The 54,697-nt window shown below is 59.0% G+C and carries 60 protein-coding genes and 3 pseudogenes; 40 read left to right on the top strand and 23 right to left on the bottom strand.

Annotation, left to right across the window (positions count from 1 at the left end; translation table 11 throughout):
* Positions 1-162: 162 nt before the first annotated feature.
* From CK226_RS25500 to CK226_RS25490, 3 genes are all read left to right on the top strand, one after another.
* The gene (locus CK226_RS25500; RefSeq protein WP_095789518.1) at positions 163-891 is read left to right on the top strand and encodes a LuxR family transcriptional regulator; all 729 of its coding nucleotides are present in this window, start codon (positions 163-165) and stop codon (positions 889-891) included.
* 65 nt (positions 892-956) lie between these two features.
* Positions 957-1,571, top strand: coding sequence for an acyl-homoserine-lactone synthase (locus tag CK226_RS25495; protein WP_095789519.1), 615 nt, complete (start codon positions 957-959; stop codon positions 1,569-1,571).
* A gap of 214 nt (positions 1,572-1,785) precedes the next feature.
* On the top strand, positions 1,786-2,391 hold the full coding sequence (locus tag CK226_RS25490; RefSeq protein WP_245437842.1) for a response regulator transcription factor: 606 nt from the start codon (positions 1,786-1,788) through the stop codon (positions 2,389-2,391).
* Positions 2,392-2,471: 80 nt separating this feature from the next.
* Here CK226_RS25490 and CK226_RS25485 read toward each other — a convergent pair whose 3' ends face one another.
* The 3 genes from CK226_RS25485 to CK226_RS25475 are packed head-to-tail and all read right to left on the bottom strand — an operon-like array spanning position 2,472 to position 4,715.
* Positions 2,472-3,236: an amino acid ABC transporter ATP-binding protein gene (locus CK226_RS25485; RefSeq protein ID WP_095789521.1), complete on the bottom strand. Its 765-nt coding sequence runs from the start codon at positions 3,234-3,236 to the stop codon at positions 2,472-2,474.
* A complete protein-coding gene (gene ehuD / locus CK226_RS25480; protein ID WP_095789522.1) occupies positions 3,236-3,895 on the bottom strand; it encodes an ectoine/hydroxyectoine ABC transporter permease subunit EhuD in 660 nt (219 codons plus the stop codon). The genes CK226_RS25485 and ehuD overlap by 1 nt, the downstream gene beginning before the upstream one ends.
* Complete coding sequence (locus CK226_RS25475; RefSeq protein WP_245437841.1) at positions 3,885-4,715, bottom strand: amino acid ABC transporter permease; 831 nt, start codon at positions 4,713-4,715, stop codon at positions 3,885-3,887. The genes ehuD and CK226_RS25475 overlap by 11 nt, the downstream gene beginning before the upstream one ends.
* A 260-nt stretch (positions 4,716-4,975) precedes the next feature.
* Between CK226_RS25475 and trbB the strand changes: the two genes are divergently transcribed.
* From trbB to CK226_RS25420, 11 genes are read left to right on the top strand one after another with little or no spacing between them, the layout of a single operon-like run.
* A complete protein-coding gene (gene trbB, locus CK226_RS25470; RefSeq protein ID WP_095789524.1) occupies positions 4,976-5,959 on the top strand; it encodes a P-type conjugative transfer ATPase TrbB in 984 nt (327 codons plus the stop codon).
* Complete coding sequence (locus tag CK226_RS25465; protein ID WP_095789525.1) at positions 5,956-6,291, top strand: TrbC/VirB2 family protein; 336 nt, start codon at positions 5,956-5,958, stop codon at positions 6,289-6,291. Before trbB ends, CK226_RS25465 begins: the two co-directional genes overlap by 4 nt.
* On the top strand, positions 6,291-6,572 hold the full coding sequence (locus tag CK226_RS25460) for a VirB3 family type IV secretion system protein (RefSeq protein ID WP_095793393.1): 282 nt from the start codon (positions 6,291-6,293) through the stop codon (positions 6,570-6,572). Before CK226_RS25465 ends, CK226_RS25460 begins: the two co-directional genes overlap by 1 nt.
* Positions 6,573-6,582: 10 nt before the next feature.
* Positions 6,583-9,039 carry a conjugal transfer protein TrbE gene (gene trbE, locus CK226_RS25455; RefSeq protein WP_095789527.1) on the top strand — a complete coding sequence of 819 codons (2,457 nt, stop codon included), beginning with the start codon at positions 6,583-6,585 and terminating at the stop codon, positions 9,037-9,039.
* A complete protein-coding gene (gene trbJ / locus CK226_RS25450; RefSeq protein WP_095774552.1) occupies positions 9,036-9,794 on the top strand; it encodes a P-type conjugative transfer protein TrbJ in 759 nt (252 codons plus the stop codon). Before trbE ends, trbJ begins: the two co-directional genes overlap by 4 nt.
* An 11-nt stretch (positions 9,795-9,805) precedes the next feature.
* A complete protein-coding gene (trbK-alt, locus tag CK226_RS25445; RefSeq protein WP_095774686.1) occupies positions 9,806-10,117 on the top strand; it encodes a putative entry exclusion protein TrbK-alt in 312 nt (103 codons plus the stop codon).
* A 2-nt stretch (positions 10,118-10,119) separates the two neighbouring features.
* Positions 10,120-11,484: a P-type conjugative transfer protein TrbL gene (gene trbL / locus CK226_RS25440; protein ID WP_095789528.1), complete on the top strand. Its 1,365-nt coding sequence runs from the start codon at positions 10,120-10,122 to the stop codon at positions 11,482-11,484.
* 3 nt (positions 11,485-11,487) lie between these two features.
* On the top strand, positions 11,488-12,177 hold the full coding sequence (gene trbF / locus CK226_RS25435) for a conjugal transfer protein TrbF (protein WP_095789529.1): 690 nt from the start codon (positions 11,488-11,490) through the stop codon (positions 12,175-12,177).
* A complete protein-coding gene (gene trbG / locus CK226_RS25430; RefSeq protein ID WP_095774549.1) occupies positions 12,174-13,235 on the top strand; it encodes a P-type conjugative transfer protein TrbG in 1,062 nt (353 codons plus the stop codon). The genes trbF and trbG overlap by 4 nt, the downstream gene beginning before the upstream one ends.
* Complete coding sequence (locus tag CK226_RS25425; RefSeq protein ID WP_095789530.1) at positions 13,232-14,371, top strand: TrbI/VirB10 family protein; 1,140 nt, start codon at positions 13,232-13,234, stop codon at positions 14,369-14,371. Before trbG ends, CK226_RS25425 begins: the two co-directional genes overlap by 4 nt.
* Before the next feature lie 3 nt (positions 14,372-14,374).
* The gene (locus CK226_RS25420) at positions 14,375-14,596 is read left to right on the top strand and encodes a DUF2274 domain-containing protein (RefSeq protein WP_095774547.1); all 222 of its coding nucleotides are present in this window, start codon (positions 14,375-14,377) and stop codon (positions 14,594-14,596) included.
* A gap of 33 nt (positions 14,597-14,629) precedes the next feature.
* Here the strand turns inward: CK226_RS25420 and CK226_RS25415 are convergent, their stop codons facing one another.
* Positions 14,630-15,100 (bottom strand): Lrp/AsnC family transcriptional regulator, encoded by a 471-nt coding sequence (locus CK226_RS25415; RefSeq protein ID WP_095774546.1) that lies wholly within the window; start codon positions 15,098-15,100, stop codon positions 14,630-14,632.
* A 126-nt stretch (positions 15,101-15,226) separates the two neighbouring features.
* Here CK226_RS25415 and CK226_RS25410 point away from each other — a divergent pair, with 126 nt between their 5' ends.
* Both CK226_RS25410 and CK226_RS36160 read left to right on the top strand, forming a co-directional pair.
* The gene (locus tag CK226_RS25410) at positions 15,227-17,623 is read left to right on the top strand and encodes a transketolase (RefSeq protein WP_095793426.1); all 2,397 of its coding nucleotides are present in this window, start codon (positions 15,227-15,229) and stop codon (positions 17,621-17,623) included.
* A gap of 1,053 nt (positions 17,624-18,676) precedes the next feature.
* Positions 18,677-18,811 (top strand): hypothetical protein, encoded by a 135-nt coding sequence (locus tag CK226_RS36160; RefSeq protein WP_348628973.1) that lies wholly within the window; start codon positions 18,677-18,679, stop codon positions 18,809-18,811.
* On the opposite strand, the pseudogene CK226_RS25390 reads toward CK226_RS36160, so the two are convergent.
* Positions 18,784-18,964: pseudogene (locus CK226_RS25390) on the bottom strand (LysR family transcriptional regulator); the annotation flags it as partial. The gene CK226_RS36160 and the pseudogene CK226_RS25390 overlap by 28 nt on opposite strands.
* A 197-nt stretch (positions 18,965-19,161) precedes the next feature.
* On the bottom strand, positions 19,162-19,452 hold the full coding sequence (locus CK226_RS25385) for a DUF982 domain-containing protein (protein ID WP_095774545.1): 291 nt from the start codon (positions 19,450-19,452) through the stop codon (positions 19,162-19,164).
* An 880-nt stretch (positions 19,453-20,332) separates the two neighbouring features.
* Here CK226_RS25385 and CK226_RS25380 point away from each other — a divergent pair.
* The 7 genes from CK226_RS25380 (at position 20,333) to CK226_RS25345 (ending at position 24,999) form a co-directional block, all read left to right on the top strand.
* Positions 20,333-20,932: a cupin domain-containing protein gene (locus CK226_RS25380; protein ID WP_095789531.1), complete on the top strand. Its 600-nt coding sequence runs from the start codon at positions 20,333-20,335 to the stop codon at positions 20,930-20,932.
* 405 nt (positions 20,933-21,337) lie between these two features.
* A complete protein-coding gene (locus CK226_RS25375; RefSeq protein WP_095789532.1) occupies positions 21,338-21,541 on the top strand; it encodes a hypothetical protein in 204 nt (67 codons plus the stop codon).
* Between the two features lie 418 nt (positions 21,542-21,959).
* Positions 21,960-22,394, top strand: a complete 435-nt coding sequence (locus CK226_RS25370) for a hypothetical protein (protein ID WP_095774542.1) — start codon at positions 21,960-21,962, stop codon at positions 22,392-22,394.
* Positions 22,391-23,611, top strand: coding sequence for a divalent metal cation transporter (locus CK226_RS25365; RefSeq protein ID WP_095789533.1), 1,221 nt, complete (start codon positions 22,391-22,393; stop codon positions 23,609-23,611). Before CK226_RS25370 ends, CK226_RS25365 begins: the two co-directional genes overlap by 4 nt.
* A complete protein-coding gene (locus CK226_RS25360) occupies positions 23,611-23,970 on the top strand; it encodes a hypothetical protein (RefSeq protein WP_095774540.1) in 360 nt (119 codons plus the stop codon). The genes CK226_RS25365 and CK226_RS25360 overlap by 1 nt, the downstream gene beginning before the upstream one ends.
* A gap of 2 nt (positions 23,971-23,972) precedes the next feature.
* The gene (locus CK226_RS25355; protein WP_095793392.1) at positions 23,973-24,305 is read left to right on the top strand and encodes a hypothetical protein; all 333 of its coding nucleotides are present in this window, start codon (positions 23,973-23,975) and stop codon (positions 24,303-24,305) included.
* Between the two features lie 478 nt (positions 24,306-24,783).
* A complete protein-coding gene (locus tag CK226_RS25345; RefSeq protein WP_095789535.1) occupies positions 24,784-24,999 on the top strand; it encodes a hypothetical protein in 216 nt (71 codons plus the stop codon).
* Between the two features lie 749 nt (positions 25,000-25,748).
* Here the strand turns inward: CK226_RS25345 and CK226_RS25340 are convergent.
* On the bottom strand, positions 25,749-26,051 hold the full coding sequence (locus CK226_RS25340) for a hypothetical protein (RefSeq protein ID WP_095774535.1): 303 nt from the start codon (positions 26,049-26,051) through the stop codon (positions 25,749-25,751).
* A gap of 961 nt (positions 26,052-27,012) precedes the next feature.
* On the opposite strand from CK226_RS25340, the gene CK226_RS25335 reads away from it, so the two are divergent.
* The 3 genes from CK226_RS25335 (at position 27,013) to CK226_RS35055 (ending at position 30,800) form a co-directional block, all read left to right on the top strand.
* The gene (locus CK226_RS25335; protein ID WP_245437840.1) at positions 27,013-27,804 is read left to right on the top strand and encodes a class I SAM-dependent methyltransferase; all 792 of its coding nucleotides are present in this window, start codon (positions 27,013-27,015) and stop codon (positions 27,802-27,804) included.
* 2,013 nt (positions 27,805-29,817) lie between these two features.
* Positions 29,818-30,117 (top strand): DUF1236 domain-containing protein, encoded by a 300-nt coding sequence (locus CK226_RS25325; protein WP_095793424.1) that lies wholly within the window; start codon positions 29,818-29,820, stop codon positions 30,115-30,117.
* A 518-nt stretch (positions 30,118-30,635) separates the two neighbouring features.
* Entirely contained in the window at positions 30,636-30,800 is a 165-nt protein-coding gene (locus CK226_RS35055) for a hypothetical protein (protein WP_179296032.1), read from the top strand.
* Between the two features lie 433 nt (positions 30,801-31,233).
* Here the strand turns inward: CK226_RS35055 and CK226_RS25310 are convergent, their stop codons facing one another.
* A complete protein-coding gene (locus CK226_RS25310) occupies positions 31,234-31,680 on the bottom strand; it encodes a hypothetical protein (protein ID WP_245318228.1) in 447 nt (148 codons plus the stop codon).
* A 329-nt stretch (positions 31,681-32,009) separates the two neighbouring features.
* Between CK226_RS25310 and CK226_RS35660 the strand changes: the two genes are divergently transcribed.
* From CK226_RS35660 to CK226_RS25295, 3 genes and pseudogenes are all read left to right on the top strand, one after another.
* A complete protein-coding gene (locus CK226_RS35660) occupies positions 32,010-32,489 on the top strand; it encodes a hypothetical protein (protein WP_245437839.1) in 480 nt (159 codons plus the stop codon).
* Positions 32,490-32,737: 248 nt separating this feature from the next.
* Positions 32,738-32,896, top strand: a pseudogene (locus tag CK226_RS35655) (alpha/beta hydrolase); the annotation flags it as partial.
* 110 nt (positions 32,897-33,006) lie between these two features.
* Entirely contained in the window at positions 33,007-33,333 is a 327-nt protein-coding gene (locus tag CK226_RS25295; protein WP_095789540.1) for a hypothetical protein, read from the top strand.
* A gap of 726 nt (positions 33,334-34,059) precedes the next feature.
* On the opposite strand, the gene CK226_RS34505 is transcribed toward CK226_RS25295, so the two are convergent.
* Entirely contained in the window at positions 34,060-34,332 is a 273-nt protein-coding gene (locus CK226_RS34505; RefSeq protein ID WP_142878010.1) for a hypothetical protein, read from the bottom strand.
* Between the two features lie 977 nt (positions 34,333-35,309).
* Between CK226_RS34505 and CK226_RS25280 the strand changes: the two genes are divergently transcribed.
* The 3 genes from CK226_RS25280 (at position 35,310) to CK226_RS25260 (ending at position 37,624) form a co-directional block, all read left to right on the top strand.
* On the top strand, positions 35,310-35,531 hold the full coding sequence (locus CK226_RS25280; protein WP_095793423.1) for a DUF768 domain-containing protein: 222 nt from the start codon (positions 35,310-35,312) through the stop codon (positions 35,529-35,531).
* A gap of 1,485 nt (positions 35,532-37,016) precedes the next feature.
* Positions 37,017-37,226 (top strand): hypothetical protein, encoded by a 210-nt coding sequence (locus CK226_RS25265; protein WP_095789655.1) that lies wholly within the window; start codon positions 37,017-37,019, stop codon positions 37,224-37,226.
* Between the two features lie 95 nt (positions 37,227-37,321).
* Positions 37,322-37,624, top strand: a complete 303-nt coding sequence (locus tag CK226_RS25260; RefSeq protein WP_245437838.1) for a hypothetical protein — start codon at positions 37,322-37,324, stop codon at positions 37,622-37,624.
* A 233-nt stretch (positions 37,625-37,857) separates the two neighbouring features.
* Here the strand turns inward: CK226_RS25260 and CK226_RS25255 are convergent, their stop codons facing one another.
* From CK226_RS25255 to CK226_RS25245, 3 genes are all read right to left on the bottom strand, one after another.
* The gene (locus CK226_RS25255; protein ID WP_095789656.1) at positions 37,858-38,214 is read right to left on the bottom strand and encodes a lactoylglutathione lyase; all 357 of its coding nucleotides are present in this window, start codon (positions 38,212-38,214) and stop codon (positions 37,858-37,860) included.
* Positions 38,215-38,867: 653 nt separating this feature from the next.
* The gene (locus CK226_RS25250) at positions 38,868-39,458 is read right to left on the bottom strand and encodes a DUF1003 domain-containing protein (protein WP_210202258.1); all 591 of its coding nucleotides are present in this window, start codon (positions 39,456-39,458) and stop codon (positions 38,868-38,870) included.
* A gap of 288 nt (positions 39,459-39,746) precedes the next feature.
* A complete protein-coding gene (locus tag CK226_RS25245) occupies positions 39,747-39,968 on the bottom strand; it encodes a hypothetical protein (protein WP_095774526.1) in 222 nt (73 codons plus the stop codon).
* Between the two features lie 85 nt (positions 39,969-40,053).
* Here CK226_RS25245 and CK226_RS25240 point away from each other — a divergent pair, with 85 nt between their 5' ends.
* Both CK226_RS25240 and CK226_RS35650 read left to right on the top strand, forming a co-directional pair.
* Positions 40,054-40,914, top strand: coding sequence for an ATP-dependent DNA ligase (locus tag CK226_RS25240; protein WP_095793391.1), 861 nt, complete (start codon positions 40,054-40,056; stop codon positions 40,912-40,914).
* Between the two features lie 43 nt (positions 40,915-40,957).
* Positions 40,958-41,173: pseudogene (locus CK226_RS35650) on the top strand (hypothetical protein); the annotation flags it as partial.
* Positions 41,174-41,230: 57 nt separating this feature from the next.
* On the opposite strand, the gene CK226_RS34500 reads toward CK226_RS35650, so the two are convergent.
* The 7 genes from CK226_RS34500 to CK226_RS25200 form a co-directional block, all read right to left on the bottom strand.
* A complete protein-coding gene (locus tag CK226_RS34500) occupies positions 41,231-41,416 on the bottom strand; it encodes a hypothetical protein (protein WP_142878453.1) in 186 nt (61 codons plus the stop codon).
* Between the two features lie 844 nt (positions 41,417-42,260).
* Positions 42,261-42,479 (bottom strand): hypothetical protein, encoded by a 219-nt coding sequence (locus CK226_RS25230; protein ID WP_095789545.1) that lies wholly within the window; start codon positions 42,477-42,479, stop codon positions 42,261-42,263.
* A 6-nt stretch (positions 42,480-42,485) separates the two neighbouring features.
* A complete protein-coding gene (locus tag CK226_RS25225; RefSeq protein WP_095789546.1) occupies positions 42,486-42,752 on the bottom strand; it encodes a hypothetical protein in 267 nt (88 codons plus the stop codon).
* Positions 42,753-42,837: 85 nt separating this feature from the next.
* Positions 42,838-43,038, bottom strand: a complete 201-nt coding sequence (locus CK226_RS35375) for a hypothetical protein (protein WP_095789547.1) — start codon at positions 43,036-43,038, stop codon at positions 42,838-42,840.
* Positions 43,039-43,361: 323 nt separating this feature from the next.
* Positions 43,362-43,535, bottom strand: coding sequence for an RNA-binding protein (locus tag CK226_RS35050; RefSeq protein ID WP_179296034.1), 174 nt, complete (start codon positions 43,533-43,535; stop codon positions 43,362-43,364).
* Positions 43,536-43,759: 224 nt separating this feature from the next.
* Positions 43,760-44,641 carry an SRPBCC domain-containing protein gene (locus CK226_RS25210; RefSeq protein ID WP_179301130.1) on the bottom strand — a complete coding sequence of 294 codons (882 nt, stop codon included), beginning with the start codon at positions 44,639-44,641 and terminating at the stop codon, positions 43,760-43,762.
* 1,089 nt (positions 44,642-45,730) lie between these two features.
* Positions 45,731-46,021 (bottom strand): helix-turn-helix transcriptional regulator, encoded by a 291-nt coding sequence (locus tag CK226_RS25200; protein WP_095789550.1) that lies wholly within the window; start codon positions 46,019-46,021, stop codon positions 45,731-45,733.
* Between the two features lie 432 nt (positions 46,022-46,453).
* Between CK226_RS25200 and CK226_RS25190 the strand changes: the two genes are divergently transcribed.
* Positions 46,454-46,645 carry a hypothetical protein gene (locus tag CK226_RS25190; protein ID WP_095789551.1) on the top strand — a complete coding sequence of 64 codons (192 nt, stop codon included), beginning with the start codon at positions 46,454-46,456 and terminating at the stop codon, positions 46,643-46,645.
* 514 nt (positions 46,646-47,159) lie between these two features.
* Positions 47,160-47,462: a hypothetical protein gene (locus CK226_RS25180; protein ID WP_095789552.1), complete on the top strand. Its 303-nt coding sequence runs from the start codon at positions 47,160-47,162 to the stop codon at positions 47,460-47,462.
* Between the two features lie 107 nt (positions 47,463-47,569).
* On the opposite strand, the gene CK226_RS25175 is transcribed toward CK226_RS25180, so the two are convergent.
* Positions 47,570-48,562, bottom strand: coding sequence for a glycosyltransferase family A protein (locus CK226_RS25175; protein ID WP_095789553.1), 993 nt, complete (start codon positions 48,560-48,562; stop codon positions 47,570-47,572).
* Positions 48,559-49,866: a cytochrome P450 gene (locus CK226_RS25170; protein ID WP_179296036.1), complete on the bottom strand. Its 1,308-nt coding sequence runs from the start codon at positions 49,864-49,866 to the stop codon at positions 48,559-48,561. The genes CK226_RS25175 and CK226_RS25170 overlap by 4 nt, the downstream gene beginning before the upstream one ends.
* 453 nt (positions 49,867-50,319) lie before the next feature.
* Between CK226_RS25170 and CK226_RS25165 the strand changes: the two genes are divergently transcribed.
* Positions 50,320-51,096, top strand: a complete 777-nt coding sequence (locus CK226_RS25165; RefSeq protein ID WP_142887730.1) for a hypothetical protein — start codon at positions 50,320-50,322, stop codon at positions 51,094-51,096.
* A 200-nt stretch (positions 51,097-51,296) separates the two neighbouring features.
* Here the strand turns inward: CK226_RS25165 and CK226_RS25160 are convergent, their stop codons facing one another.
* Positions 51,297-51,521 carry a hypothetical protein gene (locus CK226_RS25160; protein WP_095789556.1) on the bottom strand — a complete coding sequence of 75 codons (225 nt, stop codon included), beginning with the start codon at positions 51,519-51,521 and terminating at the stop codon, positions 51,297-51,299.
* A 253-nt stretch (positions 51,522-51,774) separates the two neighbouring features.
* Positions 51,775-51,975: a hypothetical protein gene (locus CK226_RS25155; protein WP_095774675.1), complete on the bottom strand. Its 201-nt coding sequence runs from the start codon at positions 51,973-51,975 to the stop codon at positions 51,775-51,777.
* A 161-nt stretch (positions 51,976-52,136) separates the two neighbouring features.
* Between CK226_RS25155 and CK226_RS25150 the strand changes: the two genes are divergently transcribed.
* From CK226_RS25150 to CK226_RS35045, 3 genes are all read left to right on the top strand, one after another.
* Entirely contained in the window at positions 52,137-52,646 is a 510-nt protein-coding gene (locus CK226_RS25150; protein ID WP_095789557.1) for a pyridoxamine 5'-phosphate oxidase family protein, read from the top strand.
* A gap of 416 nt (positions 52,647-53,062) precedes the next feature.
* A complete protein-coding gene (locus tag CK226_RS25145; protein ID WP_095774488.1) occupies positions 53,063-53,371 on the top strand; it encodes a hypothetical protein in 309 nt (102 codons plus the stop codon).
* A 539-nt stretch (positions 53,372-53,910) separates the two neighbouring features.
* Positions 53,911-54,186, top strand: a complete 276-nt coding sequence (locus CK226_RS35045) for a hypothetical protein (RefSeq protein WP_179301128.1) — start codon at positions 53,911-53,913, stop codon at positions 54,184-54,186.
* Positions 54,187-54,697: the final 511 nt, after the last annotated feature.

Here is a 54,697-nt window from a genome sequence, read left to right as displayed (position 1 = left end):
GATCGGATTCGATAGGTTATTGAACCGACTAAGATTTCTTTGTATTTGCGCCGGCTAATTGACTCCTTCAGTATACATTCGCAGCAAGTCCCATTGAAGATCGTGTCTCTACTCGCTTAAGTTGTTGCCGGGGTTGGGCCTGACTTTCGTCGAGGTCTGCCAATGGAAAACGATAGTATTGCTCAGCTCTTTGCGGCGATCTCAAGGATCGACACGGGGCGGTCGGCGGTTGCAATCCTGCAAGAGTTTCGCTCCGCAATGGCGCGCTACGGATTGCGTCATTTCCTCATTACCGGTTTGCCCGTGCCGCATGATACGGCCTGGCAGCGCGAGATTTTGGGCGATGGCTGGCCGCCCGAATGGTTTTTCCGCTACCTTGAGGAAGATCATTTTCTGCATGATCCCTGCGTAGCTCAGTGCCGGCATTCGCCGCAACCGTTCCTGTGGAGCGACCTTCCGGCAGGAAGGATGATTGCGCGCGCGAAACTGGTGATGGACGAGGCGGCGGAGTTTGGCATGCGAGATGGCATCTGTGTCCCCATCCACGTACCGCTGGCGGGTCCAGGCGTCGTCACGGCGGCGAGCGACCGGATCGACGTGCCACTGAGCGCAATGCCTCTTATCGAAACGCTCTGCGTCCACACATTCCGACGTCTCTCGGGGCTGGAGGCGAGCGGCCAAGGCAGTGATGCCAGGCCTTTGACAGGGCGCGAGCGCGAACTCCTGCAGTGGAGCGCACAAGGCAAATCGAACGAAGACATTGCCTGCATCCTCGGGGTCACCAGGAACACGGTCGAGAGTCACCAACGAAACATTCGCGGCAAGCTCGATGCGATCAATGTCTCGCATGCCATCGTCAAAGCTCTGCGACGGCAGGAAATCCAGATTTAGCAATACCTGAATACCGTCATACGTGCGCCAAGCGCGGTTTCCTACGACCTCCGCCTGGAGGCGTCATGGTCCGTATTCATCTGGTTACCTGGTCAAACAGGAAGCACTACAGGAAACTTCTGGAGCGCTATTTTCGCATAAGGTACGACATCTACGTCAGGCAGAGGCGGTGGCGCGCCGTCGCGCGCCCCATCAACATCGAGATCGACGCCTTCGATAACGAGCATGCGCTCTATCTTCTCGCGCTTGATACCAACGGCAAGATCGTCGGTGGTTCGCGCCTGGTCCCAACGCTGGAGCCGCATTTGATGAGCGAGGTATTTCCAGGTCTCGCCGGGGGAACGCCTCCGCGAGCCGCGGAAATATTCGAATGGACGCGTTTCTTCGTGATTCCTTCGCTTCGTACCCAAGGTGCCTCCTCCCCTGTCGCGGGCGTGGTCCTGTGCGGTCTTCTCGAAGCGGCTCTAAGACTTGGAATCCGACAGATTAGCGTTGTCTGCGAAGCGTTCTGGCCGAAACGTCTGCGCGCCCTTGGCTGGACCCTGACAGAGCTGGGCCAGGTTCTTGAACATCCCGACGGTGACATTGTCGCACTTCTGATCGATGTCACGCTTCAGGCCATCCAAGCGACGCGCCGTGCCTATTCTATCAGCGGCGCCATACTCGCGGATGAGGCTTGACCAGGCCGATACGCGATTGTTAGCGAAGGAGTTCGCGGACCGCCGATAGTGTGGCGTATTGTGTCGGGCCCACGAGCGCGGTAGTCAGCCCTATGGCGCGGCGAACCCGGTTTTTCCCCTTATGAGGCCCCTTGTCCTGATTTCCTCACAGGATCCGGATTTCTTTCTGGTCTTCGGACACATACTCTCGGTCGCGGGCTTCGACACGCAGCTAATGACCGAGGACAAGGAAGTCACCCGCCTCATCGAGGTGGCAAAGCCGCTCGCGGTGATCCTGGACTGCCATCCAGGGGAGCGTGCCATCGCAAAACAGTGCATCAGGTTGAAGTCGACCCCAGCAACAAACGCCATCCCGGTCGCGGGCTTGGTCGCGCCACGTTCCGGCAAGTTGCATCTGGACCTGATCAAGGCTGGCGTCGACGAGATATTTTCACGGCCGTTCGCGCCCGAGCAACTTCTGACCTGGCTGCATGGCAAGGCCGGCCTTGCACGGTTATCGCGTGAGACAGGGACCGGAGATCTGGTGCAGGGTGATTTTCGTCTGGAACGAGCGACCCACCGAACCTTCTTCAAGCAGAAGGAAATCACGATGCCGCCGATCGAGTTCAAGCTGTTGCGCAGCCTTTTGGCGAACCCCGGCAAGGTTATCGGCCGGGAAGAACTCGTGGCGACGGCGTGGCCGGAACATGCTGCCGCAACCGACGTGCGGGGCGTCGACGTGCATATCGCACGGTTGCGCAAAAGGCTTCGCGCGGCCGTCGGAAGCGATGTGATCAGAACCGTCCGGTCGGCGGGCTACGCGTTCGCGCCGGACTGGTAACCCGCCCGGCATTGCCCGCGACAAGCGACCAATCGCCGTTGCTCGACCAGTTGCCGCTCCGCCCGTCCGAAACGGCCTGCTCAATGTCTCAGGATCGTATCCAGGAACAGCCGGGCGCGCGGATGAACGGCTGTTGAGAAAAAGTCTTCGCAGGAAGCGTGCTCGACAAGGCGGCCTGCGTCCATGAAAACAACCTCGTCGGCGACTTCACGCGCGAAGGCCATCTCGTGGGTGACGCAGACCATGGTCATACCATCTCGCGCCAGAGCGGTCATGACGTCGAGCACCTCCTTGATCATTTCGGGGTCGAGAGCCGAGGTGGGTTCATCGAAAAGTATGATGCTGGGATTAAGGCAAAGAGCGCGCGCGATCGCCACCCGCTGTTGCTGACCGCCAGACAGCTGGCCGGGATAGGCGTTCGCCTTTTCAGGGATGCGCACCGCTTTCAGCTGATGCATAGCGATCTCCTCCGCCTCGCGCATCGATTTGCCAAGGACTCGCCGCAAAGCCAGAGTGCAGTTGGCGAGTACGCTCAGGTGGGGAAAGAGGTTGAAGCTCTGGAACACCATGCCTGTTTGCCGCCGCGCAACGGCGGTGTTGCGAGCGCTTTGTCCGAGCGTCACCCCTTCCAGCTGAATGGTTCCTTTCTGAAAGCGCTCAAGACCGTTGATGCACCGGATCAGGGTCGACTTGCCCGAGCCGGAGGGACCGCAAACGACAATGCGCGCGCCCGTGCGGATGGTCAGATCGATATCGTTCAAGACATGCAATGCGCCGAACCACTTGTTCAGTCCTTCGATCTGGACCAGGGGTTCTGCCTGAACGGCCGCAACGGGAGAGAGCATTAGCGGCGTCCAGTTGCAAGCAGGCGCTGCTCGACGCGCTTGACCCCATAAGAGACGACAAGCGCCAGCGCCAGGAACAGCAAACCGGCGACGGTCAGTGGCTCGGCGTATCGATAGGTTTCAGAAGCGATATCAAAGGCACGGCCCAGCATTTCCGGCACGGCCAGGACCGCCAGATAAGGCGTCGCCTTGAGAATCGATACCAGGTAGTTGCCGAGCGGCGCGGCGATGTTGCGCAGCATCTGCGGCGCGATGACGAAAACCACCGTATCGCGCCGGCTGAGCGATAATGCTCGCGCTGCTTCCTGCTGGCCCTTGGGGATAGCATCAATGCCAGCCTTGAAGACCTCGGCCAGGTACCCGCTGTAGTAGAGGCTGAGGGCCAGGACGCCGACTGTCATGGCACCAAGACGGATCCCATAGAAAGGCAGGACGAAGTATATGAAATAGAGCCAGGCCAGAACCGGCGTGGAGCGGATGAAGTCGATCAGGAAGCGCACCGCAAAGCCGGGCGCGCCACCGCTGCGACGGATTATTTCGAAGGTGAAGCCGACAGCCGAAGCGCCAACACAACTCAAAACGGTGGCAAACAGGGTGGCACCAATCGCGCCGACAATGATCGGGATCGTCGACAACGCAAAGCCCACGTCAAATCCCACGCGACGGTCCTTTTTCGACGTTGACACGAGCCTCGAGCCAGCGGCCGGCAAGCGTGATCGGATAGCAGACGACAAAGAACGCAAGCAGCAGCGCCGAATAGATCGCGACCGGATTGTTCTGGGTCTGCGCGATCTCCTTGGCGCGGAACGTCATGTCCGTCAGCGTTACCAGCGACACCAGCGCCGTCGCCTTGACGAGCTGTATGAGGGTGTTGACGAAGGTCGGGCTCATGGCAACCAGCGCCTGCGGCAGTTCGACCAGGAGCAGGATCTGCGCGCGCGAGAGGCCGAGCGCCATGCCAGCTTCTCGCTGGCCGGCAGGCAGGGACTGAAGGCCAGCGCGCACAGCCTGGCTGGCATAGCCGCCGGCGTTGAGACCGAGCACCAGCGCACTGACGGTCAGCGCTGATAAAGTGACCCCGACCACTGGCAGCACATAGTAAAAGACAAAGAGCAGGACGACGACGGCGGAACTGCGCCAGAACTCGATCACCGCGGTCACCAGAAAGCGCGTTAAACCGGTGGTTAGAAACTGCGCGATGCCGAAGACCAGCGCGAACGGAACCGCAAAGACCAGGCCATAGGCCGTAACCGTCGCCGTGGTGCGAACGCCTTGCAAAATGCCCAACCAGATCTCGAACGTGCTCACTAGGCGTCTCAACCCTCCACGGCATATGGTGATGGTAGCGCCGGCGATGCCGGCTTTCTTCGGGTGCACCTGACGAGGATGGCTGCACGCGCAGAGGCTGACGCTCCCGAACCTGGCCACATGGCAATCCTCCGTCTGGTGATGGGGACGATCCTGTATGACCAGGGCCATCGCCAGCCTCTCATAGGCGCGGAAACTGTCATCTGTCAATAAATATGAACTTATTATTGCATATGTTCACATTAGACGGAACCTTTTCCGACGCCCGAACCGGCCTGGTGGCCTTGGATCGATGGGGCCGCCGTTCGCCTCTCTTTGCACGCTGCGCCTCGACGCCTGCCGAAACCTGTTGAATCGGACTGATCCACAGCTCTTTTGATCATCCCGCGACCGGGGCTTTTTGACGTGTTCCCGGCTCGGACGGGAACAAGATGGTCATCTCGTACAACAACACCGAAGGACACACACGCAGTTCGCGCATGCTGCGCACCGCGCTCGGGCCGGCCATCGCCCGGTTCCTTGACGACGCCGCTATCGTGGAAGTGATGCTGAACCCAGATGGCCGCATCTGGGTGGACAGGCTTTCCCAAGGCCTCGCCGATACGGGGGAAACGCTGACGCCTGCCGATGGTGAGCGGATCGTGCGGCTCGTCGCGCATCATGTCGGCGCCGAAGTGCATCCCCGTTCCCCCCGGGTCTCGGCGGAGTTGCCGGAAACCGGCGAGCGTTTCGAAGGCTTGTTGCCGCCGGTCGTCGCAGCACCTGCCTTCGCGATCCGCAAACCCGCGGTCGCCGTGTTCACGCTCGATGACTATGTCGCGACATGCGTCATGACCCGCAGCCAGGCCGCAATCCTGCGCGCCGCCGTTGCTGGCCGCGCAAACATCCTCGTTGCAGGCGGCACCTCGACCGGCAAGACGACGCTGACCAACGCGCTGCTCGCCGAGGTGGCGAAGGGAACGGACCGGGTCGTCATCATCGAGGACACCCGCGAACTGCAATGCGCCGCTCCCAACCTTGTCGCAATGCGCACCAAGGATGGCGTCGCCACGCTCTCCGATCTGGTTCGCTCCTCGTTGCGCCTGCGGCCCGACCGCATCCCCATCGGCGAGGTGCGCGGCGCCGAGGCGCTCGACCTGCTCAAGGCCTGGGGCACCGGGCACCCCGGCGGTATCGGCACCTTGCATGCCGGTTCCGGGATCGGCGCGCTCCGCCGGCTGGAACAGCTTATCCAGGAAGCCGTCGTCACCGTCCCACGCGCGCTGATTGCCGACACGATCGACCTTGTCGCGGTCCTTGCCGGACGGGGTTCCGCACGGCGGCTGGCCGAACTCACGCGCGTCGAGGGGCTCGGTCCTGATGGCGACTACTGCACCGTTGAAGCCACCTTGAACAACACAGGAGAGAACTCATGATCCGCACACTTGCGCGCGCATCTCGCAACCTCGCGACCACGGCCGGGATCACCCTTGCCGTCAGCTTCATGATCGCGCCGGTAGCCCATGCGTCAGGCTCGTCGATGCCGTGGGAACAGCCGCTCGAGAAGATCCTGCAATCGATCGAAGGGCCGGTCTCCAAGATCATCGCCGTCATCATCATCATCGTCACGGGCCTGACGCTGGCGTTTGGCGACTCCTCTGGCGGCTTTAGGCGGCTGATCCAGATCGTCTTTGGCCTCTCGATCGCCTTTGCCGCATCGAGCTTCTTTCTGTCGTTCTTTTCTTTCGGTGGCGGGGCGTTGATCTGATGGCAACGGCTTTCGAACAACTCGATGCCGTGCCGGGCTGGACGGTCCCCGTTCACCGGGCGCTGACCGAGCACATCCTGCTTGGCGGCGCGCCACGCGCCATCGCGATCCTGAACGGCACGCTTGCCGGTGCGGTCGGCCTTGGGCTGAGGCTCTGGCTGGTCGGTCTCATCATCTGGGCGCTCGGCCATTTCACGGCGGTCTGGGCCGCCAGGCGCGATCCGCTGTTTTTCGAAGTCGGGCGCCGGCACCTGCGGCTGCCCGCACATCTTTCGGTTTGAGGGTCTCGGCATGATGAACCTTGCCGAATATCGTCGGACCGCCAGCGGCCTGGCCGATTATCTGCCTTGGGTCGCCCTTGTCGCGCCCGGTGTCGTGCTCAACAAGGACGGCAGCTTCCAGCGCACCGCGACGTTTCGTGGCCCCGATCTCGATTCCGCCGTTGCAGCCGAACTGGTTGCGGTGGCCTCGCGCATCAACAATGCCTTTCGTCGGCTCGGCTCGGGCTGGAGCATCTTCGTCGAGGCGCAGCGCCATGAAGCCGCGACGTATCCCGAGACCCAGTTTCCCGACGCCGCCTCCGGCCTGCTCGACGCCGAGCGCAAAGCCGATTTCGAAGAAGCGGGGGTTCATTTCGTCTCGAGCTACTTTCTAACCTTGCTTTTCCTGCCGCCGCCTGAAGACGCGGCGCGTGCCGAAGGATGGCTTTACGAAGGTCGCGAGCAATCAAGCGTGGATCCTCGCGCGATCCTGCGCGCCTTTGTCGACCGGACAGAGCGCGTGGTGTCCCTGCTCGACGGATTCATGCCTGAATGCCAGTGGCTCGATGACGGACAAACGCTGACCTATCTGCATTCGACGGTCTCGACCAAACGCCACCGGTTGCGGGTTCCCGAGACGCCGATCTACCTCGATGCGCTCGTGGCCGATGAGGTGCTGACGGGCGGCCTCGAGCCACGCCTTGGCCACCAGCATCTTCGCGTGCTGACCATCGTCGGCTTCCCGACCGCGACAACGCCCGGCCTGCTTGACGATCTCAATCGGCTCGCCTTCCCGTACCGCTGGGCGACGCGGGCGATCCTGCTCGACAAGACCGATGCCGCCAGGCTCCTGACCAGGATCCGGCGCCAGTGGTTTGCCAAGCGCAAGAGCATTGCCTCGATCCTCAAGGAGGTGATGACCAACGAGACGTCCGTGCTCGTCGACACCGACGCCGCCAACAAGGCGGCGGACGCCGACGAGGCGCTGCAGGAACTCGGCGCCGACATGTCGGGCATGGCCTATGTCACCGCGACCGTCGCTGTATGGGATGCCGACCCGCGCGTGGCTGACGAGAAATTGCGGCTTGTCGAGAAAGTCATCCAGGGTCGCGACTTCACGACAATCATCGAGACTGTCAACGCCGTCGAGGCCTGGCTCGGCTCCTTGCCCGGGCACGCCTATGCCAACGTCCGCCAGCCTCCCGTCTCAACGCTCAATCTTGCTCACATGGTCCCACTCTCTGCCGTGTGGGCGGGGCCGGAACGGGACGAGCATCTGGTCAGTCCTCCCTTGCTTTACGGCAAGACAGAAGGCTCGACCCCATTCCGGTTGGTCCTGCATGTCGGCGATGTCGGCCATACCCTGGTCGTTGGCCCTACAGGCGCCGGCAAGTCGGTGCTGCTCGCGCTGATGGCCCTGCAGTTCCGCCGCTACGACAAGGCCCAGGTTTTCGCCTTCGACTTCGGGGGTTCGATCCGCGCCGCCGCGCTCGCTATGCGCGGTGACTGGCACGATCTGGGTGGCGGGCTTGCCGAGAGCGTGGAGGCATCCGTTTCGCTGCAGCCGCTGGCCCGCATTCACGACACATATGAGCGCGCCTGGGCCGCCGACTGGATCGTCGCGATGCTCACACGCCAGGGCCTCCAGATTAATCCAGATGCCAAGGAGCATATCTGGGCCGCGCTGACATCGCTTGCGTCGGCGCCGGTCGAGGAACGCACCCTCACTGGCGTTAGCGTGCTGTTGCAGGCCAATGAGCTGAAGCAGGCGCTGCGCCCCTATTGTGTTGGCGGCCCTTACGGCCGGCTGCTTGACGCCGAGACCGAACATCTCGGACACGCATCCGTGCAGGCGTTCGAAATCGAGGGCCTCATCGGCACGCAAGCCGCACCAGCCGTGCTCTCCTACCTGTTCCATCGCATAGGCGACCGGCTCGACGGCCGTCCGACGCTGCTCATCATCGACGAAGGCTGGCTTGCCCTCGACGATGCGGGGTTCGCCGGTCAATTGCGCGAATGGCTGAAGACGTTGCGCAAGAAGAACGCCAGCGTCGTCTTCGCCACCCAGTCGCTGTCCGACATCGACAGTTCGAACATCGCGCCGACGATCATCGAAAGTTGTCCGACCAGGCTGTTGCTGCCGAACGAGCGCGCGATCGAGCCGCAGATCACGGATATCTATCGCCGCTTCGGTCTCAACGATCGCCAGATAGAAATCCTGGCGCGCGCGACGCCCAAGCGCGACTATTACTGCCAGTCGCGGCGCGGCAATCGGCTGTTCGAACTGGGCCTCTCCGAAATCGGCCTCGCGCTTTGCGCTGCATCCTCCAAGGCGGATCAGGCCCTGATCGCCAGCATCGTGGCCGAACATGGTCGCGACGACTTCCTGCCGGCCTGGCTGCGCGCCCGAGACGTTGGCTGGGCCGCTGACCTCATTGCCGGGCTTTCTAACCTGAACCTACAAACGCAAAAGGAGTCTCAGTCATGAATACTTATCGTTTGCGCGCGCGCTCTCTTGCCCTTGGCGCCATGCTCTGCGCGCCGCTCGCGATCGCACCGGTGCTGCTGACAACGCCAGCCCAGGCGTTCATCGTTTTCGATCCTTCCAACTACGCCCAGAACGTTCTGACGGCCGCGCGGTCGCTTCAGCAGGTGACGAACCAGATCACCTCGCTGCAGAACCAGGCGCAGATGCTGATCAACCAGGGCCGCAATCTCGCGAGCTTGCCCTTCTCTTCACTGCAGGCGCTGCAGCAATCGGTACAACGCACGCAACAGCTGCTCAACCAGGCGCAGAACATCGCCTTCAATGTCGAGCAGGTCGACAGGATGTTCCAGGAGAAATACGGGAAGGTTTCCCTGTCCGCGCCGGAGCAGCAGCTTGTCGCGGACGCGCGCTCGCGATGGCAAAATACAGTCGGTGGTCTTCAGGACGCCATGCGTGTGCAGGCGGGAGCCGTCGCAAACATCGACACCAACCGCGTGCAGATGTCGTCGCTGGTCGGAGCCAGCCAATCGGCGACGGGCGCGCTGCAGGCGACGCAAGCCGGCAATCAGCTTCTGGCGCTGCAGGCCCAGCAGCTCGCTGACCTGACGGCTGTTGTCGCCGCCAACGGCCGCGCCGCGGCGTTGAGCGAAGCGGAACGCTCCGCGGCCGCCGAACAGGGACGCGAGCAGCGTCGTCGCTTTTTGCGCGCCGGATCCGGCTACCAGGCCGGCAATGGCGCGATGTTCAACCGCTGAGGTTGCGCGACGTGGATGGCAAGATACTCCTTCGCCTGGGCGCCGTCGTCTTCGTCGCGGCGGCGATCGCGGCTGCCCCGCTCGAAATGACCCGCGACAGGCAAACGCCGGACGGTTCTGGTTCGCCGGCCCCGGTCACGCTGGCGCCAAGTGCGCTGCGTGAAGGCCTTCGCCACTGCCAGAGCCTTGGCGAGGCCGCGCTCCTTGACAAGGATTGTTCGCGCCTGTGGGCCGCGCAACGTGATCGCTTCCTCGGCTTCAGATCACCGTCGGCGGGCCAGGCATTGGGCGCCCCAGGTTCGAGTGGCCAAGGGAAACGATAGACATGGGCAACACCGGCGTCATTGACCAGTTCCTCGCTACGTTCACGCGCTATATCGACAGCGGCTTCGGCCTGCTCGGCGGCGAAGTCGCCTTCGTCGCTACCACGCTCATCGTCATCGACGTGACGCTTGCCGCGCTTTTCTGGAGCTGGGGCGCCGATGACGACATTCTGGCCCGGCTCATCAAGAAGACGCTTTTCGTCGGTGTCTTCGCCTATCTGATTTCCAACTGGAACAGCCTGGCGCGCGTCGTTTTTGAAAGTTTCTCAGGTCTTGGCCTGAAAGCCAGCGGCACCTCCTTCACGGTCGAGGACCTGCTGCGGCCCGGCAAGGTGGCGCAAACCGGCCTCGATGCCGGGCGGCCGTTGCTCGAAGCCATCTCGGGCCTGATGGGCTATGTCTCCTTCTTCGAGAATTTCATCCAGATCGCCTGCCTGCTCTTCGCCTGGGCGCTGGTGCTGCTCGCCTTCTTCATCCTGTCCGTGCAGCTTTTCGTCACGCTGATCGAATTCAAGCTGTCGACGCTGGCTGGCTTCGTCCTCATCCCGTTTGGTCTCTTCGGCAAGACGGCCTTCATGGCCGAGCGGGTGCTTGGCAACGTCATCTCGTCCGGTATCAAGGTGCTGGTGCTGGCCGTCGTCATCGGTATCGGCTCGACGCTGTTTGGGGAATTTACCCAAGGCTTTGGCGGCGAGAGCCCGACCATCGATCAAGCCATGGCGATTGTTCTGGCGGCGCTGTCGTTGCTTGGCCTCGGCATATTCGGCCCCGGGATCGCGAACGGCATTGTCTCAGGCGGACCGCAGCTCGGCGCCGGCGCGGCCGTCGCCACCGGTCTTGCAGCGGGTGGCATGACGCTTGCCGGGTTCGGCGCAGCCGGTCTGGCGGCGCGGGGCGGGGCGTCAGCGTTGTCGGGAGCGGCGTCGGCAGCGCGCGGCGCGACCGCGCTCGCCGGTGGCGGCTCGGCGGCTTTCATGCTCGCGGCGGCCGGACAGGCCGGCGCCGCCGGCCTCGCCTCCGGCGCGGGCGGCATCGCAAGCGCCGGCGCCTCCGCTGCCGTTTCACCACTCAAGCGCGCCGCGGCACGCGCCGGCCAGTCATTCAAGGCGAGCTTCACCGCCGGCGCCAGTTCGGCGGCCGGGATCACTGGTGGATCTTCAACCATGGGTACGGTTGGCAATGCCGCTTCGCCGCCTACGGTTCCTTCTTCCTGGGTCGGCAATCCATCCGGCACCCAGCCCGAATGGGCCAAACGCCTGCAGCGATCCCAGCGTCTGTCACACGGCGCCCAGACTGCCGCCCATGCCGTGCGGGGCGGCGACAGCCACGGCGGCGGCGCTTCGATTTCTCTTTCTGAAGGCGAATAACCAATGAATGTCTTTCGGCGCCCAGCCGTTCACTACGGCAAGATCCCTCGACCGGAAACGCCTTATCAGAAGGCAGCGCAAATCTGGGATGAGCGCATCGGTTCCGCGCGCGTTCAGGCAAGGAACTGGCGTGCCATGGCTTTCGGGTCGCTGATCCTGTCGACCGGCCTCGCCGCCGCCCTTGTCTGGCTGTCGGCGCGTGGCACTGTCGTGCCCTGGGTGGTGCAGGTCGATGCGCTGGGACAGGCGCAGGCGACCGCGCCCGCGATCGCCGGCTACAAGCCGACCGATCCTCAGATTGCGTGGCATCTCGCCCGTTTCGTCGAACAGGTGCGCTCCATCCCTTCTGATGCGATCATCGTGCGCCAGGACTGGCTGCGTGCCTACGAATGGACCACCGACCAGGGTGCCGCCGCGCTCAACGACTACGCTCGCGCCAACGATCCGTTCTCCAAGGTCGGCAAGCAGCAGGTTTCGGTAGAGGTGTCGTCGGTCATCCGCGCCTCGCCGGATTCGTTTCGTGTCGCCTGGATCGAGCGGCACTACGACCATGGGCAGCTCTCGGGAACGGAGCGCTGGACCGGAATCCTGACAATCGTCATGCAGCCGCCGAGCGACGCGGAACGGCTTCGCGCCAATCCGCTCGGAATCTACGTCAACGCCATCAACTGGTCGCGGGAGATGAGCCAATGAGCCTCAGATTGCGTGTTGTCGCTGTCCCTTCACTCAGAGGATACCTGCTGTCGACCGCGCTGGTGTCGGCAGCAGCATTCCTCGCAGGGTGCGCCGCGACGCCAACAAAGCCGCCGAACATCCGCTACGATCCCTATGTGCCGCCCTTGGCCGCTCTGCCGAAGATCGCACGCGAAGAACGACCAAGGCCGCTGCTCATGCCCCCGGCCTGGGCTCCCGCGCGTGGCGGTGGCGCCGGCAACACACCGACCGCGCGGGTGGAGAACGCCAATGCCGTAGCGCGTGTAGAGCCGCGCCGGAAGGGCTACTACAACGCCATCCAGATCTATCCCTGGAGCGAGGGCGCGCTCTATCAGGTCTATGCCTCACCCGGTCAGATAACCGACATAGCTCTCGAGCCCGGCGAGAGCCTTGCAGGCGAGGGTCCGATCGCGGCAGGGGATACGGCGCGCTGGATCATCGGTGACACCGAAAGCGGATCGGGCATTACCCGGCGCGTGCATGTCCTGGTGAAACCCTCGCGGGCCGACATCAAGACCAATCTCGTCATCGCCACGGATCGGCGCAGCTATATGCTCGAACTGCGCGCGGGGGCCAAGACCTACATGCCCGCCGTCGCATGGTCCTACCCGGCGCCGCGGGCCGGTTCGCGACAAGCCATCCCGACGACGCCGGTGATACCCGACATGGCCGCGCGCAATTACCGCTACGGCCTGACAGGCGATGCGCCACCCTGGAAGCCCGTCAGCGTCTTTGACGATGGCCGCAAGGTTTATGTCGCGTTTCCGCGTGGAATCGTGCAAGGCGAGATGCCGCCGATCTTCGTCATCGGCCCGGACGGCGAAGCCGAGATCGCCAACAGCCGCGTCTACCAGAACATCCTGATCGTCGACCGCCTCTTCGGCGCGGCCGAACTGCGTCTTGGCAGCGGCAAGCGGCAGCAGACGGTAAGGATTGTCCGACTCGACGGACGAGCACAGGGCCGGCTGCGGCAAATGCCGAGCGTCGGCCGCGTTGGAACGGCCGGCGCAAAAACAGGCGGAGGGGAGCAGCCATGACCGATAGCGATGTTGCCGCCGAACCGATGCGGCTTCGCGCCGACCCGCCGCGCGTGACCCGCCTGTCGCGCAAGGTGCTCGCCAGTATAGGCTTGGCCACCTCGCTCAGCATTGGCGTTGCGCTGGTGTACGCTCTGCGGGACGGCGACACGAGCAAACAAGGCGACGAGCTGATTTCGACGTCAAATCGTCAGCCCGCCGATGGGTTGGCAAGCTTGCCGCGCGACTATTCCGGCCCGATCCTCGGGCCGCCGCTGCCTGGCGATCTCGGCAGGCCGATCCTCGATGCGCAAAACAAGGGACAGTCACCGATGATCGCGACCCCCGCGGTGGACGAGGCAGAGCAGCGCCGGGTGGCAGAAGAGGAGGCGGCCAGAACGTCGCATGTCTTCTTTCAGGAAGGACAAGGAAGCGCAACGATCGCCGATACATCTGGATCGCTTGCCATGCCAAACCTCGGCGAGCTCGCCGGGCAGGCCGGCCAGCCGAATGCGCAGGACCGCCAATCCGCTTTCCTCAACACCGCGGCGGATCGCCAGACCGTGGCTCCCGATCGCGTCATGCCCCCGGCGTCACCTTATGTGCTCCAGGCCGGCGCTGTAATCCCGGCTGCGCTCGTCACAGGCATCCGCTCGGATCTGCCCGGCCAAATCAGCGCCCAGGTAACGGAGAATGTCTATGACAGCCCGACCGGCCGGGCGCTGCTCATTCCACAGGGAACACGCATTGTAGGCCAGTACGACAACGGGGTTGGGTTCGGGCAACGCCGCGTGCTGCTTGTCTGGAACCGGCTGATTTTTCCCGATGGACACTCCATCGTTCTGGAACGGCAGCCCGGCACGGATCCGCAGGGCTATGCCGGTCTAGAGGATGGTGTCGACTACCATTGGGGAGAGCTGTTCAAGGCAGCGACGCTGTCGACGCTCCTGAGCGTCGGCGCGCAGGCGGGCTCGTCCGGCCAGGAAAGCGAAATTGCGCGCGCGCTGCGAGACGGCGCCTCCGACAGCGTCAGTCGGGTCGGCCAGCAGATCGTCCAGCGCCAGCTCGACATCGCGCCAACGCTTGCGATCAGACCGGGATTCCCGGTTCGCGTCCTCGTCACCCGCGACCTTGTGCTTGAACCTTACGGAGGCTGAAGAATGGCCAAGTTGAAACTGGCTGCGATCACCGACGACAGGCCGGTCAAGATCACGGTGGAGTTGCCGGCTCCGCTGCATCGCGACCTGGTGAGATATGCAGAGATTCTCGGGCGCGAGGTGGGGCAACCCTCTGCTGATCCTTTGCGTCTGATCGCGCCGATGCTTGAGCGGTTCATCGCGACCGATCGCGGCTTTGCGAAAGCCAAGAAAGAGAAGCCCTGATCCAGGGACGCCGCCAAAGCGCACGTCAAGGGTCTACTCGATAGGCAGCGGTTGCGCGTGCTTCACTTGCCCCAAGGCAAAGCTCGATTCTATCGAAGCGACCCCTTCGAGCCGGGTGAGGGTGCGCTTCAGAAAGGCCTCATAGGCCTGCAGGTCCTTTACGACAATGCGCAACAGATAGTCACGCTGTCCTGTCATCAGGTAGCACTCGACGATTTCCGGCCAGCGTTGGACGGCCTTCGCGAAACGGTCGAGTTCCTCTTCGCGCTGCCGCTCGAGCTTGATCGAGGCGAATACGCTGATGGGCAATCCGACTTTCAACTGATCGACGATCGCGACATAGCTTGTAATGACACCGGCCGCTTCCAGATTGCGGACCCTGCGGGCACAGGGGGACGGTGACAATCCCACCGCCTCGCTCAGTTGCTCGCTTGTCGCATGCGCGTTGGATTGCAAGACTGTCAGGATCTTGCGGTCAATATCATCGAGAGCCATGCTTGACATTTTTGGTCTCCAGAGCCGGCAAGGTTCGCTGATATAGCCAATTGTGTGGCATTTTACAGCGCAAATTGGCCAAAATCCCTTTTGGTGGTGGTCTATGGTCGGGTCCGTCAAATGAGGGCGGCGAAGATGGACACACAACAACTGGCGGCGCTGGAGAAAAAGGTGCTGTGGCTCTCCACCTGGATGATCCACAACGCCAATCACATCCGGCCCAACGAAGACGGGCTGAAGGTCGGCGGCCACCAGTCATCGTCCGCTTCGCTGGCGACGATTATGACGGTTCTCTACTTCGCGGTTCTTCGGCCGCAGGACAGGGTTGCGGTCAAGCCGCACGCCAGTCCGGTGTTTCACGCCATCCAGTATCTTTTCGGCAATCAGAGCCGCGAAAAGCTGGAGAATTTTCGCGGCTACAAAGGGGCCCAATCCTATCCCTCGCGGACAAAGGATGCCGACGACGTCGACTTCTCGACCGGTTCCGTTGGCCTGGGCGTTGCCCAGACGCTGTTTGCGTCGATTGTGCAGGATTATCTTCACGCCAAGGGATTGGGCGCGCAACTGCCGGTTGGAAAGATGGTCGCCCTGATCGGCGACGCCGAGATGGACGAGGGCAATATCTTCGAGGCGCTTCTGGAGGGGTGGAAGCATGGCCTTCGCAACACATGGTGGATCGTGGACTACAACCGGCAAAGCCTCGACGCGGTCGTGCGCGAAGGCCTGTGGGAACGGTTCGAGTCGCTGTTCAGGAACTTCGGCTGGGACGTGGTCCTGGTCAAATACGGCCACTTGCTGGAAGCGGCTTTCTCAGAGGCGGGCGGCGCGACGCTCAAACAATGGCTGGATCATTGTCCTAACCAGCTCTATTCCGCGCTGACGTATCAAGGCGGCGCGGCGTGGCGAAAACGCCTGCTTGACGATATCGGCGACCAGGGTGCGGTATCCAAGCTCATAGAGAGCCGCAGCGACGAAGAGTTGGCTCGGCTGATGACCAATCTAGGTGGTCACGACTTGCCGACACTGGTCGAGGCCTTCGCCAACGCGCGCACGCATGATCGACCGGTTTGCTTCATCGCCTACACCGTCAAGGGCTTTGGTTTGCCGCTGGCCGGCCACAAGGACAATCATGCCGGGCTGATGACCAAGGCCCAGATTGACGAGTTGCGCGCTGCACACGGCGTCAGGGCGGGCAGGGAGTGGGAACCTTACGAAGGTCTTTCGCAAGTGTCGGATATCTCTGATTTTGTCCGCAACGCCCCCTTCAATGCCAAAGGCAGAAGACGCTACACATCGGTCCATATCGATGTGCCTGCCGTCCTAAATGTGCCTCTGCAACCGCAAATGTCGACCCAGCAGGGTTTCGGCTTGCTGATGCATGAGATCAGCAAGCGGGAGGACGAATTCGCGAGGCGCATCGTTACGACGTCGCCGGACGTCACCGTCTCGACCAATCTTGGCGCCTGGGTAAACCGCCGTGGGCTGTTTGCGCGCAACGAGATGGCCGATCTCTTTCGCAAGGAACGAATTCCATCGACTTTCAACTGGGATTTCTCACCCAAGGGACAACACATCGAACTCGGCATTGCCGAAATGAATCTCTTCATCCTGCTTTCGGCGCTCGGCCTTTCACACTCGGTCTTCGGCGAACGTCTGTTGCCGGTTGGAACGCTCTATGACCCATTCATCGAGCGCGGGCTCGATGCGTTGAACTACGCCTGCTACCAGGACGCTCGCTTCATCGTGGCCGCGACACCCTCAGGCGTGACGCTGGCGCCGGAAGGCGGCGCCCACCAGTCGATAGCAACGCCGCTCATCGGTATGGCGCAGGATGGTCTGGCCACTTTCGAGCCCGCCTTCGTCGACGAGCTGGCGACGATCATGCGGTTCTCGTTTGACTATGTTCAGCGCTCGGGAGATGCCGAGCCCGATGAAACCACCTGGCTACGGGACGCCGTTGGCGGCTCTGTCTATTGCAGGCTGTCTACGCGCTCGATCGAACAGCCGAGCCGCGAGATCGGGCCGGAGCTTTCCCGGCATATCGTCAACGGCGGCTACTGGATGCGCGAGCCTGGTCCGAACTCGGAAGTCGTGGTGATTTACACCGGGGCCGTTGCTCCCGAAGCCATTGAGGCAGTTGGCTTGATGGGCGAGGACAGGCGAGATGTCGGGCTGCTTGCTGTCACCTCGGCCGACCGGCTCAACGCCGGCTGGACCGCGGCCCTACTTGCGCGAGAACGTGGCGTTATTCACGCAAGAAGCCATGTCGAGAGACTCTTGGACCAGGTGCCTACGAACTGCACGCTGATCACAGTCGTTGACGGTCATCCGGTGACACTTGCTTGGATGGGATCTGTCGCGGGTCACCGCGTTCGACCGCTTGGCGTTGAGCATTTCGGGCAGACCGGCACTATCGCCCATCTTTATCGGCACTATGGCATCGATGCTCAGGGAATAGCGCGCGCGGCAGAGGCGATCTCCGGTGGCAGGCCAATCAGGCATGTGCGCGTCGACTGCTTTCCGCCCGCGTGATCGATTTCATCGTGACCCAACACATCCATGATCTGTCTGGTGGCGGAACACGGATTTACCTTCAAGGTCCAATGAATAGCCGATATTTGCGCAAGCTCAAAGCAGCGGACCCCCAAGTGGCCTACGGAAGGTTCTGTCGCGCCGCCAAGCGCCGTCGCTTCTCGTTGACATCTTCCAGCACGTTGGCGGCCTCGAGAGCCTGCTGCGCGCGAGCCCATTCAACCTGCAGCATCTCAGGGCCGGCTTCCGTGACGAGGAGCGGAACACAATTGCCCACGATTTTCTGGAGCTTTGAGCAGGTTCAGAAAAGCTGCGGTCGTCGGCAGCATTCTTCTGAAGCTTCTCGAAAACAAGCTGCTTGCCTTCGCGCACACTGCTATCCGATGTTCGGTCACGGCCCAAGATTGCGACCGGCTTATGTGGACGATGTGGCAGAGGCGACCGTAGGAGCGTTGCAGAGTCGGAAACGCGTGCGATCAATGCGGCGGTCCTGGCGTCTACTTCTATAAGGAACTTCTCAGAACCGTTGCACACCCAGCCGGCCTTACACCCATTCTCGTTCCAGTGCCATTTGCTGCTTGGCACGTATTGGTATCGACGGCGCAAATGCTTGCGAGTTCATCCGTCACACCGAATCAAGTGGAACTGATTCAGATCGACAACATGTCATCGCAACAGATACCCGGCTTTGAAGAACTTGGTATTTCGCCAAGGCGAAGGCTCTTCGGCGCTACTCTGCGCCGCCACGATTGAGTGTCTCGAGATCGCGGTGGCGCTGGCCGATCAGTGCACCTCACCTGAGCCGTCGTCAGCGACACCTACGCGACGCTCGGGTAACCATTTCCCAAGCCATCCAACCGGTGAACAGAAGGATGAGCACCACGATCAACGACAGCAGCAGTCCAGTGGGCACCACCGCCGCCAGGTTCGGTTTAGGCTGCACGCACTTTGGATCATGCAACCGGTTTGCATGGCGTGTGCCATGCTGTGGAGACGTCGCATGACCAGCAATCCGCGTAGCACGGTAAGCATTGCAGCCATCCGATCCACCCAATGCTGATTTCATTTCCGATAGCCTTCTTCGTAGCGACTCTCGTTTGCGACTTGAACGGCCAACCCTGCGTGGATCGCCGGTACACGCTGGCTTCTTGGGGCAGGCGAGTCCTGAACGGAGCTCCGGTGGTGTGAACTTCTCCCTCGCGCGCCCAGTCCGGAATTCCATGATTGTCTATGACGATCCACCGGATGGGATCAGGCGTGCCCGCACGCAACGCGGCTAGTCGATCGCGAGATATGTAGACGCCGCTGAACAACTCCCCCCTTCAGGCCGTGAAGATTGAGTTGCAAATTCTGGGCCGGCACTAGCGCGTTGCATCGACGGTGCTAGATCCGTCCACAGGCTTGAGACCGCGGCGCCATGTTTGAAGCAGAGCCTCACCTATCGGCATCGAAAGAGATCACCGCTAAAGGCCATGTGCAGCAGCCGGATACCCAGCCGACGCCAAAATAGGAATTGCTTTTCGACGGCGAAGGCTTCCTCAGAGCAATTCGACGACGCCTGCCCGTTCCTTACCTTCGAACATCGCCGCTCCACTGGCGATTATGCCCGCCCAGCGTGCCCACGCAATGAAGGCTTCCCGAGCCGCTTTGGCCTCACAGCGGCCATCATATGCGGCGCAGCAGGCCTCGCAAGCGCATGCATGCAACTTGCTCCGCTTTTCAAAAGGCCACTCTTCGAGGAACTCGATCGCGTCCATCGCATCACGGATCGACCTCTTGCCGAAAGATGTGTCGTCGACCAGCAGCGGCGGTTCAAAAATGTCTGCCATACGTTCCTCCACTTAATTTTGCCATCGCGGCAGCGGCGAGAAAGCCAACACCCAGAATGGGTCGGGTTCGCTCGCGGCGCCATCCGCAAGATATTGGATGCTCGATTTCCAGCTTCAAGGAACCAGCAATGACGGTCGCCGTTTAGGTTAAACTTCGATCTTTTGTCGCAGATGCGCGCGCTTTCGATCGAGGAAGCAGCTGGAAGGCATGGGTTGAAATTCACCGGCGGGCGGCATGAACGTCCGTAACCATGCCGGCATTATGACGGCAACTCAGCGGTGTCCTCAGAGGCGGCTTAACGCATTGATCGGGCGAGGCAATGGCGCACCCGTTGTCGAAAAAAAAGCGGTCCTGCGCGCCTGACGACGGGCAGGACCGCAAGACCACCGCGCAGGTTGCCTTCGCAATCGAGCCCGAATGACCGACGCGGGAGAGGAATGCCGGTGAAGCTTGCCTCAGTCCACGTCGGCCACCGCGGCTTCTTGAGGGGTTGCCGCCCTCGAAATCTACAACACCCCGAATGGCAGGCAACTCGTTGGTAAAAAACGTACAATGGAACCCTACCGGACCCATCGGACATCGGTTCGAGCTCTAAACCTGCCTGAAGTGCATTGGGCAGCGCTCCTAAGTCACGTTCGAGGATTTGGGGGACTTCGATCCCGACGACCAGATTATTCGCCAGGTCATCGGACGTTAAGCGGCACGCGACGTCTGAGCTGAACATGCCGACCGCAAAAAGTTTTTGTCGGGAAATCCACCAGATTTCGCACTTATCCTGCATGGCAACTGGAGCCAGGCCTGCCAAGCAGGCGGAACCGGTGGACCTTGAAGCATGTTAAACTGAAAGGCTTTTGCATCTATCCGGTGGAGACCGCATTGATGAGCATCCTGCAAACCACCAAAAAGGCGATCGAGTCCATCACCGGTTTCGCGACACCGAGCAAAGACGAAGTCGCCGCCTTCGTGAGGCAGCGAAAATCGAACGAGTTCCGGTTTGTTGACGACGGGCTGGTGCCCAATCATCCGTCCTGGCCGCTTGTTATTTATCGCGGTGCGGTGAAGCTGCCGGAGAGGCTTGATCCGGCCGCCGTCATGGAGGTGATTTTCAAAACAAACGGTTGGGACCATAGCTGGCGAAATGGCATCTATGACTACGTCCACTACCATTCGCAAATACACGAGGTCCTAGGGGTTGCGCGCGGGACGGCCAAGGTCCGGTTTGGCGGTAAGAAGGGGCGGACGCTGACGGTGACGGCCGGCGACGTGGCGATTCTCCCGGCAGGGACCGGGCACCAATGTCTCGCTTCATCCGATGATTTTTTGGTGGTAGGCGCATATCCCCGGTTCGGCGCTTACGACGAATGTACCACCAAGGATCAGCACGATGATGCGGTCGCGACCATCCCAACCGTTGGCCGTCCTCGTAAAGACCCCCTATACGGAAGCAAGGGTTCCCTGATGACGAGTTGGAAGCGCTAAGGTCTCGGACCAGGGAAAACATGTCTTGAATGGCTGTGAACGACCGCAACGGGCAAGCACGGGTCCGCGAGTATGAGTGTTTCGCGCGATGATGTTCGCGCTTGATGTACTCGGCCCAGATTATTCGTTCAATGTCGAGGACGATGCAAAGTCCGAAATGGTCGGGGCGTGCAACTTCGTTTGGCGTCGACTTTTTCGAGATATGCGCAGCAAGCAGCCCAGAGCCTTTCCTCATTGATGAATATTCGGCCGCGTCCATGACAGCTGCGCGCTTTCCAGAATTGATTTCTTTTGGCGCGGGCATCGACGCTCTCCTCCGGTCAGGGCGGCTGCCGGCTTGTAGAGAGGTTACCGTCATGCTTTGCTGCATGAGCAAGGTTTCAAGCTTCTTCGCTGGGAGTACCTATGGCGGCTGCGAAGTATTATGTTTTCAAAGAAGGGGACCGCTGGAAGATCCGTTACGACGGGAAGGAATACCCATACCATTCCAACGGCGATGCCGTGTTGGCCGCCATCAAGGCTGCGAAAGCCGCCGCCTCACACGGTTACGAAGCCGAGGTCCTGACCCAGGGCATCGACCTGAAATGGCGGACGGAGTGGGCGAGTTAGCAGTTTCAGGCTTAGACGTCGCTGCTGAAAAATCCCTAACGCCGAAAAGGTCAAAACGCCAGGGATCCAGATCCACTCGGCTAAATGGTGCTGCTCTTTCATCGGTGACGAAGCTGCGCGCGGGCGCGTGGATAGATAACCTTTCCAGTGGTAGCGGTGGAAAAGCCAATCGGGTATGTGCAGAGTTTTGGGTCGGACCTTTTCAAACCTATGGGTCAACGAAGCCGGAAATCTCGAGGAGGAACGATCCCATTGCGTGACTAAGGAATACGATCCGCACGGCATCTAAGGTCAAACGTATCACGGTAGAACAGCAAATTTAAGCAGCAGCATTTGCTGGCAACCCTCGTAGCCGTCACGCGAGTAAGAGCCAAATCGCTTTGCGGAACCTTTTCAAGCGCAATGCTTTACGCGTCCAATGGCACGCATCGCAGCATCGTTCGTCAACATCACACTGTGCCTTCTGCCGGGCGCAGTGATGCTCGCCTGTCTGGCTGCCTGCTCTTCATCCAACGCTGCAGGACAGCAGGCGCAGACCTCGAAGTCCGCCGCGAATTCAGCAATCATGGTGATCGACAATTGGATCGCCGGCGCCGTGCCTTCCCACTATGCGGAAGCCACGTTGCGGTCTTTGGCGCAGACGCTAGCTGATCTCGATCGCCAACTGCAAAGGACGGACGTTTCGGACTCCTCCAAGCAATTGGCCCGGCAGCTTACGGCCGCTGCCGGGCGGGCCGAAGACGCCATCAAGAGCGGCAACCAAGGGCAAGTGGAGCAAGCCCGTCAGGATTTTCGGAATGCCGTTGCTAAGTTGGTGGTGGCAAATCCGGCAGATCAAGCGACAAATCCATGAAAAAAATGCTGGAAATCTCACTCGGCGTCGTCACCAGCGTTGGCGGCTTCCTTGAGGTCGGATCGTTGGCAACAGCAGCCCAGGCCGGTGCATTGTTCCAATTTCAGCTGATCTGGGCCATTCTCCTCGGCACTATCTGCATTATTTTCCTTGTGGAGATGGCCGGCCGTTTCGCAGCCGTCAGCAAGCACACGATAGCGGACGGCATTCGCGAGCGCTTCGGCTTCAATGCGTTCCTTTGGCCTTTGGTCAGCACGTTTCTGGTCAATTTCCTGGTGCTGTCTGCTGAGATCGGCGGGGTCTGCATTGCTGCCGAACTCGCCACCGGGATAGGATTCCAATTGTGGGCCCTGCCGGTAGCCTTCGTTGCGTGGCTCTTGCTGTGGAAAGGCACTTTCGGCCTGATTGAGAAAGGCGTTTCGCTTTTGGGCCTTGTGACGCTCTGCTTCGTGGCAGCGGCGGTTATCCTCAAGCCTGACTGGACGCGGGTCGCCGTCAGTTCGGTGCCCTCCTTGCCGCATCACGACACGGCCACTTACTGGTTCATGGCGGTAAGCATTCTTGGTGCTTCGATCTCACCATATCTCTTTATGTTTTATTCCGCCGGAGCGATCGAGGATAAGTGGGACAAGACCTATCTCGGCACCAATCGCGCCATAGCCGGGCTCGGCATGAGTTTCGGCGGGACCATTTCCGTGGGCGTGCTTATCGTCGCTGCGTTGGTGCTTGGAGCGAACGGCATCACCCAGGTGGACGATTACCATCAATTGCCGTTGATGCTGACTCCGGTGTTCGGTTTCTGGGGCTTTGTGCTGTTCGTGGCCTCGCTCGGCATCGCCTGCTTCGGCGCCACCGCCGAAATCGCCCTTCAGCAGGCATACCTCGTCGCGCAGGGGTTTGGGTGGAATTGGGGTGAGGACCGGAAGCCTCGTGAGGATCCAGGCTTCACCATGGTCTATAGCGTGACGATCTTAGCGGCCGCTATTCCGATCGCACTCGGCCTTGATCCGCTCAAGCTCACCATCTTTTCAATGGCCCTGACGGCCGCCAGTTTGCCGCTGACGGTCGTGCCATTTCTCTTCTTGCTCAATGACAAGTCTTACATGGGCCAGCATCGCAACGGCGTTATCTCCAACGCGGCAGTGCTGTTTGTTGTTGCGCTTGGCTTCATCCTCGCGGTTGTCACCATCCCGCTTCAGATATTGGGAGGCAGTTGATGCATCTTATACGAGATGTTTTGGACAAGCAGATTGTCGATGGAAATCAGGTCAAGATCGGCAAGGTGGACGGGATGGTAGCCCAGCTGAGACAAGGCAAGCCCCCAAGGGTCATTGCCGTCGAAATCGGCTCGATTGCGCTGGCGCGCCGCTTGGGACTGCTTCCCGGACGCTGGATGGCCATTCTGGCCGCCAAGCTGGGCGGCAAACGGCACGCCAAGCCTCATCGGGTAGCATGGAGCAAGGCTCGCGACATCGGCCTCCATATCGAGTTCGATATTGATGTGCGCAAGACTGCCATCTTTGACTGGCAGGTCTGGCTTCGCGACCACATCATCGGCAAGATTCCGGGAGCTTGACGATGCATACCGTAAATCTCGACCAACTGGCTGGCCGGCGCGTACTTTCAAGGGAGGGTCATTGTATCGGTCATCTGGAAGAGATCGTCGCCGAGGAACATGGCGACGAATTGATCGTCACCGAATACCATGTCGGTATTTTCGCGGCGTTCGAGCGCCTGTCAGCCTCGTCAATCGGCACGGCCATCCTCGACCTCGTTCGGCTGCGGCACCGCAAGGGCATTTATCGAATTCCTTGGGACAAACTCGACATTTCCGACCCGACACGGCCGACCGTTTGCTGCTCACAGCAGGAGCTCGCAGCGATTCAATCCAGCGCTTCAGTCAAACGCTGAGGCCACAGTCTGGGGCCAGGCGCTGTCGAGATGATGTCATCGCCCCGATACCATAGGGCTCTGAGGCTGCGAAGAGGAGTCGCGTCACATGGCTACGAAGGTAACCCTGCAGATAGCCACGGAACGGGCGTACGGAGTGGGCGAGCTAGCACTCGGGCGACCGCGTTCGAAACAGTTCTTTAACCATCTCATTGCGGTAAACACTTTATGGCGAACCGATCAGGTTGCAGAAGGTTGTGGGCGGGTCAGCAACAAAGAGGACAAGCCCGGCCATGCACCGTCTACCTATCGCGACCGCTCTTCTGATCTCCTTCGCAATGGCCTACGGAGCATGCCTCTGGGCATCTTCTGCTCACCGGTTGGACCTTTTTCAGGCTCAAGCGTCAGCGTTGGAGATACCCGGGTTCGAATAGCTGAAAACGCGGAACTGGTTGTCTATGGGCGCGTTCCTCTGCGGGCCTGAAACCGGAGAGTGACCATGGACGACGACCTGCGCCTGAAACTCCAGGAACTGAGCGCCAGCATGCAGACCAGGGCGGAAGAACTTGCGTTGCCCGGTGGAAACACTGACATTTCCGCGCTGATGTCCGGTATCGCCGTCACATTGGAGGCGCTTCTGGTTATCGCCGAAGAAACCCGGACCCCGCGTTCTGGGCCGACTGTAGAGCCGGGTATTGTCAAAGGCTCGGAATAGTCGGGCCGGCTGGGCGACCAATGGTCAACAAAACCCGTATCGCCAGTAAAAGGGACGTGGCACGCGACACAGATGCGGCGGTTCTTGCGTGGCGATCGTATGGCAACCGCATGGGTTCTGGGGTGGCGTAGATCTTGGCTTGGTTATCCTGGCCGTCGCTCCGCTGGTCGCGATGTCATATGTTCGGCCGACGGATTGGAACGTTCGCGCTGACCGGGGGGCTTGTCGGGATCCACAATACAACGACCTTTCCCCCGATACCCATTTTGGCGCTGACCTAGTTTAGAGCTGCGGCGAGAGCGCCGGTACCAGTACAACGACAATGACAGCGACAATCCCGAACACCATTTGTCAGCCCCCGGCGATGTCTTGCCGCACGATCTATGTCATCCAAGCTGTGAAGCATGAGCTTGGTTAACTGTGTCGCGGGCACAGCAACCAACCCTTGCGTCGCTCGTTGACCTTTGCTGGTTGATCCCAGCACGCTTCCTGAAACTGCCCGCTGCTCTCCACGGAACAGCGGGCTTTTTTAGTCGAGTTTCAACGTCCCGCTAAGCCACGTGGAATGGAACACTGTTCAGATTTCTTACCGCGTACTATCCCGCTCCGGCAGCGCTGCCCAAACTGGCCCGCAGCCGGGGTTCCGCCACACAGTACGTTCTGGATCAGCGGCTTCGCAGAACGATTACTGGCAACTATGGGGAAGTCGGCGATTTGGCCGCGTGCTGCGCGGCCACCAGCCACCTCGGTCAGGTGATCTCGTAGTAGAAATCGCAGATCAGATCAGCGACTTTCACGGCCTCGAAGTCCGACATGTGCGCCGCGTTCTCAACAGCGACCGTCTCCAAATCGTCTTGATCGATAGCCAGAAGGTCAAGCAATTTTGCAAATTTGATTTTGAGTTCGGGGTCGCCGTCGAATTCGTCGATCGTGACATTCAGAACGTTTACGTTCGCTTCGATCACTCTCGTTTGAATGCTTTCCGAGGAGGCTGCTAGCGCGCGGATCGCGGCGAAGAAGTGTTCACGAGCATTAGTATATTTGTCGTCCATTTGGTACCTCTATCGGCAAAAAACTGCACCCTGGACGCGGGGGGCGAGCTGCGCACCTACGCCTTTCATCGAGCAGATGTCAACAACCTCGGCGGCTTCCTTAAGCGCGCGCAGCGTCATCCACGGCAGGTTGAGGCGGCATACAAACGGACAGCGGGCCCTTTTTCGCGTATAAGCGGAACCCGATATTCAACGGCTTGTTCCTGTGACGGCAGCATTCCGCTGCTGGCCAAGAACCCGCATCCTTGGCCGAGCCCGCTTCTCCCGCCATTGAGGCGGGCCCACTTCGGACTACTCCGTGTGAATTGCCGGCTATCGAAAGGTGGCGGGCTTCGGTCTCTACCACTTGTATGACTAAAGGCCGCCGGCTCTTCAGCAGCTGCCGCTGACCAAATGCCGTCGGTGACGCGCTTGATGATGGTGGCCATGATTGCCACCTCGTCGCCACCTTGATGCTGCCCCGTACAATGCCCTGATTCAAGAGCGGGAAATTGCGGCGGCAAGGTAGCTATATCTAGTTCGATCCTAAGTCGGGGGCCTGGCATCTTGACGCGACTATGCGTCGGGATGCTCGCTGCCTACTTCCGCCTCGCCGTTCCAATGATGCGAGCTCCATCGGGGGTCGAGCATTTTTGCCTTAGCGGGGGCTCACGGCCCCTCAGGGGAAGGCTTCATGCATCACCCGGCGGAAATCGCACCTTTCGACTTTCTGCCCGCAAGTCGCAAAGGCATAAAAGTGGTCGGCGTGGTACAGCGGCCAGCTCCTATGCGCACTTGTGACGCCGGCCCAGCAAAGACAGAAAAACAGGATTAGCGGAGGCGAGATGCGGGCGGCCTGAATTGACCCCCGCCTCTCGGCATAATCGGAATTCTGGCCCCTTCTATAACTATTTGTAAGGCTTGCGTCGTGTGAACGCATGAGGATCGATCAGGACGAGTGAAATCTATTGGCAAGCCCAGAATGGAGGTTGCTGTGATGGGCGATTCTGATGGTGATGTAATGACCGAGCGGTCATTCGAGGGGAGCGCTTATAGCAATTACCGATCGAGCCATAAGACCCCAGGCTACGGCGCCGATTACGCCAAAACCTTCCGTTCGGGCTACTATGCTGCCTTGTGGTCGCGGATCGAACGCCCGCTGGTCGAAAGCATTCTCAGGCCTCTTGGCGGGCCGGGCCGCAGCTGCCTCGACTTCGCGTGCGGCACGGGCCGCGTTACAACTGTTGCAGGACCGTTGTTTGGTGAGGTCGTTGGCGTCGACGTCTCTCAATCCATGCTTGCTTGCGCGCGGGTTCCGGGCAACGTCAAGCTGGTGAAAGCCGATCTGACGGTGGCCCCCCTTTCCAGAAGATTCGACGTGGTTACGGCTTTTCGATTCTTCCTGAACGCCGAAGACACTCTTAAGCGGGATGCACTGTCGGCCATTCATGAGCATTTGAACGACGGCGGGTTGCTGGTGTCGAACATCCACATGAACGCAGCCTCGCCAATGGGGCTGGTCTGCCGCTTTCTGAACCGAATTCGGGGGCGCGTCGTGCGCAGTACGTTGAGCATCCACGCATTTCGCCAGATGCTCGTTGCCAACGGGTTTGTTGTCGAACGGGTCATCGGCTATGGGTTTTTCCCGCGGCCGGGGTGGCTGCTACCAAGGCTTTGCGAAATGTTGGTCGGGCCTGTTGAGGCGATATGCAGGAGAGCCGGTGTGCCAGCACGCTTTGCTCAGAATTTCTTGGTGGTCGCCAGAAAGCGATAGTCGCAGATCGGCTTCCCTCGGGGCGAGGCGTTGTCTACAGCCGATCGAAATCGGCAAGTCCGAGACGCATAAGATCCTTCGCTTGGGTTGAAGCCCAAAGGCGGCCGCTGCGGCGAGCATGCACCCTTATTTGTGGAAAATCTTCTGGCTGGTTTTGGCAAATCGGAAGCCAGTTCGCCAACGAAATGGCACAGCAATATTGGGGGTGAGGCAACGCAAACAGGAGAGTATCATGAAGTCATTCGTGACAACTTTCGCCAGGGTTCTGGCTAGCAGCGCATTCATCCCAGTCCTTCGAACCTCGTCAACGCGCCGAACCCCAGCTATCCGAGTCTGAGCGGACCAAGTCTGACCGGCAAGGTGGCCCGGATGTCCGACACTCAGGTGGCGCGAATGAAGAAGCGTTGCGTCGACGTTCTGAGCAACGCGGGCGCTTATGACCGGGACCTGCACCAGCTCTGCCCGCTGATCGCGCCACGTTAACGTGCAGTTCGGTCGGGTGTCGCTCGGTAATGTCCCGTCAACCGAGCTGCCATCAAAAAGAGCCCGTCACTGCTTCCTCAGTGGCGGGCCTTCTAATGTGGTCCAGAATGTCGATGATGTCTTTACGCAGCCATCGGCTACGTGAGCCCACCGAAGTGCGGTCAGCAAGCTGCTCAATGACCGGCAAGAAGCGAGTGCCGAGGTAAGGCCTGGGCCTCGGCGCCACCCGCATGGTCCCTGCCGCCTTGGCTCGCTCGTGACCGCCTATTGAGGCGAATGAAGGAAGTAATTCTTCCGGTTCTTGTCCGCGCTATTTCCCCATGCTCAACGCAACCAACAGTGCCGGCACGAAGAAGAGTCCAATTGCCATCACTACGACAGCGAAAAGGCCCAGTCTCTCCGTTCGTCTGACGAGGTCCTCAATATTGTCGTCCTCCGCAGAAAGGAGGAGGTCAAGCGCTGACGAGGTATCAGGAGCAGGGGTATTGTTGTCATTTGCGGCGGCTTGATTTGCACCGTCATGGACTGTTGGCCGTTCGACAAAGGTCACGGCCTGCCTCGCTTCTAGGTATCTCACAACGTCACCTCCAAGTCGCATGGACAACAAAGCGGTCCGCCCAAGGACGGCGCCAAAGGGTGCGGTCGTAACGTGCTTGATAGGCCTCGGTTGCGGGGCAGGGACTTCAGTCGGGTAGCCCCCGGACCTTAGCCCTGCAGGGGCACGCAAATGCGTGGACCGTTTGCGCGACCGTTATTAATCGAAATTGGAGGGGAACATCAGGGCCGACGGCTCCAGCCGCGGCTGATCCCGGCAGCGGCTGCCAATGGCGGCCAGCTATTTAGAGCGAGCGGAGGCGACTGAAGCGAACAAAACTCCAGTCATCGGGGGAGTAAGAGCCAAAGATGACCTATTGCACAATGAAATTGCCAACACTCTAATTCGCAGCCAGCCTACCACAGCGACTTTTTCCCGCCTTTTTACCCCTCACGACCTATATGGTTGCGTTCGGTGCGGCTCTGTTCTTCTTCTGGGATGGATTTGTGGATACCGCCTTGACAGCCAAAGCGCGAAATACTTGCCCCGCGAGGCTTCCCAGTTTTCGTGGCCCTCGGTGGCTAAAGTGGGCCGCATAAGAGGAATGCGTGGTGAGTAACAAGTTGAGGACCCGCTAGCCCGCGAGGGGGCAACGCGGGTCCTATCAGCACAGGAAGGGACGTAGCTGTGCCGATCCACTATGTCAGCCAAGAACCAGTCCGGCATTAGCAAAGTGAGCGCCACCGCAAAGTTTGGCGCAGCAACCATCGCGCTTGGCTAACAGTTCTATAAACCTGATGTTCCGGGCAACACTGACCGCCCCTTTCCAGTTCCGCGCAGCTGGAAGGGCCAAGACAGATGCTTTTGCTGTGGGTCTTTAGTCCGATTCATTATGCGACTGAAGTCTGAGCACGGGAACCATGCCGCTAGCGGTAAGTTCGGAACAGCGGCGGGCGGAAGGTCCCGCTGTCGTCAGATTACAAGAGGAGAAAATGATGAGAATGCACCTCACCAGCGCCGCGGCGGCGCTCGTCCTGTTTGCTGGCGTTGGCGCAGTGGCCGCCGAAGATGTTGTCATCACACCTGAGCAGGATACCGTAGTGCGCGAATACGTGAAGAAGCAGCCGCTGGCTTCCGTCAAGCTTCCGGGCGTGGAACTCAACGTCGGCACGCCTGTGCCGGATACGGTCGAGCTCCACGAGGTTCCGAAAGTCAAATACCGCTACGTCGTGATCGACAACCGGACGGTTCTTGTGGATCCGAGCACCCGAAAAATTGTGAAGGTCTATGACTAACCTGGATTGCCCTCGCTCCACCGCCATCGATGGCGGTGGAGCGTTGTAGGCTTAACTTCAAGCAAGAGTACGCGAAGCTCGGATAACAGGGGACTTCCGCCATGGAGGAACCCACCGGCCGGATCCACTAGGAATCTTCGCCCTTCATCGCTGCCGTGCAACAACTTGAGCGGACAAGCTAGCGGACTGCGACACCCGCCCCGGTAATATGTCCGCCATGACAATGAGGTGGCACCACCACCCGTACCGGAGAGCACTGTGCAAATTGGAGAGATTATCGCTAATGTGTTCGCCACCGTTTTGCTGCTAGGTCTTCTGGCAATCATGTTCTTCGTCTCCGGAAAACAACTCTTACCCGAACGGACGGCGCGAATGGTGATCGTCTTGCCCGTGGATGCGATAAAGACAGCTGCGTTCAAGAACACGCACTTAAATTTGCCATCCAGTTTTAATGTAGGGGTTGTCCAGCCGCGACCAGATGGTCGGCGACAATGATTGGCAGAAGTGAAAGCAGAAAGATGAAGCTCGAACGCCTGGCGGCGTCGGTACCAAAGCACGAGTTCGAATTTCTGATGAAGCTTGGGCAAATGACGCGAGCGGAAATGTTGGCTCTGATCGAAAAGCATGACGGACAACGTGCCGCAGTTTATGCCGATCTCGCCAAGAAGACCGCGCGGCGATGAAGGTGAAGCGGATGCCACCCGCTCATCCCGCATAGGCCTTGTTCGGGGCATGCGGATTTCGGTGCGAGCGGAGGCGGGACGAGCCCGACGGGCCATTCGAACACAGACACGTTGAAAACGGCTTTTCTTCTGGTCGCGCTTCGGGACGCCGCACGGACCTCGCCTTCCGCGTCAGGGCAGTTCTATCTCACGCACGCGACGATCAGGGCGGTTCTTCCCATTGGCGCCGGCCGCAGGTCTGCTCACAAGCGATACGATTGCTGGGACGATATTTTGCGCATTGCGAAGGCGATTATCGCTGCCAATCACTGGAGGATTGCGACTGTCAGGCTCGAACGTCTGCTGCACGACGCCCAAAGCATCCCTCACTTGGTCCGTCTAGACGGGGGCCCACACCAAACGTCCCCCCACGAACGCAGCGCTGTGTAGATGATCAACTGGATCGGCCGAAGTGACCGGAACTGCGAAGCTTTGCCAATAGCATCGCTGCCGCCCCTCGGAAATCAACACGCGCATGCTCGCTGAGAGGAGATGATTCCCAGGCAGCCAGCTCCGCTACCAACACAGCGGTCTCGCCGTTTACCGACGCGCACCTCAGATCTCCGGTCTTCTCCATCAAAACTATTGCGGTGCCAGCGTCGTCATACCCGATAGCGGCCATCCGTTGGACGTGATTGTCACCATAGATACGAACGTCGAACAAGACAGTTCCCGATGTTTTCGCCGCGGCATCAGCGACGCGATCGCCGAATGGCCGATGCATGCCGTCGCCGTCGCCGAGCGACTGCTCGAATAGCACCATTTCAACATGTTCCGCGACCATGCCGGCCAAGGTGCCCGCACCAGTTCGATTGGCAATGGGTTCGGCGGGGATATCCACACAGCATCTACGCCTAAATTACGGAATTTTAATCAATACCTCAAATGAGCGACGCACGGCCGCGTCGAAGATCAAGCCGTGCGCTAGCGCCTGATTGTTCCGGCGACGAATCGGTCGAACCACCACCCATTGGTTGCGCGGAAAGATCACCACAACACCGGCAGCTTCCGGCGCCTGTCGGATGCGAGTAAGGGGATCTTGTCTTCGCTTAGTTTGGACCTAGCGCCAAGCCTGACGCAGGCCAGTTCAATAGCGCGTGCGCTGATCTGGTTTTGTTGGGCCGTTGGGCAGGCAGGGAGCCGCGACCGGAACCTTTGCTATAACCGAACTTGCCGCAAGATAGCAGACGTGGGATCGATTTTCTCAACGACTGGATCGCGGAACACCTCCCGGAGACCTTCATCGAAGACCCGGCAGCCATCATGGATCTTGCTGATCAGTTGTTGCTCGCGGCGGAAAAACAGGGGGTTATCTCGACGGGATATCTTCGAAGAGGTAGGCAGCCTCTTCCAAGGTCATTCTCGAAGCGATGCAAAACCGATCCGGAGGGCGGTTCTACAGCCGCCGCTGGGGCTAATAAGGCAGTTCCAAGAACGACCAAGGACACCTACGCCACACAAAGGACAGCAGGGAACGTCCCGAGCCGGATTTCTGGCGGGACACGTGGCTGGACGTTTGACGTCAAGCGCGCGCTGACGTCAGGCTACGCCGGTGAACTCCGATATGAACTCCGAATCGATGAGGAACTGGCGGGCAAAACAGATGCCGAACCTAAACCCACGATCGAGCTAAAGCTTCATAAGCGCTGACTCAAGGCTGGCCAACAGCTTCCGTGAGACGACCAAGGCGTCATCTCAGCCGGCGTTTTTCTAATCTTCGTGGGCTTCCTCTGGATGCGAAAATGGCGGCCGGTTGGGCATGCTCGTGGTCCTGGCGCAACGCGTTGAAGCGAGCGGGGTCCACACGACCGTCGCTCATTTGATGCTGATGTGGCCTGATCGATAAGTATCTTCGGAACCCGAACTGCCCAAGCGTGTTTAGGTAGCTGCAGAATGACGTGACGCGACATCGCCATGCCCGGGTGGGCGATCGAAATCTCTTCATCTGCGAGGCGGGCCCAGAGGATGCTCCTGTGGACGGATATTGTTGCTCGTCCTTCCAGTTTCGGCGGCTAATGCCGGCGCTGGCAGATCGCTGGCACACTATCGCCTTCGACTGAGGCTCGAAACGCATTTCGACGAAGCCCTGCCGCTCGTTCGCGATTTCCTTTCGCGCACGCTGAACCGATTGCGGACATGAACAACACTTCGATATAGGGAGACCTTCATGGCCACGAAGCCGACCATTGCGCGCATCTGGCGCGGCCGCACCCGTCGTGACGTCGCAGGCATCTACGAACCCTACATACGGACAGAAGGCATTCCGCCACTTCAAAAAGTGGCGCTCGGCGTGCAACTTTTCCGCGAGGATCAGGACGACGAGACTTGGTTCACTACCATCTCCTATTGGCCGAACATGGAGGCGATGGCCGCTTTCACTAAAGGTAAGCCGGACAAAGTACATCATCTTGATCGTGATGCCGAACTGCTGATCGAATTGCCCGAGCGCATCGAAGTCCACCACATCCTGATCGATGAGCAGAACTTACGCTGATCAGCAGCGGCATGCGCAATCTCGTCTGTTCAGCATCATGTCGTTGATCTGGAGCCTCACTTAGGCAGCGATCAAGTTCGGGCTAGATGCGGATATGCCGCCGATCATGCTGGCTGGGCTGTGCTATGTCCTAACCCGATTCGATCCTTGTCGTCGTCCTCCGGGACCTGCGATCTGCCTTGGCCGAAGCCGATCCGGCCGCACATCGTTTCGGCGCATCGACGAATGCCGGCACCTAGGGCCTCCTGTTTCTTGGGAATGCAGGACCGTGCCTTCCGGCCCGTCGGGCTTGCGACCTCTCGCTGATCCCGGTTCTGCTTTTCGCGTTATCCGTCCTCGTGGGCGAGGAACGGCAAACTTGGCGTCATGGCCTTGTGCTTGGGCTGGGGCTGCATCAGCCTCGTGGACCTGTTCTCGTCTCGTCTGGCCTTGCAGGATCGGGATCCGGTATGGGGCTTGCCGCTATCGTCGCCGGCACCGCTGCTGTTGTCTGGGAAGCACGCTTGCCGAGTATAGGCGGCCCCAAGTCTGAACGCTTGGTCATAAAGCGCCGACCCGGTTCATCGACAAGCGCCTTTTTCCCCCTAGGCGAGACGTGGCTCTGAACCAGACGCACCTTGTCCAGATCAACAGTAACCATTGTGCCCAGCGCGACCGTGACCTTCCTGACCAGGCACCTGCAGGCCGACGCCTATGATGGCTATGGTGAGCCCTATGCCGCGGCCTTCAACTCTGCCGCGATGCAGAGGCCTGAGGCTGCCGGAGTGCAGCGCGGTGCTGAAGCAGGCCGTGAAACGATCGCACTCGCGAATTGACGCCGCCCGGCGGTTGGCGAAGTTTGCTCATAGGGCCGTACTTGTTGAACCGATGCTGATCCAGATGTGCGAGCAGCGCATCGATCTGCCGCTCGGCCAGCGCCTCGAAGGCTGTGCATATATCGATCCCGCACGCCTTCAGGATTTCGCGAGCGCGCTTCGCAGTTTCGTTCCGGTCATGCATCAGGGCAGTCTCCGATTATGGCGGCAGTTGCCTTGTTAACCAGCATAATCGACTTGCCGTATGGCTTGCTAGACCGGAGAGCCAATCCGGGCCGCCTTGGCCGGATGGCCACCTATTATCTCACACAACCGGTTTTGATTCTAAGAGAATTCGTGTGCAGTTGTAGAACGATTTTCGTTTGGGGATATACAACTAAGTGGTCCATCCCTCGTGGGTGTAGCGGCTCCAATCGCAGAAGCCCATCGCTTACGGAATAGCCGCGACGTTCTGTTCTAGGTGACCGACGAAGGAACAATTTTAGCGAGCGATTATTTCATAGGTCAGTTAGCCGAGGGAGGCTATCTTGACCCGACGACTGATGGACGAAGAGCGCTTTGAGCGCGCTGATCGTGAGGCTAAGCCATTAGTCGAAGCAGAGACGAAGGCGCGAAAGGCAAAGACGGCACGGTTGCGGGAGCTTCGTCTTTCGGCACAGCCTACGGAGAAGTCAGCTCCGGTTAAAAGGCGCCGGCCGCCCGCCAAAAAGCCGTCGCCGAAGATTATCGAAGTCGACTAAGGCCAAAGCTGCTGTACTGCCTCGAGAACGACGTAGATGGCTGTTGCCAACAAGGATCAGCAGCGCGTCACCTACACATGTGGCTCCCCTGATACGGCGCGGCCCGGCGCGAAGGTGTGGCGCCCACGGCCGGGCCTGACCGGCGGGGGCACGGACTCGATACAGGGCACCGGATCGCGCTTTATATCAGCGCTCACTGAAGCTTCCGCCGTGCAAATGAATGACTGCGCTCAGTTTGCTGCCACCGGTCATTTTATCCGGGTGGCGGGTCTCCTTTTTCTGGAACCCTTTCATCGTTTGCTAATTGAAGTCGCGGCGGCCCGGTGCGTGCCGCTGGCCAACGTTGGCATGACCTTAGTTGGTCGGCCCGCGTCCGCTGCAAATGGGCGCGGGCCAATATGTGAACGTACGGAGGGTGCGGATGAGCCAGCGCGGTGTAGATTTTTTGTACAAATGGATTTCGGCGAACGTGCCCGAAACGAGTGGTGCCGATATCATCTCGGTGGCTGAGCTTACCCAGCAGCTGTTCGCCGACGCCAAGGCAGTCGGACTCAGCAGTACCGAGATCGAGGAAGACACAGGTAGCGTGTACGAGGCGATCCTTGATGCCGTAGTGCACCACGATGCCGGCGTGGCGAACTGACTGGCCTTGCTCTATGCCGATAAAATGGGAAAAGGCTGGACGGTTCTAACTCTCATCGACGGAAAGATGAAGCTGACAATGTTCTGCCACGTCTCCAGTTGCAACCATAGCAAAATGCTGGACCTGCAACTGCTCAAGACAAGGCTTGGTACGGACGCTCCCGCTATGGCGGATGACTTGAGCCCGAAATTACACTGCGAGCGATGCGGCTCGGAAAAGGTCGGGCTAATCTACGCGCCAGACCCAAAACTAGATGTCGACGGAACCTCTATGCGGGAGGCAAGGCGGGCGGCCGACCGGCGGCTCTGCAGTGCATGGCGCTGGCCACAGCCGATCGCCAGGACGCGCGCGATACTCCGGCGGCTGCCAGCGAACCGCCGCTCAAGCAACTTCGCATGGCTGTCGCAACGACCCTTGCCGTTTCCGAGTTCGGTATTCGAATCTCGGTCTCCTTGAACCCTGCATCTCGCAGAGCAGCGATCACGTCATTTGGGGCGCGCGGAGTGAAGATATCCGCCGGCATGTTCATCCGGTCCATATGCACCTTCGGGAGGAAGCCCAACACGATGCGCCCGCCTGTACCAAAACGCGCGCAAGCTCCGCTGATCCAGCTTCAAGGCTTTGCCAGAAGTATACCGTGTGGACGCTTAGGGCCTCAAATGTCGAGTCCCGCAAGGGCAGGTCTTCTACTGTCCCGAAGTGGAACTCGGCTCGTCCGGCGCTCACAGCCTCGGCAAACTGACGACAGGGGGTTTTTACGACGTCCTGAGAGCGATCAACACCGCAGACCAATGATGTGCCACGGAGACGTCGAGGCAGTGCTGCGCCGCCCCCGAATCCGACTTCCAGGACTCGATCTTCCGGCACCAACTGGAGTTGATCGAGAGCGTAGCTGTTCAGCCGGGCGTTGCCGCGATTCATTCCTGCCCGAACTAGCCAGCCGCCGATCCCCGACGGCCAAGAGAGCTGCTTAGCTATGAACGTTGGCGCCAATCCGGTCCACCCCATGCCGATCTTAGAACGGTTCGCTAGGGACGAGCAACAGTCGACGAACTGCCTAACCATTCCTAGGGACCTAGAGCCGCATCAAGCTCCAGACTGTGTCCCGCCTAATGTTTGATGCCGTACCCGAGCGACGTAGCCGCTTCTTTGTTAAAGAGTGAGGCCTCTTCTTCGGTATTGAAAGGGTAGGCAGTAGCTGCACCGTCTGGCTTGAGCATGACGGCTAGGAACGGGAAACCCTTCGCAGGCGGGGGATACACGATGAATGCCGGTTTTTTGCCCATCTGGCACCCTTAGCACGAACCACAGCGGTTAAGCCAATTGGGCGGCAGGCTGGACGCTAATACCCACCAATGCCGTGGCCTGCCCCAAAAGCGGCCAGCTACGCAATGGGTAAGCCTGGCATCATCTGCCGCGTGAAACACTTGCGCGGCGAGGAGAATTTGCGGCATGCTTCCCTCCAGGACTTTCGGGAGGAAAATCATGCCAATCCGGCGAAAGGCGACTGATGCCGGTATATTCGACGCAACCGAAGTGGCGCTCCTCGGCAGGGTTTTCGATAAGCTGAAACTTGAGCAAGGGTCACCGGACACCCTCGATACGATCGCATCGCGAATTATCGCAAATTATATGGCCGGCATCAAAGACGAGGCTGAACTCGTCTCGCTTTCGCGATGGCCGCTCCGTCGCTAGGATTGGCCCGGCCAGCCTTCAGGTTGACACAGGATGACTAGCCGGGCCGCGCCGGTTGTCCATTACGCGGTAGTTGTGAGCTTTGTGAAAGTGGAATGCAGTGTGGCAACGTCCGCTACTGCCGTTCGGCCGATCTGATGATGGTCTGTGGCGGGGGCGTCGATCCTCTGAAGCTGAAGTTCTACTGCAACCGCTGCAAGCCCGATATCAAGATCACGCTGCTCGAGGTGCATCCCGAGCACCTTCCCAAGAAGCTGATGATCCACAAGCCGATGAAAATCGGCGGCAGGGCACCTGGTACACGGAACGTTTTCGTGGATAGCGACCGCCTCACAGTCCGATCAGCTGATCAACCCGGGGCGGGCCGTCAGGGCCGGCAAGATGGCGGCGGCGCCTGAGGGCAGTTCAAGGACCGGCGCGCAGCTGCTGTAGAGGTCGCCTAAACCCTCGAGGGCGTCGGGGCGCACTTGCCTCGAAAATCAGCGCGCACGGAACATTAGGCCTAAAAGTTGGTCCCGGCGGCTGGCGGTGCCCCTCCATCGCCTGCCTAAGATCGGGACTCGGATCGACCGCGCCTCTGGGCGCCCACAACGGTGTCCTGCCGACGCCGTCAGGTAGACTTAGCCAAGGTTTATGTATGGAAGGGCCTTGAGGGCGGCTCTGCCAGGGTGATCTGATTTCCATCAGGATCTGCGATTTGCGCGATCCTCCCGTAGTCACCTTTCGATTCACCTGTGAGCGTCACGCCGATTTCTTCGAGCGATTTGCGGGTTCTTTCCATCTCTGGGACGACAATGGTCAGTCTGCCTGACCCAGCATTCTCCTTGTCATGGAAGATTTGAATGTTCGCGCCCGCAACATTACGCCATTGAATCAGTCCATCCATGGGACGATCATCAGGCCTCCGCTCAAAAAGCTGGCTATAAAACTTCTCCGCACCATTCATGCTGGTTGTCGCGAGCGCCGCGTAAATTGCTTGGATTTGCATGCGCATGCCTCCATTTCAAATCTGCTCCTCTAAATGAGAAAGAGCGCAGTTCCGTTCCAAAATTCGTGTCAATCGGGAGTAGCAGTGTTCCCTAGGGTTGAGGACAAGAGGAGCGTCGATGCCGTCGAGACGAATTCGCTGCCCGTGAACTTCGATTGTGATCTCTGAAATCGAGTGGCCAAATATCTTGGCGATGTCCACTACGCTCGATCCCCACGCCCGCTCAGTGATGAACGTTCCACGATCGCTGATAGACGCCGAAATGTGCGTCCCTGCGTTTTGCCAGAACGAGCGGCAATCACGGTGCTCGAAAAGCTACGCGTCCGTTTTGGACCGGACAAGCCCGCCATTGGGATCTGAAGCCGCTCGGCTAGAATGCGATGCATGCCAGTAAAAGGAGGTCGGGCAACGACAAAGGTACGCGGATGATGGGAGGAAGGGCTGGCAGCCGGCGGGGTGGGAATCGATATATTTCAGCAATTTCTGGTCGAGATGTTAACGCGTCGAGCATCGTTGCGGTCTTGGCCTACATGGCGACCGGATCAATCTGGAAGGCCTTGTCTCGACCATCCAGGATGGCGCGCGTCAGTACGATGTCGCGATCAGCCTGATCTATAAGTGCGCCGCATGGGAAGTGCCAGGCCTATGGAGCCCTAGCTGGTCGATATAGGCTGCGCGGAGTCAATCGGCGCCGTCCGCTCGCTTACCTCTTCGATCTTATCGAGAACAGCTTCGGGCGCCACGTCGCGCTTGAGCTCCTTCAGTTCGCCGTCTGCTTCGGTGTTTACGTTCAGGCGCTTGGCAATCTCTTCCACCAGCTTGATGAGTTTGGTCGTCTCATGTTCATTCAGCAGGCTCATCTGCAGATCGAGATCTGACCTGGCATCGTCCTCTGCCGCCATGCGATTCTGGTTGATCAGCACGAAGGTTGAGAGAAAGATTGCCTCGACCGAGGCAAACATTGCGAGGATGACCAGCGATGGATCAAACGGCTTGATAAGGGCTGTGACGCCGAGGTTGAGTGCAATCCACGCCCCAAAGAACACAAAGTGGATGTAGACGAACATCATGCTGCCGGCAAAGCTGCTGATAGCTGCGGCCGCGCGTTGCTCCAGGGATGCAGCCGTGGCGTCCCGTTTTCGCCGTTCGACCAGTGCTTCTATATTTCGGGCCAGGGCAGGGGCGAGGCCCTCCGGCGCCGGGGTGGTCGGCCGGACGGAGCCGTTGCTCTGCGAGGTGGCCATGGGATCCATCGTGTCTCTCCTCTTTAAGGCGCCTAACTCCCTGTTCGACAATTCGGTCCATTGGCCGATGTCGGCAGGCGGGAGATGAGGCGTCCAAGCGAATTTGCGCACAGCGTGCTTAGGCCGGCGGCTTCTCGTTCCTTCCGAACTTTAGCCGTCGCTAATAGTAGGTGATTTGCGGTACTTGCTTTCCCGCTCCGGCCGCGACCTGCGCGGCCGAGGGATGTGTGGCAAGAGTGGTCGGCGGACGGCCAGCCGCAAACGCGCGCTGGCGGGACTCCTTTCCCATTATTTGGTGCTGGGGGCAGACGGTTTCATCATCACGCGCAACTGCATCTTATCAATAGTTGCGACGATGGCAGCCGCCAGCGCTTCCGCCTCATGGATCAACTCCGGCCCATAGAGGCCGTTCACCGCTTCCTGGCTCGGTAGGACGCCAGGCGGACAATGCTCCTCTATCGTCGCTCTTATCAACCGTAACGCGTCGCGGGCCTCGGGATCGTTTTTCATGCTCGTCGAACACGCTGGTGGGATAAAGGTTCCTGAACTATTTTAGCTAAAGCTGATAGAATCGCGTGTTTTGCGAGTCCTGGGTATGCGTCTGAAATTCATCAAGCCGATGGAGCCTGAACTGGTCGATACCCCGCCGCAAAGCGCGGACTGGATCCACGAGATCAAATACGACGGGCACCGGACCCAGGTCATCAAGGATGATGATGGGATCCGGCTGATCACGAAGAATGGCTACGACTGGACGGGCCGCTATATCCAGCTTGCTGGCGAGGCAGAGGCGATCGAAGCGAAAGACTTCATCATCGACGGCGAGACGATCACCATCAATGAGGCGGGCCTGTCCGACTTCCACGCACTGCAATCAGCCGTCACCAGCCGCAAGCCATCCAGCGACCTGTATCTGGCGGCGTTCGATCTTCTACACCTCAACGGGCACGATTTGCGCGACATGCCGGTGGAAGACCGCCGTGACATCCTCCAGGCGCTGATCCCGACCGGTGGCCGCATCCAGTTCAGCGAAGCAATGCCGGGAACGGGCGATGCCGTCTATCATCTTGTCGACCAAGCCGGCTTGGAAGGCATGGTGTCAAAGCGCAAGGGCAGCAGCTATCGCAGTGGTCCGACGATGAACTGGCGCAAGATCAAGTGCTATACCGAAAAGGAAATGGACATCATCGGCGTGCAACGGGAGGCCGGTAAGCCTGCGATGGTGCTGATGGCCGACAACGGCCGATATGCCGGCGGCGCGTTCGTGGCATTCAAAGCAGATAAGCGGCAACGGCTTTGGGATCGGGTGCAAGGCAAGATTGGCGGCCCGACACCGATAGGTCTGAAAAAGGCCAAGGCTGAGTGGCTGAAGCCTGGGCTGGTCGGACGCGTTCGGTTCCTCAAGGGCGAGGAAAAGCTACGCCACGCCACGCTGAAGGATTTCTGGGATCAGTGATAGCGTTCGCCGGCTCAACTAACTTGCAATCAGCTCTTACACGATAGACCCGGATGAGGAATATAATCCTGAGGTTGCGGCGATATGCTTTCTGGTGGCAGCGGAAGCGCTGCACCTAAGCATTATCAAGCCGTTTATCTCGCCGCACTGCGACCACTACCGAGCAACGCGTGTCCTGTATGAGGTGCTGTTGAAGACCGTCCGGGCAGTGACTGGCAAGGAAGTCGAGTTCATCAGGTGGAACACGACTGGACCCGTGGAGCTCCGACTTGATGGGGACGCGGCCCGGCGCGAAGGTGGCCACCCACGCACAGTCCTAATTCTCCGCATGACTGAACACGACAGCGCCGTTTTCCTTGCGAACCTCGACTGAAACGACACCATCGTCACCCTTTCGGGCCGGGAACATGGAGATCGCGTGATCCTTCGCCATCTTCTCAGCGTCGAAGGTCTCCTTGTCGACAATGCCCTGTCTTCCGTACCAAATGACAGTGTAGGCCATTTTTTTGCTCACCATACGTCCGGCTAGAACATATACCAGTCCAGCCTATTTCGCAGCCATGTAGGAGCCACTATGACGCGCGAAGCGCTTCGCCAGTGTAGGAGGGCGGACACAGGAACGCGCGCTGGCCGGTTTCCGCGATCGATAAATGCCCGGCGCCAAGTAAATGCATGTCTGCTAATATGAGCCATCTCGCACACATTCACGCGTGACGAATATAGGAGATGCAAACATGGAGATGATTTCATCACGATGTTGTAGCCGATCACTGCTCCTTCTACTCGGTCTAACAGGCGCAGCAGTCTTTGGAGGTTGGACATCCACGCAAGCGGCTCAGAAGAACACATCGTGCGCGTGAAATCCCACCCACTACCCCGTTCCGCGGCACAGTCATCCCAATGCCTAGGCTGTCACGGTCGCTAGGGCAAAAATGGCAGCTGGCTTAAGCAGCGGGCCGGTTGTGTCGGCCTTTTCCCCGAACCCGAACCGACGGTGCCACTTACGCCAAACGGTGTGCACTACGTGTGGACTTGGGACGAAGATGGCATCATCGACGTTTAAGTCAGCGACCCAGGCGGCATCACGTTCGCTAACCGGCTGACGCTCCGAAGAAGAAGTGAACACGTAGGGTCGGGCCGGCACCTATGAAAATACGCCGAGCGCCATGCGATACTATTCCTGTAAGTCGGAAGATGCCAAAACTGTCATCAGGCTGCTTGCCGATCTGGCCGAAAATAATCTGCCGCGAGAACCGCCGTTGGGAATGCTCCGGCGACCCTGAGGCTGGGCCTTTGGACCAGCATCAACTAACCGTAGCTCTGGTAAATTTCGGTCGAAATTGGCGTTATCTTCTGACGTCCGGGAACATAATGATTGTCGCGCCATCTTCGGGGTCGAGCGGCTCGTGCCATGCCTGTGCATGCCATAGAACCTGGCGCAGGTTGCGCTGGTCGACCGACTGCCCGCAGTAGGGACAGGAGTAGAAGTGATCTACCTCTCGTGCCGTTTTCCTGCCGTGTCGCTTGCCGGGAATAAGCGGGCCAAGGTCTGAAAGCTTGGTCATAGTGCGTCAACCAGTTTCATCGATCAGCGCCTTTTTCCTCTTGGGCGGGACGTGGCTGTGAACCAGCCGCACCTTGTCCAGATCAACAGTGACCATTGTACCAAGCGTGACCGTGACCGTGTCACCGTCGATCCGCGTGACGTCGCCGGTTAGCTCGATCTGCTGACCCTTCACCACCTTAGTGGCCGGATCGACAATCGAATGGGGAAAATTGTAGCTCGGGATCGAGACGCTTAGGCGGTCTTCGGTGACGCGCTTAAGCACCGTCGCCATTATTGCCACCTCGTCGCCGACCTTGATGCTGAATGCAAGGATTCTGGTGCGGCATCCAACGGCGTCAAGGATTAGCGGAAGCTAATTAATCTCTGCCGACCGCGAACTTGAAAACATCTCGCCGTCCCTGGTCCACCACGCGGAACCAATGAGCCTGCACAGTTCTGACGACGAACGGTCCGGTCATAACTTTGCTGACAGCCTCCAAAGCTGTCGCGCCGTGGGCAATGTGCCGAGCTACAACTTCGTCACCCTGCATTTCATCGATATGGTACTTTGTCGTCATGGGCTCCTCGCCGGTGCCGAGCCCTAAACGTCATTGATCAGCGCAAGTTCCTCGCGGCTCAATTGCCCCCGCAAGCGCGGCCCTTTTTAAGAAACCCTCAGCGCAGATCGGCGGCGAGCTTCTGGCCTTTAGGTACCGTCGCAAGTGTCACTGTCCTTTCGCTATCGCATATGACGCAGCGTCGGCGATATCGCGTAAAATCCGAAGTGGTCCCCCAACGCCCCAGTGGTTTGCGCGGCGTGCGCGTGAGAACCGAGGCGCTGTCGCAAACGGCACCGGGATGGCTTAACGTTATGCAGCACCCTCACAGTTTGAATATTGAATTATGCGCCCTTGGTGGCGCGGCGCTTTGAAAGCGCCCGCCACAAGCCCGCCTCTTCCTGTGTCGCGTCATCAAAAACTTGGAAGGTTTCCGCAGCCAGGTATTCTCGTTGCTCGCAGTCTTTTTTGGCCAGGCGACGTTCTTCGCACAGCCGGTCAAACACGCGCTGGAGCATGTCCAGATCAGCGGGGCAATAGACACCACTGCAACGCGCTAACGACATGGCCGGCGCCCTAAAGCGAGCCTTATTAGCATTATCTCATACAACCGGTTTTGTTGCGACGGGTTTCGTTCGGACAATCCGATTTCCAGGGACCACGCTTACCCCTCTTGCCGGCGTTGGGGCCAGGAGTTATTACCGCGCATGCTCATCCTGCCGAAACGCAAAACTCCGCCGAACTAGTCGGCCTGATTCTTCTTGTGCAATTCAACTTGCATCCAAGGCTCCCACCGTCCAGATCGTAGACGTTGCCACTGTCCGTTCGCGGACTGACCGTCTTGAGCGATACGCCCCCTGAACCGTTGCGTTTCGCTCACTGATTCCCAGTTACCTTCGTTGAGGGTCATACGCGCATCGAGGATGTGCCCATTGCTGTCATAGCTGCGGGTTGCGAACTCCCCAGGGCGTCCTGATGGCGAAATAATTTCCAGTCCGGTCATTTCGCCGTCCTTAAGTACGGCGTGAACATCGTGGAGGAGGAACCGGTTGCCGGGCATCCAACGATACACATCTTCGGCGTGCGATAAAGTGCCGTCGTCATCGCTTCCCAACATCTTGATGGTCGTGTTCCAACCTCCAACGAGGACATCCAGAGTCGCGAGATTTGAGATGTCAGCACCGTCTTCCTGCCTGCCGTCTGGGTCATGCCGTAGGACCCTGGCCAAATTGGAAAGCATCTTTTCCCAAATTGCTTGTGCATCGTCGGGACCCGCGCCTCGCTCAACGAAGTCCAATCGTGTTTTCCGACCATCTGGAACGATCGTCACGTCGATTTGAGCTTCGCCCGCGAAGTGCTTGGGCACCATTAGGCTGAAGGCCAGCCGCCGCGGTCGTTCGACCACGGAGTAATTTCCGTTGTGTGCGATCACTTTTCCTGACGAATACTCAGTTATCGAGTAGGACCCTCCAGGTACAGGACTCGTCAGCGCGGTAATATCGTTGCTAGGCGACTTGAAGAACCATCGCTCCATCATGTTGGGGACGACCCACGCATCAAAGACTGCCTCAGGCGTCGCATCCAGATGTACGGAAACTCTAGCTCGTACATCAGAGGCGACCATCGCATACATCTCCTCTACAACCTGCTTCTTCGATTGAGTGGTTCACAGCGACTAATTTTCGTGAAGCATCCATCCAATCCGTGGTGTACTCAGGTTTGCTGACCGTCGATCTCATGACAAATCTCCATGCTTTCCGCCAAGCGTACAGAAATTCGTATTGGGTACGACACGCGCCGCACTAGATTCAAACGGAAACACTACCCGAAAATGGGTGGTACTGACACATTCGCGAGGCCAGCTAAGCCTACGCAAATGCGGCCGTCCCTTGTGCTTGTGCTTGAAGACGGAGTTCGGTCAGGTTGGGACCTGGAGGTCTCGCTGGCGGAAGCCCGATCTCTCGCCGCGGCAGCAAGGTCATGCGCCGAAGCCGTCGATTTCCTAGATAGTTGCCGGCCGGATGTCGCAGTTCTAGACATTCTCCTTAGCGATCGCCAGTGCATTGATGTCGCAAAGAAACTTCACGCAGATGACGTTACTTCGCTTTACATTCGGCTTAGCACCGACAGAGATCGACGGCGCTTTCCGATCGGGTACGTTCCTAGTCAAGCCTGCGGGAGCGCTCGAAATCGTCGCGGCGGTCACGAAATGGGCCGCCGGAGACCAACGAAGGAACAATTTTAGCGAGCGATAATTTCATAGGTCAGTTAGCCAAGGGAGGCTCTCTTGACCGAACGACGGATCGACAAAGAGCGCATCGAGCGCGCTGATCGAGAGGCTAAGTTATTAATCGAGGCGGGGACGAAATCACGAAATGCAAAGACGGAGCGCTTGCGGGGCGCTACCTCTTTTAGGGCAAAAACCGACGGAGAGGCCGGCTCCGGTTAAAAGGCGGCCGCCGGCGAAAAAGCGGTCCCGGAAAAATATCGAAGTCGACTAAGGCCGGATCCCCCCTAGGAACTTTGGTTGCAACTCATGCCGGGCCTGCCCGACAGCGGTGGCCCAACTCGGACCGATAACGCAGGAGACCTGGCAGTCCAATCGAGGGAGATTGAACTGCCGGCCTCCTTACCGACGGCATGGATGCCGCCAGGTGGGTCAAAAATGCACAGACCTATAGTTAGCCGGCATCATTCGAATGGTGGGCGTCGATTATACTTTTCGCTGACCTGCGGCGCCAGATTCTCTTATCGGTGCGCGGCAGCCAACATCTGCGGAGCCGGCTAGCGATGGAGTGCCTTCGATGGAAAAGACAATGCCGGCATCCTCAAGCGCTTGGCGCATGGCGGTGATGTTGTGGGGACGCGGTTTCCTAAAGCCGTTCTCAAAGTCCCTGATCGTCATTTCGCTGAGATTGGCCTTGGCCGCCAGTCGCACTCGCGACCAGTTCAGTAGGGCTCGTGCTGCTTTCGATTGATCTGCTGACAGAAGATTTCTGTTCATAAGGACCTGAACATTCAATAGGGCTAAAATGTTCCCGCGACTTGGCGTGAAGTGGCCATCCAGAGAGCGCTTCTTTAGGGCAGCGCGAGGCGCGGGCGATTGCAATTCCTTATCTCGGAACTTGCTGTTCGGGGCATATCCGTTGATGCAGGATGAGGAACAGCAACTCATTTCCCTTCTGGATCTCGACGCTGTGCGCGATGCCTTCAAGAAGTCTGTCCACGAAACGATGTCTCGCCTGCCGAATGGGGCAACCATGCCCAATGCTTCATTCAGCAACTTACGGTTCACAACCCTTGGGAGGTGGCGGTTAGCCAGGTCACCGAATCGCCGGACGACGAGCCAGCCATAGGCCCGCAAAATCCCACTTGATCGAACGATTTCGATAGCCTTATAAAAAGCGACGTTACCCTTGCTTTCGGGAGGCTTGCGATGGATAACGTGGTCCCGCTCCGCAATGTGTCGGCCCGTGTCGAAGTGGCGGAAGTCTCTGGCGAATGGCTCGTTCGCGTCACCGAAAACGACCAAGAACTTACCCGATCATTTGACGTGGAAGAATATGCGCTGTCCTTTGCGGAAGGTCAGCGTATCCGGCTAGGGCTAGATGAGGTCATGCGGCTTTAGGGCGCTCTACGTCTGTGTGGAAACCAGGCATCAACGCAGCCTTGTTGCCTCAAGTCATCCACCGTTGGGCCGCCAGATTTTATGTTCCATGCAGAGTAAACCGCGGAATTGATCTATCCTGCGGGTGTGATGGCGCCACCCCGGCGCCATGCTGGTGCCGGTTTTTCAGGTAGCGCGCAAAGATCGACAGCTTCTTTTCATAACCTATGCGCACCATGGCTTTGCAGCTGTCGCATCTGAAGCTTCCGATTGTGCGGAGCCAGGAACCAGGCCTTGCCATAGGGGATGAGCAGGCCGGACAGTGGAACTCCATCGTCACGTCGCTCAATTCATCGCACAACGGCATTCCGAAGTTCTCCCAACCCATGTGTTTCCGAACTCACCGCCGGCGGGATGGTTCCTGACGACGGACTTCAGTCGCAGGCTGATCGGACCGAAGGCCCATTCTTACTCGCGCGGCCCTGAAGTCGAAGCTCTCGAGGGAACTTAATTCAGGAAAGACGCTTACTAGCCGATGGGCACACAGGGCGTTGAAATCTTCGCCAAACCGGTCTCACCGGACCATCTATCCGATGATCCGTTGGTGGCGCCCCATATATCAAACGGGATTTTGAAGGCGGCTGAGAACTCCAAGGCGGCCACCAAGTCAGGACCGGCTGAGGCGACTGAAGCGAACAAGAACCCTCTAGTACGCAAGATCCTGACAGCCTGCCGCAGTGACTATTTCCCCGTCCTTTTACTCCTTGCGGGCTATACGCTGGTTGCCTTCGGTGCGGCTCTCATCCTGCTTGTATGGTTGATCGCGCATCGTGCCTAGCAACCGCAAGCCGCAAAATAGAGATGCCACAAATCCACGCTTCAAGAGGGACTTTCCGGCCCGCATTTGTCCACCGCGATAATAGCACCACGCCGCCGACGGCCCTGTCATTTGCCCATTGTCAACCTATAATGCTTGCTCTTGATGCCCAAGAGACCCTGAACCCGCCCAGCTGCTTCGCCTAAGGCTCTTAGCGCATTGAAGAATGTCGCTCCCCCGGTAAAGGGCGCGAGCAACAATAGAACCAACCCCGAAAGTAGTTTGAAAAGCGCGGACAGAGGCGCACGGATCCATTTCGACCCGCGTCGACGATCGGATTTGTCGGATAAGGAAACAAGGGCGTGGTCGCGCGCTCGTTTTATCTGATACCATGGCGACAACCTCGCGCGAACAATCTGCTCACAAACGACTGCCTCGGGCGCCCACCCCGTTTTGGCGCCAACTCTCCATGCGTCACGTAGAAAACGCGTATCTTCTCCTCCGGTTAAATTATAGCGCTCATCGAATCGGAGGTTTTCCTTTCGAACAAAAGGCAGGCTGGCAAGCCAGTTGTTCGTTGACAGGACAATCTGTGCCTCTTGGCCGCTGGCTTTCCTAGCGGCGCATGTTTGCTCCACCTGCTGAACGCGCGACGACAGACCCTTCCAAACGACCCGATTCCAGAAGGTCAATGGGAGCGGGTCGGGAAATGCCCTGATCGGTCCTCCGACAATGTCGTATTGGCCGCGATGTTGTTCCGCCAAGAGTTCGAGAATCCAGCGGGGCGTGACGAGCTCGTCATCATCAACGAACGCAAGGCCCTCGAAATCCGAATCGGTAGCAAAGTCGAGAGCGGCGTTGCGCGCATAAACAATGCCCAGGCGGGGTTCGACGAGGTGGTGAATCTCGATGTGGGCACAGGTTGACGCAAATCGCTCCACTGCTTGCCGCAAGACTTCGCCATTGCCATTCTCGACAAGGATTATTGCTAACTCAAGGTCCGCCTCGATCTCGAGGCGACCAATCGAGTCGAGTAATTCCGAAACCATCCTCGGTCGATCTCTTGAGGCGATGCCGATATAAACGCGGGTCATGGCCTTAGCACGCGGTTCGCGGATCATCGCCTTGCCATCAACGATATCTGCGAGTCGGGACCCGGCTCATAATGAAAATGACCTCTGGCGACAGTTCCATAATTCAACAGCTTGACGGTGAAGTTTTCTGCGAGTTCCTCGACAAGCATGCCGCCCAACTGAAGCGTCCAATTGGCGCCCGGACATCGGTGGTGATCCAGTCCAAGCGGGGCATAGGACGCACTTGAGAATTTTCGGTCGACGAAACGGTCAGGCTTGAAGACATCCGGGTCGACGAACCGGGTCGCGTCCCTGTGCGCTTCCCATATGCAGATTCTGACCCGACTGCGCCTGGGAACAAGGAAGCCTTCAAAAACGATCGACGTCGTGGCAGTTCGAAGGATAAACTCGCTTTGCTGCATACGAAGAGTTTCGGAAACGGCTGATTTCGCCATCATCTCGCGTCGCGCAGCGTCGGGTTCGACCGCTATCGAATTCAGGTAATTTTCCTCGCCAGCCAGTTCGAGAAGTATCCAACGCCACAATCCGTGAAAATCATAACGAGCAAATTCGGTCATGTGTATTAAGTTGCCGACGACCGTGTCATCGAGCATCTGGGATCGTACCATGCATTCCAGCAGGCTCGAAGGCGGCCCTTCCGCCTCCTTCAGGTCATTCGCCAATGTAAGCACCAACTCTCTGATACGCGCGTACTTCGCGTGCTCGGTGGGCGTAATGACAATATGCATGCCATTTGGGGCGTAATCATTGAACGCGTCTGTTAGTTCACGAGCGATGCTGGATCCGTCTTTGGCGCCCAGGACGATCTGCAACATCACCGCCGTCGACGCCTGCTTAAGAATTTGGGCTGCTGCAGCCGACTGCACTCGGCCTTCGCCGGTGGTCAGTTGGGTCAGGCGGCCGTGAAGGATAGCCCGAAGCTCTGCGCTGCGACCTTCAAGGGAAACGGCTCGAAAAGCAGCTAAAAACATGCGCCGATAATCAACGTGTGTCTCTCCTTCCATTGCTCTTAAGAAGCCCTCAGGAAAGATCGGGGTCATATCGATAGTTGCGGCGCGCAGCTTGGCCTTGTTCTCCGTCAGAAACCTCAAGCCTAGTTCATGCCCGACAATGCAGGTCGTGAGCTTTCCACCCGACCAAGTGGTGAAGATGTTGCCATATTGGCGGTGCAGTTCCAAAAGATGAAACTGGTCACGTGGCGACCCGGTGCTCTCTGAAATGATGCTTCCAGGAGCCAGTCGGCTGGATGTGAACATTCCCTGCAGTCGGGCTTGGCCTAGCTTGCTGGCGATTTTGAAGCGGTCTACTAGATGTCTCTTCGCAGCGCCCATTAATGTCATCCCCTGGATTATCGGTGCGCGTTCCCTCAATCGAGACCGACCTTTGGTGTCATCCACTCCATTTGCAGCGCATTAGCTCTGACTCATTTTAGCATAGCTCGCGGCCTTGCTCGCTTCCTACCAATGGCTACAATCCCGACTGGCTCGCAATGGACCTTTGGCGCGCAGAAGCGCGATCAGGCCTGAAATCTCTCCCCACAGATTTTGCGCCCTTTTTGCAACTTCCGGTTTTGAGGGTTTTGAAAATGAACCTACGATATCGGCTAAGGATCAAGCTGACCGCTCTCTTTCCAATTGCTAAACGAACGGCGACAGGGTTAGTTCAGACCGATGAGCGAAAAAACGCAGCGGGTGCGCCATGGCTGTGACGCGCCACCATTGTCGCACCATCGCACTTAATCGGGCATTGTGCGCTTTCCTATGCGAATACTGGCACCGTCTTTTGTGAAGTTGCTTTCGACGCCGACCGCCAAAGAGCGCAAACGCATACTTGCCTCCATGTCCGGCGGGCCGTTCACGTCGAAAACGACACGGCCCGACCGTTTTTTGGACCTGGATGCTGCCATCTTATTGGCCGCTCGGCGCCTGCCGATGGACAAGGAAATCACCGTTCACGATATGGCGGCGTCTGACGGTATTACGTCGCTGGACCTGTTCAACAGGTTAAGCCGTGAGCGGCCTGTTAGGTTAACGGCAAGCGACTATTACAATGAGATCAGCGCGGCCCCCAGAGGAATTTTTTGGGTCTTCTATGACAGCGACCACGTCCTCCTTCAGGTCGCGCTTGGTGCGATCGCACTGACCAACAAGCCAGCAAATGAGTTTTTGGCCTGGTTGTTGTCGCCGAGCCTTGCGAGGGCGACGTCCGTGTCACTTTTCCATCCCGAGGTCATCGCAAAGACTAAAACTGACGGCCGCTTCATGGCAACCAGGGATGATTTCTTTTCACCCTCGCCAGGGCGGTATGATGTCGTGCGCGTGATGAACGCCCTTGGTGCGAGGAACTTTCCTCGTCTTCAAATCGAACGCGCGCTCAGGGCCGTGACAAAGACCGTCGCCGATGGCGGTTTGCTGGTTTTGGGTCGAAGTGCTGATGAACTCGATGGCAGTCCGCAGGCCACGATCTTCCAGCGGCTCCGACATGAATTCATCGCTGTGACGGATATGGCGGGCGGCTACGAACTAAGGGATTTCGTGTTAAAGCTCAGGGCTGACATGTAATTGGACAGGCTGCGTTCGCCTTGGCGGTTTGTGACCGTGATTCGTATTGAAACCATGTGCATTTCGATGAATGCCAAGCTCTCAGATCGCTCGCTACTCCAGGAGGGGCAATTTTCTGACCATGAACTCTTCAAAACCGTTTGCTGCGACCTCATTTGCAATCGAGCTGGAGGTACGCCGGGATCACGCGGATGGCGGCGTTACTTGCAAACTGGAAGCTTCTTCAAGGCCTCCTTCGCTTCCGCCTCGGTTTTATACGTGGCCTTGGTTAGGGCTATGACCAAGGTTCCGTCAGGCTTCTTCGGGACCACCTCGCACTGCTTCGAAACGGCATCCTTGGCCAGCCAATATTGAGCCGTGTCTCCAAATGCCGAACCTGAAAACTGAATGACCAGCGCTGCCGCAGTTGCGATTTGGCGTAACATTTCTATGCTCCTTATCGCATTAGAACGTTCGGATTTGAGCTTCTGTTCCCTGGACTGATCGCGCGTTCACGCACGCCACGTGGACGCCGCCTGCGCCGTGTGCTTTCGCTCGACCAACCCTTAGCGACGCGCAGACGCCGGAAAGAGGTCGCGAGATAAACAAATTGCGGTCCTTGCTCTGTCGATCGACGAAATGGCAGCCATGTTGCGACCGAGGCAACTCGGTGGTCCCGAACCGGTCTGTCGCGCTGTCTTAACGATCCTGCTCAAACCAAGTTGTCGTGCTGCCACCGGGATGAGTTACCCTGATCCATTCGCCCATGTCAGGCTCATCGCCGAACGGGATTGTCACTGGCCCCCATACCTTGGCAGCCTCAACAACGTTTTCAGCCAGTATTACGGCACGTTTCACCGCTTTGCCGTCGCATATCAACTCAACGGTGAACCTCTGCATCATGCCTCCCGGCGCGATCCTTTTCCTAACCAGTTCGAAGCGAAGACTCACGGCTGGTCCCCCGGCAGGCGATCGCGAGCCGCCCCTGACGAGTTTCCGAGGTGGAACGTCGCCGCGCTACGCAAGTTGTAAGCGAGCACATTCACCCTGGAGGACATCCTATGCCCAAGCGTCGAGAGCAAGAGACAAAGCTGACACCCGCCGAGGCGACGGACCGAATCTGGAAACTCGCCGAGGAAATCGACGTTTGTATGTTTGTCACGTGGGACGGCCAATACAATCGTGCGCGTCCGCTCTCCGCACGCGCCTCCCGAGAAGAAAACGCGATCCATTTCCTCGTCAACGACGACAGCGAGAAGAACAAGCAGCTTGCGACCTACCCAAAAGTGACATTGGCCTGGAGTGACAGCAGCCACTACAAATACGTCACCATCTCCGGCTCCGCGGTGGTGACCAATGACAGAAAGAAAATTACCGATCTCTGGGAGAAAACCGACGCGGCTTGGTGGGACAACGCTGACGATCCCGAAATCCGACTGATAACTGTCAAACCTGACGAAGGCGAGTTGTGGGATAGCCCCGGCTTGGTCGTTGCTACGACGAAAATGGTATTCGCCGCTGTCACGGGCTCGAAGCCAGACGTTGGCGACAACGTCAAAGTCGATCTCTGATTGTTCAGCCTATCCTCGGCCATTGCCGGCACCAGAGCACCAACCCGGCGACAAAAGCACAAGCATATCGGAGGCCCTCCAGCGCCTTGACTTTGGCGTTCTCCCGTTCGGCGATTTGGTGGTCCATTCAGGAGGCGCCGCCAGCCGGGCACACTCCAACCTTGTAGCGGCGATGAAGTGCGCTGTCATTGATTGGAGGTGTTCACTCGTGAGATCACCAGCGCGTGGCAAGACCAGGTCGCGAGCTCGATGAAAAGGACGAAGCCATCTCCCCCGGGGCCTTGAAGCGGCCAAGGAGGCCGCGGCGGCGGCAGAGCACCGGGCCAAGCGTCGAACAGGACCGACGGCGGAGGCTGCGTCAACGGAACTTCCCCTTTGGAATGTCATTATCAGGCTGACGCGCAAAGGATTTGAATATGGTACTGGTGGAAATACTGCTCCCTTTGAGCGACAATTCCGGGACACCTTTCCCAACGACGCTCTACCGTGAAGTCCAAGAACGACTCGCCGAGAAATTTGGCGGTGCGACCGCTTACATGCGTTCGCCGGCCAATGGCTTGTGGCGCGAAGGCCGCGGCAGCAGTCACCAAGATGAGGTCGTATTGTTCGAGGTCATGGCCGAGACTCTGGAAGCCACATATTGGCAAACAGTGAAGGGGAAGCTCGCCGAGGAATTCCGCCAGAACGATATTGTCGTGAGGGCGACCAACATAACGCGCCTATAGAACCTTCGACGGTGCGCTTGTTTGATGGATGGGGAGTATTGGTAAACAAGATCAAATAGTTATCGGAGTTCGTGTGCACATATTGCACACGAAAATTCTGCTTCTCTTGCATTTTCGCTCTTGCGATGCGGCAGCCGACAGATCTCCCGAGGCGGATTTCTCCGCCCGCGCTTGTTGGAACGTTGGGCGACCGCTTTGCGCCCGAGCCCGTTCGACTTCGGCAATGCCGATCTTTGGGCCGAATAGTTCGGGCCACTCTGGCTTCAGCCCCCACTTCTCGCGATATTCATCGGGGGCCAGGCGGTAGTGGCGGCAAGATGATGCTTCAGGGGCAACCTGCGCGTGCGTCCAGATCGCCCCCACACGTTCGCCAGCGAACTTTCCATGCCGAGGCGGCCAATATCTCTTCTCGAACGCTCTTCAAGGGTCATAGACTTGGTCAAAGAGTGAATTGCGAGGCTTCGGTCGATGTCGGCCTTTCTATTCGGTCGATGTTGGCCATTCTAAAGGCCCTTTCAAGTCATAAAGGCACCAGGAAAATGGGTGAACTCTATGTGATGCGCACCTCCGGTGCCGTGGTTGTCGAAAGAGAGCGCGCCGGTCGAACTGTTGTAGATGATATGGTCGCTACCATCATGCGTGCCCATGCCGGCGAAGAGAGCGCCATTTGGCGGAGCGCCCGTGTGAAGCCCCAAAGCGTGGTCGAGATGAAACTTTTGTTGGGAGACGCTGAAGTCCACAGGGCGGTCGGCACTCCGGGCCGCAAGAGCGCCTGTATCGAATGCGAAGGCATCGCTGCCGGCATCGGCCAGTGAGGCGAGACCTCTGCCCCTGCCGACACCGGCCGACTCTGTCGCCCAGTGGCTGGCATTGGCGACATGATGGACGCCGTCGGTTCCGTGGATCAAATCGGCACCGTCAGAATCATGATGTCTACCATCGCTGGAATTGGCGACAACTGGAGTGCTCGGTGTACTAGCGGTGCCAGGGCTGCCGTGGGTACCGGAGGTATTGGTAGGAGTACTAGGAGTACTAGGAGTACTAGGAGTACTAGGAGTACTAGAGGTACTAGAGGTACTAGAGGTACTAGAGGTACTAGAGGTACTAGAGGTACTAGCGGTACTGGAGGTCCCAGAGATGCTCGGGGGAGGGATGGTGGGGGGGCTTACGGCGCTGCTGAGATTATGTTGCTGAAACAAGGCCTGCAGCGCCGGCGAGTCGCCAAGCGCGGTGTCGCCCTGTTGAGAGCCCCAGGCATAGGCATAGTCGAAGGCGGGCGATGGCGCTACCTTGGCCCAGTGGTCCAGCATGGTCTGCTCCTGGGCG

Origin of the sequence: Mesorhizobium sp. WSM4311, assembly GCF_002295115.1 — a bacterium.
GTDB lineage: Bacteria > Pseudomonadota > Alphaproteobacteria > Rhizobiales > Rhizobiaceae > Mesorhizobium.
The sequence above is the reverse complement of the archived record's forward strand: the minus strand, read 5'-3'. Positions and strand labels throughout refer to the sequence as shown.

Excerpts from the sequence above, each read along its gene's own strand:
- trbF (WP_095789529.1), top strand. The coding sequence starts at position 11,488 with ATGAATGTCTTTCGGCGCCCAGCCGTTCACTACGGCAAGATCCCTCGA.
- CK226_RS25245 (WP_095774526.1), bottom strand. The coding sequence starts at position 39,968 with ATGAAAAACGATCCCGAGGCCCGCGACGCGTTACGGTTGATAAGAGCG.
- CK226_RS25240 (WP_095793391.1), top strand. The coding sequence starts at position 40,054 with ATGCGTCTGAAATTCATCAAGCCGATGGAGCCTGAACTGGTCGATACC.
- CK226_RS25230 (WP_095789545.1), bottom strand. The coding sequence starts at position 42,479 with ATGACCAAGCTTTCAGACCTTGGCCCGCTTATTCCCGGCAAGCGACAC.
- CK226_RS25370 (WP_095774542.1), top strand. The coding sequence starts at position 21,960 with ATGGCACGCATCGCAGCATCGTTCGTCAACATCACACTGTGCCTTCTG.
- trbL (WP_095789528.1), top strand. The coding sequence starts at position 10,120 with ATGGGCAACACCGGCGTCATTGACCAGTTCCTCGCTACGTTCACGCGC.
- CK226_RS25475 (WP_245437841.1), bottom strand. The coding sequence starts at position 4,715 with ATGGCCCTGGTCATACAGGATCGTCCCCATCACCAGACGGAGGATTGC.
- CK226_RS25190 (WP_095789551.1), top strand. The coding sequence starts at position 46,454 with ATGGATAACGTGGTCCCGCTCCGCAATGTGTCGGCCCGTGTCGAAGTG.
- CK226_RS25360 (WP_095774540.1), top strand. The coding sequence starts at position 23,611 with ATGCATCTTATACGAGATGTTTTGGACAAGCAGATTGTCGATGGAAAT.
- CK226_RS25365 (WP_095789533.1), top strand. The coding sequence starts at position 22,391 with ATGAAAAAAATGCTGGAAATCTCACTCGGCGTCGTCACCAGCGTTGGC.
- CK226_RS25265 (WP_095789655.1), top strand. The coding sequence starts at position 37,017 with ATGCCAATCCGGCGAAAGGCGACTGATGCCGGTATATTCGACGCAACC.
- CK226_RS25355 (WP_095793392.1), top strand. The coding sequence starts at position 23,973 with ATGCATACCGTAAATCTCGACCAACTGGCTGGCCGGCGCGTACTTTCA.
- CK226_RS25420 (WP_095774547.1), top strand. The coding sequence starts at position 14,375 with ATGGCCAAGTTGAAACTGGCTGCGATCACCGACGACAGGCCGGTCAAG.
- CK226_RS25345 (WP_095789535.1), top strand. The coding sequence starts at position 24,784 with ATGGACGACGACCTGCGCCTGAAACTCCAGGAACTGAGCGCCAGCATG.
- CK226_RS25485 (WP_095789521.1), bottom strand. The coding sequence starts at position 3,236 with ATGCTCTCTCCCGTTGCGGCCGTTCAGGCAGAACCCCTGGTCCAGATC.
- CK226_RS34500 (WP_142878453.1), bottom strand. The coding sequence starts at position 41,416 with ATGGCCTACACTGTCATTTGGTACGGAAGACAGGGCATTGTCGACAAG.
- CK226_RS25155 (WP_095774675.1), bottom strand. The coding sequence starts at position 51,975 with ATGCAGAGGTTCACCGTTGAGTTGATATGCGACGGCAAAGCGGTGAAA.
- CK226_RS25225 (WP_095789546.1), bottom strand. The coding sequence starts at position 42,752 with ATGGCGACGGTGCTTAAGCGCGTCACCGAAGACCGCCTAAGCGTCTCG.
- CK226_RS25175 (WP_095789553.1), bottom strand. The coding sequence starts at position 48,562 with ATGATCCGCGAACCGCGTGCTAAGGCCATGACCCGCGTTTATATCGGC.
- CK226_RS35045 (WP_179301128.1), top strand. The coding sequence starts at position 53,911 with ATGGGTGAACTCTATGTGATGCGCACCTCCGGTGCCGTGGTTGTCGAA.
- trbE (WP_095789527.1), top strand. The coding sequence starts at position 6,583 with ATGATGAACCTTGCCGAATATCGTCGGACCGCCAGCGGCCTGGCCGAT.
- CK226_RS25460 (WP_095793393.1), top strand. The coding sequence starts at position 6,291 with ATGGCAACGGCTTTCGAACAACTCGATGCCGTGCCGGGCTGGACGGTC.
- CK226_RS25145 (WP_095774488.1), top strand. The coding sequence starts at position 53,063 with ATGGTACTGGTGGAAATACTGCTCCCTTTGAGCGACAATTCCGGGACA.
- CK226_RS25150 (WP_095789557.1), top strand. The coding sequence starts at position 52,137 with ATGCCCAAGCGTCGAGAGCAAGAGACAAAGCTGACACCCGCCGAGGCG.
- CK226_RS25200 (WP_095789550.1), bottom strand. The coding sequence starts at position 46,021 with ATGAACAGAAATCTTCTGTCAGCAGATCAATCGAAAGCAGCACGAGCC.
- CK226_RS25410 (WP_095793426.1), top strand. The coding sequence starts at position 15,227 with ATGGACACACAACAACTGGCGGCGCTGGAGAAAAAGGTGCTGTGGCTC.
- CK226_RS36160 (WP_348628973.1), top strand. The coding sequence starts at position 18,677 with ATGCTGATTTCATTTCCGATAGCCTTCTTCGTAGCGACTCTCGTTTGC.
- CK226_RS25490 (WP_245437842.1), top strand. The coding sequence starts at position 1,786 with ATGACCGAGGACAAGGAAGTCACCCGCCTCATCGAGGTGGCAAAGCCG.
- CK226_RS35050 (WP_179296034.1), bottom strand. The coding sequence starts at position 43,535 with ATGCTCCAGCGCGTGTTTGACCGGCTGTGCGAAGAACGTCGCCTGGCC.
- CK226_RS25380 (WP_095789531.1), top strand. The coding sequence starts at position 20,333 with ATGAGCATCCTGCAAACCACCAAAAAGGCGATCGAGTCCATCACCGGT.
- trbJ (WP_095774552.1), top strand. The coding sequence starts at position 9,036 with ATGAATACTTATCGTTTGCGCGCGCGCTCTCTTGCCCTTGGCGCCATG.
- CK226_RS25255 (WP_095789656.1), bottom strand. The coding sequence starts at position 38,214 with ATGCAAATCCAAGCAATTTACGCGGCGCTCGCGACAACCAGCATGAAT.
- CK226_RS25415 (WP_095774546.1), bottom strand. The coding sequence starts at position 15,100 with ATGTCAAGCATGGCTCTCGATGATATTGACCGCAAGATCCTGACAGTC.
- trbB (WP_095789524.1), top strand. The coding sequence starts at position 4,976 with ATGGTCATCTCGTACAACAACACCGAAGGACACACACGCAGTTCGCGC.
- CK226_RS25170 (WP_179296036.1), bottom strand. The coding sequence starts at position 49,866 with ATGGGCGCTGCGAAGAGACATCTAGTAGACCGCTTCAAAATCGCCAGC.
- CK226_RS25280 (WP_095793423.1), top strand. The coding sequence starts at position 35,310 with ATGAGCCAGCGCGGTGTAGATTTTTTGTACAAATGGATTTCGGCGAAC.
- CK226_RS25210 (WP_179301130.1), bottom strand. The coding sequence starts at position 44,641 with ATGGTCGCCTCTGATGTACGAGCTAGAGTTTCCGTACATCTGGATGCG.
- CK226_RS25425 (WP_095789530.1), top strand. The coding sequence starts at position 13,232 with ATGACCGATAGCGATGTTGCCGCCGAACCGATGCGGCTTCGCGCCGAC.
- CK226_RS25495 (WP_095789519.1), top strand. The coding sequence starts at position 957 with ATGGTCCGTATTCATCTGGTTACCTGGTCAAACAGGAAGCACTACAGG.
- CK226_RS35375 (WP_095789547.1), bottom strand. The coding sequence starts at position 43,038 with ATGACGACAAAGTACCATATCGATGAAATGCAGGGTGACGAAGTTGTA.
- CK226_RS25335 (WP_245437840.1), top strand. The coding sequence starts at position 27,013 with ATGGAGGTTGCTGTGATGGGCGATTCTGATGGTGATGTAATGACCGAG.
- CK226_RS25295 (WP_095789540.1), top strand. The coding sequence starts at position 33,007 with ATGGCCACGAAGCCGACCATTGCGCGCATCTGGCGCGGCCGCACCCGT.
- CK226_RS25465 (WP_095789525.1), top strand. The coding sequence starts at position 5,956 with ATGATCCGCACACTTGCGCGCGCATCTCGCAACCTCGCGACCACGGCC.
- CK226_RS35055 (WP_179296032.1), top strand. The coding sequence starts at position 30,636 with ATGAAGCTCGAACGCCTGGCGGCGTCGGTACCAAAGCACGAGTTCGAA.
- CK226_RS25375 (WP_095789532.1), top strand. The coding sequence starts at position 21,338 with ATGGCGGCTGCGAAGTATTATGTTTTCAAAGAAGGGGACCGCTGGAAG.
- CK226_RS25180 (WP_095789552.1), top strand. The coding sequence starts at position 47,160 with ATGGGCACACAGGGCGTTGAAATCTTCGCCAAACCGGTCTCACCGGAC.
- trbG (WP_095774549.1), top strand. The coding sequence starts at position 12,174 with ATGAGCCTCAGATTGCGTGTTGTCGCTGTCCCTTCACTCAGAGGATAC.
- CK226_RS25385 (WP_095774545.1), bottom strand. The coding sequence starts at position 19,452 with ATGGCAGACATTTTTGAACCGCCGCTGCTGGTCGACGACACATCTTTC.
- CK226_RS25260 (WP_245437838.1), top strand. The coding sequence starts at position 37,322 with ATGCAGTGTGGCAACGTCCGCTACTGCCGTTCGGCCGATCTGATGATG.
- CK226_RS25160 (WP_095789556.1), bottom strand. The coding sequence starts at position 51,521 with ATGTTACGCCAAATCGCAACTGCGGCAGCGCTGGTCATTCAGTTTTCA.
- CK226_RS25325 (WP_095793424.1), top strand. The coding sequence starts at position 29,818 with ATGAGAATGCACCTCACCAGCGCCGCGGCGGCGCTCGTCCTGTTTGCT.
- CK226_RS25250 (WP_210202258.1), bottom strand. The coding sequence starts at position 39,458 with ATGGCCACCTCGCAGAGCAACGGCTCCGTCCGGCCGACCACCCCGGCG.
- CK226_RS25340 (WP_095774535.1), bottom strand. The coding sequence starts at position 26,051 with ATGGACGACAAATATACTAATGCTCGTGAACACTTCTTCGCCGCGATC.
- CK226_RS34505 (WP_142878010.1), bottom strand. The coding sequence starts at position 34,332 with ATGCATGACCGGAACGAAACTGCGAAGCGCGCTCGCGAAATCCTGAAG.
- CK226_RS25500 (WP_095789518.1), top strand. The coding sequence starts at position 163 with ATGGAAAACGATAGTATTGCTCAGCTCTTTGCGGCGATCTCAAGGATC.